The sequence below is a fragment of the Streptomyces sp. NPDC006314 genome, assembly GCF_040613075.1.
In the GTDB taxonomy this organism is placed as follows: domain Bacteria; phylum Actinomycetota; class Actinomycetes; order Streptomycetales; family Streptomycetaceae; genus Streptomyces.
In genome coordinates, this window is sequence record NZ_JBEXRL010000002.1 from 340,987 (window position 1) to 398,043 (window position 57,057).

The following is a 57,057-nucleotide window of genomic DNA, read 5'->3' on the forward strand; positions in this document are numbered from 1 at the left end:
CGAACCGGCCGGAGGTGGCTGGGCCGTGCACCAGCACGGCCCTCTTCGCCTCTGGGATCAGGTGGAAGACGCTCTCACTGTCTGGCAGGACGCGGGCTCACCCCCACACTCCGACCTCGGCCTGACCGTGGACCCGGACGGCACCCAACGCGTGTGGCTCGGCACACCCGACGGCCGCTCCTGGAACCTGCCGGTCTGACCTACCGATCACAAGAGCGCCCGTCACCGGGCTGGGGGCGGGCGCAGTTCGGAACTCCGGGAACGACGATGCCGCCGTACGGACGGCTCCGGGGCTGAGGCGACTCGTTACGTAGCCATCAAGGTAGCCACGGAAGCGTGCTACGTTCCTGTTTGCGCAGGTGATAGCACTGCGGCGACTCTCCCCGGTGTACAGCCCGACTCGTCTGCCGCTCTCCGTTTGCTCTGGGCAGCGCCTGTTTTCCCAGGCTGGGCAATCCCCCGGGTCGCATGCGAGGGGCGGGCGACAACGGGATGTCGGCGGGGAGGCCCACGTTCGGGCTTCTGCCCTTCTCGGCGCCCTGCGCCAGAAGGTGGGCCCTGGCTGATCAGACCCGCCGCCATGCCCGACGCGCGTTGCCCGGGGAGCCTTCCTTCGGGCGCGTGAGCGTCCGCGTCTGCGCCGGCGTGAGTGGCGCTGTCGGCTGAAGATGCCCGCTATCTGTACATTTGCACAGTAGGGGCTGTCAAGGTATGCGACGGTCGCGCACGTGCTCGGGAACCTCGTAGGCGGGGACAGCATGTTCGACTTGAGTGCGCCGATCGTGGCCACGTTCCTGGTGTACGTGGCCGTGATGATCGGAACAGGGGTCTGGGCCTACGGGCGCACTCACACGTTCGCCGACTTCGCCCTGGGGGGCCGCAGGCTCAGCGCGTTCGTCGCCGCTCTGTCCGCAGGGGCCAGCGACATGTCCGGCTGGCTCTTCCTCGCCTTCCCCGGGGCGGTGTACGCGGCGGGCGTCGGCGCCAGCTGGATCGCGGTCGGTCTGGTACTCGGTACCTACTTCAACTGGCTGTTCGTCGCGCCGAGGCTGCGCACGTACACCGAGCGTGCCGGGAACGCCGTGAGCCTGTCGGCCTATCTGGAGGAGCGGTTCGAGGACCGTACCCGGATGCTCCGGATGGTCTCGGCAGCGGTCACGCTGGTCTTCTTCACCGTCTACGTGGCCAGCGGCCTGGTGGCCGGCGGGCTCCTGTTCGGGCACATCTTCGACGTCGGGTTCGGGCTCGGAGTGGGCCTGACCGCCCTGGTGATCGTCGTCTACTCGTGCCTGGGCGGCTTCCTGGCGGTGAGCCTGACCCATGTGATGCAGGCCACGCTGATGTTCCTCGCCCTCCTCGTGCTCCCCGTCGTCGGTATCGCCGCGCTGGGCGGTTTCGGGGCCATGCGCGACGCCCTCGACAGCAAGACGCCCGACCTGTTGGACATGGGCGCCAGGGTCGACGTCACGGACGGGCGGTGGTCGGGGGGTGGACCGCTCGGCGCCGTCGCGATCATCTCGCTGCTCGCCTGGGGGCTGGGCTATTTCGGTCAGCCGCACATCCTGGCCCGCTTCATGGGCATCCGCAGCACCGGTGCCGTCCCCACGGCCCGCCGGATCGAAACCGGGTGGGTCGTCGTCGTACTCGCCGGTGCCACGCTCGTCGGACTGGTGGGCATCGCGCGGTCCGGCACGCCGCTGCCCGACCCGCAGACGGTGTACATCACCCTCAGCCGCGCGCTGCTCGACCCCTGGGGCGCCGGGGTGATGCTGATCGCCGTACTGGCCGCGATCATCTCGACCGCGGACAGCCAGCTCCTCGTGTCGTCCGTCGCTCTCACGGAGGACTTCTACCGCGCGTTCCTCAACCGGCGCGCCCCGGACAGGACACTGGTGTGGGTCGGTCGCGCCGCCGTCGTCGTCGTCATCCTGGTGGCCTTCGTGATCGCGCTCAGGGGCGGCGGGCTGCTGGGCATCGTCGCCTACGCCTGGGCGGGCTTCGGAGCCGCCTTCGGGCCGGTCGTCCTTCTCTCGCTGTACTGGCCGCGCATGACCTGGGCGGGAGCCATGGCCGGGATCGTGTCGGGCGCGGCCACGGTGCTGCTGTGGAAGAAGATCAATCCGCTGCTCGGCCCGTTCGAGTCGGGCATCTACGAGATGGTCCCGGGCGTCCTGGTCGCCACGGCCGCCGCACTGGTCTTCGGCAGGTTCGTCGGCCGGCCTCCGAAACGGGCCTTCTGGCGGATGCCGGGCGGCGGGGTGAGCCGGCTGATGCTCACTCCGTTCCTCGCCCACGCGCCGGTCGGCATCGCCGTCCTCGACACCGATCTGCGGTACGTCTGGGTGAACGAACCACTGGACCGCCGGATCCCACTCGAGCGCCGGCTGGGGCGGCGGATGGCGGACGTGCTGCCGAAGGCGGAGGCCGACGTCTTCGAGGAGAAGATGCGTGCCGTCCTGGAGACCGGCGCGCCGGTGATGGACCACGAATACCGCAGCCTCAGTCACACGGACCCCGGCACCCGCCGAGCGGTCTCCGCCTCCTTCTTCGCCATGAAGGACCGCCACGGCCGCAACGTGGGTGTCTGGTACATGGTCATCGATGTCACCGAACGCTGGCGGGCCCAGGAACGCCTGGCCCTGCTCAACGACGCCGCCAGCCGCATCGGCAGCACCCTGGACGTGACGCGGACCGCGCAGGAACTGGCCGACGACGCCGTGCCGGCCGTCGCCGACTTCGTCGCCGTCGACCTGCTGGACTCGGTCATGCGGGGCGGGGAGCCGGCACCCGGGCCGGTCGGCATGGCGCCCGTCATCCGGCGCGCGGCGCAGCAGTCGGTGCGGGAGGGCTGTCCCGAGGCCAGTCTGGCCGTGGGCGAGACGGTCCGGCGTGCCCCCACGTCGCCCGTGACCCGCTGTCTGCTGGAGAGCAGGACCCTCGTGGAGCGGACCCTGGATCAGGTCAAGAGCCCGTGGGTGACCGAGGACGAGTCGCTGGGCGCCTCCTTCCGCGACTTCGACTTCCGCTCGGTGATGGTGATCCCGGTGCGGGCGCGCGGCGTCACGCTGGGCGCGGCGACGTTCGCCCGGTCCCGGCGGCTGGGTCCCTTCGAGGAGGACGACGTACGTCTCGCCGAGGAACTCGTCTCCCGTGCGGCGGTGTGCGTCGACAACGCGCGCCGTTTCACCCGCGAGCGGACCGCGGCCCGTTCCATGCAGCGTTACCTGCTGCCCCAGGGCCTGACGGGAGGGTCCGCTCTGGAGGTGGCGTCCTGGTATCTCCCGGCGGACGTGCCCAGTGGTGTGGGTGGCGACTGGTTCGACGTGATTCCGCTCTCCGGAGCGCGGGTCGCGCTGGTCGTCGGGGACGTCGCCGGGCACGGCATCAACGCGGCGGCGACCATGGGGCGCCTGCGCACCGCGGTGCGCACCCTCGCCAACCTGGATCTCCCCCCGGACGAGCTGCTGGCCCATCTGGACGACCTGGTCATCGGCCTCATGGGCGCGCACGGCATCGACGCGGCGACGACGGCTGAGGGCGAGGGCGAGGGCGAGGGCGAGGGCGCGGGTGAGGGCGAGGGCGAGGGTGACGGCGAGGGCGAGGGTGAGGGCGAGGGCGCGGGTGAGGGTGAGGGCGCGGGCACCGCCTTCATGGGTGCCACCTGCCTGTACGCCGTCTACGACCCGGTCAGCAGGCGGTGCACGCTGGCGCGGGCCGGTCACCTCCCGCCGGTGATCGTCGCTCCGGACGGCGGCGCCGACATCCTGGACCTGCCCGCCGGTCCGCCACTCGGCCTCGGCTACCTCCCCTTCGAGGCCGTCGAGCTGGAGCTGGCCGAGGGAAGCCTCATCGCCTTCTACACAGACGGCCTCGTCGAGTCCTTCGACCGGGACATCGACGTCGCGCTCTCCCGGCTGGGCGATGTCCTGTCGGTGCCCCGGCCGTCCCTGGAGGAGACCGGCCGCACGGTGATCGACGACCTGCTGGCCGGTCCGCCGTCCGACGACGCGGCCCTGCTCCTCGCCCGGTCCCGTGTGCTGGCCCGGGACCGAGTCGCCTCCTGGAACCTGCCCAGCGATCCAGCCGCCGTCGCGCATGCCCGCGCACTCGCCACCCGGCAGCTGACGGAGTGGGGCGTACCCGATCTGACGTTCACCACGGAACTCATCGTCAGCGAACTGGTCACCAACGCCATCCGCCACGCGGCCGGACCGATCTGTCTCCGCCTGATCCGCGATCGCGGCCTGATCTGCGAGGTCTCCGACGCCAGCAGCACCTCGCCGCGCCTGCGCCATGCCCGGACCACCGACGAGGGAGGGCGGGGCCTGCTGATCGTCGCCCAGCTCGCCCGCCGGTGGGGGACCCGCTACACGACGACCGGCAAGATCATCTGGACGGAGCAGGCCATTCCGGCCGATCCCCTCATCTGAGGGCTTCCAGGTCATCACCATGGCGTCCCCGTCCCCTCGTTGAGGTTGTCGCCGGCCGAACTCCCCGACGGCCGCGCTGAGGAGCACTACGTGCGGGCGCCTGCCGGCCGGTGAACTCCGGTACCCCTGTCACGTGTTGCGGAAGGGGGATCCGGCGAGAGCCGCGGCCAAGCTGCGCACGGCGCGGGAGATGCTGGTTCGGCGGCCGGCAGGCACACGGTCGCCTCGAACCGCTCCCGGACCTCGCCGAGTTCACCGCCCGCCAGGGCGCACTCGCCCAGTCCGGTGAGGGCTTCCGCCCGCTCGGACTCCAGGCCGAGGCGTTCGGCCTCGTCGCGCAGGGCCCGGTAACGGGCGGCGGCCTCCCCGGGCGCACCGGTCGCGAGTGGACGGCGGGCGCCGGTCAGCCTCAGCCAGAGTCCCGTGGCCAGCCGGGCGAATCGTCCGGTCGCCGGCTCCTCGTACGTGGTCCTCAGGCGGTCGGCGGGGAAGCGCGGCGCCACCTCGGGGACGCACCTTTGCCGGCCTCCAGGGCGCGAAGCAGGCGGCCGCGGCGGCCGGTTCGGCCGGCCGACACCACGTCAGGCCGCGCTCCCGGGCGGCTTCCCCCAGGGTGCGGCCCGCTCCGGGCGTGACGCCACCACACGTTCCGCGTCCGCTGCCGGAGGAGCGTGACACCGGGGCGCCGGGGCCCCGGCGCGCATCGCGTCCCGGGGGTCGTCACGGCGTCCGTTCCGGACAACCGCGGCAGGGGCATTGTGCGGTCCCCGCCGCTGCCCCTAGCTTAAGCGACTTGTTAAGCACGTTTACGTGTTCGCTTAAGTCGCTTTCCCCCAGGAGGACTTGGATGCTTCCCACCCTGCGTGGACGGTGTGTGGCGGCGACGGCCGTCACCGTCGTCGCCGCCGCACTCGCCCTGGCCCCGGCGCCGGCCTCGGCCCGTCCCGTCGACGACACCGCACGGACCCGGGTCGAGATACCCGGCTTGGAGGGGAAGGGTGCCGTCGAGGCCGGATCGGGCTACACCTGGGTGCCCGTCACCTCCGGTACCGCATCCCGCCCCGGCCAGCTGTCCCCGGCCGAGTCCCGCGCCGATGGTGACGTCTCCTCCCTCGTCGACAACGGCCCGACCGGCGACCGGTTGGACGTCGTCATCGTCGGCGACGGCTACACCCTCGAGCAGCTCGACCGGTTCCACGCCGACGCCGAGGAGAAGTGGGCCGAGTTCACCGCCGCAGAGCCGTACACCAGGTACCGCGACCTGTTCAACGTCTGGACGGTCGACGCGGTCTCCCCGGACTCGGGCGTGAGCGGCGACCCCGGCAAGGACGTCGTCAGGAACACCGCGCTCGGCTCGTACTTCTGGTGCGACGGCGTCGAGCGGCTCCTCTGCGTCGACGAGAAGAAGGTCGACTCGTACGTCGCGAAGGCCCCCGAGGCCGACCTCGTGCTGGTGCTCGCCAACAGCTCCAAGTACGGCGGCGCCGGCTACAACACCCCCAGCAGGACGCTCGGGTACGAGGGCATCTCCACCGCATCCGCGGGCAACGACAGGTCGGGACAGGTCGCCATCCACGAGACCGGCCACTCGCTCGGCAAGCTCGCCGACGAGTACTTCTACGCCGACTATCCCGGATACGAGAAGTACGAGGGCGAGGAGCCCGGCGAGTCCAACATCTCCACCCTCACCGACGACGGCATGCGCACCAGCCGGACCAAGTGGTACCGGTGGCTCGGTGAGACCTCGCCCGACGGCGGCCTCGTCGGCGCGTACGTAGGCGGCGGCTACTACGTGACCGGCCTCAACCGGCCGACCGACGCCTCGATCATGCGTATCCTCGGCAAGCCGTTCAGCCTGCCCGGCCGCGAGGCGATGATCGGCGGCTTCTACCGCCATGCCAACCTGCTCACCCCTCTCGTCCCCACCGACCGCACCCTGCGCCGCCGGGACATCGCCAGGGTCGACGTGCCCAGGCTGTCCGGTGAGCGGCAGCTCGACATCCAGTGGTACCTCGACGGCAAGCGCCTCGCCGCGCACCAGGGCCGCACCGCGGTGCCCGTCTCCGCCCTCCACCTGGACTCCCACTCGGTCCGGCGGCACCACCTGACCGTCGTCGTCACCGACCGCACCGACGCGGTCCGCGACCCGGCCATCGCCGCGACCATGCAGTCCACTGCCACCTGGGCCGTCCACCACTAGCCTCGGCGGACCGTTTCGCCTTCCGCTTCCGCGGCCGATGCCGGGCATGGCGTTCCGCTGGAGCGGAAGAACGGCTGCAGAGCGGCCGGGCCGCCCGGCATGCAGGCTCTGACCGTCAGGGTCGGCCGCCGGCTCTGCCGTCCCCCGGCCGGCATGGCCGCAGGGGCTCCGGCCATGGGTCACCACGACTGCCTGACCGTCCTGCGCGCCCCGCGAGTGCGACACCCGGAAAGCGGAAAGGGACTCCCCTCTCCCTCCGCTCAGGCGTCTGGGTCCGGTTGAGGTGGACGCGCCCCCTGAACCGCCGCCACAGAACAAACACATGCGGCGGTACCAAGTCTTGTTCTTTCCCGCCCCCTGCTGTGCAATGTCACACACCACCGAGGAGGGATCCCTTTGAAGCACGAAAGACGTACCAGCCCGCCCGCTGTCCTGCTCACCGCCACAGCCATGTTGGCCGGATCGGCCCTGGCCGCCGTGTCCACCACGGCCGGCGCCAGCCCCAACGACCCTCCCACCGGTGCGGTGACCTCCACGGTTGATCCCGGCGCCGACGACCACGACCTGCCTGGCCCCTTCACCAAGAAGAACCGGGCCCAGCGCAAGGAAGCCCTGGAGCAGGTCCTCTCCGGCAAGGCGTCCGTCAAGAAGCACGGTGCCTCCCAGGTCGTGCGCCTGGGCAAGGGCAAGTACGCCGAGCTCGGCCGCGAGAAGACCGACAAGATACTCGTCGTCCTCGCCGAGTTCGGTGACACGGTCGACCACACGACCACCTACGACCCGGACGGCGCCGGCCCCAAGCCGCCGGTGGTCAAGTACGGCGGCGAACCCGGGCCGCTGCACAACCGGATCGCGCAGCCGGACCCGGCCACGGACAACTCCACCGCCTGGCAGACCGACTACCACCGCGACCACTTCCAGGACCTGTACTTCTCGCACGACGCCCACAAGGAGTCGGTGGCCAAGTACTACGAGCGGCAGTCCTCGGGCCGCTACTCCGTGGACGGCACGGTCGTCGACTGGGTGAAGGTCCCCTACAACGAGGCCCGCTACGGCTCCGACTTCTGCGGCGCCCACATCTGCGACAACGCCCAGGACCTGGTCCGCGACGCCGTCGACGCCTGGGTGGCCGACCAGAAGGCCAAGGGCCGTACCGGCCAGCAGATCAGGGCCGACCTCGCCTCCTACGACCAGTGGGACCGCAACGACCACGACGGTGACGGCGACTTCAACGAGCCCGACGGCTACATCGACCACTTCCAGATCGTCCACGCCGGTGAGGACCAGTCCGCCGGCGGCGGCCTCCAGGGAAGCAACGCGATCTGGGCCCATCGCAGTTACGTCTATGGCCAGCAGGCCGGCAAGACCGGTCCGGCGGGCAACAAGGCCGGCGGCACCCCCGTGGGCGACACCGGCCTGTGGGTCGGCGATTACACCATGCAGCCTGAGAACGGCGGCCTCGGCGTCTACGCCCACGAGTACGGCCACGATCTCGGCCTGCCCGATCACTACGACACCAGCGGCGCCGGCGAATCCTCCTCCGGCTCCTGGAGCGTGATGTCGCAGGGCTCCTGGCTCGGACGGGGCAAGGGCACCATCGGCGACCTGCCCGGCGACATGAACGCATGGGACAAGCTCCAGCTGGGCTGGCTCGACTACGCCACCGCCAAGGCCGCCACCAAGGGCACCTACAAGCTGGGCTACGCCGAGTTCAACAGCAAGGACCCGCAGGCACTGGTCGTCGACCTGCCCGACAAGCGGGTCGCGACTTCCATCACGACCCCCGCCCAGGGCGACAGGCAGTGGTGGTCGGGCATGGGTGACAAGCTGGCCAACACCCTGACCCGCCCCGTCGACCTCACCGGGAAGGCCACCGCCACCCTCACCCTCAAGGGCTGGTGGGACATCGAGCAGGACTGGGACTTCCTCTACACCGAGGCCTCCACCGACGGCGGCACCACCTGGGCCGCCCTGAACGGCACCGCCGACGGCGCGCCCCTCGGCCACGACGGCGCCGGCAGGGCCGCCCTGACCGGCACCGCCGGCGCCTACAGGAACCTGGCCTACGACCTGACCGCCTACGCCGGCCAGAAGATCGACGTCAGGTTCCGCTACGCCACCGATGAAGCCGTCCAGGGCAAGGGCTTCGCCGCCGACGCCATCACCATCACCGCCGACGGCGCCACCCTGCTCGCCGACGACGCCGAGGGCGGCGACAACGGCTGGACCGCGAGCGGCTTCTCCCGCATCGGCGAGGCCTTCATCACCCGGTACCCGCAGTACTACATCGCCGAGAACCGCCAGTACGTCTCCTATGACACCACCCTGCAGACCGGCCCGTACAACTTCGGCTGGCGCTCCACCCGCCCCCGGTGGGTGGAGCACTTCCCCTTCCACAACGGCCTGCTCATCTCGCTGTGGGACACCTCCCAGCCGGACAACAACGTCGGCCTGCACCCCGGCCACGGCCAGATCCTGCCCGTCGATGCCCACCCCACTGCGATGCGCTGGCCCGACGGCACGCCGATGACCAACCTGATCCAGACGTTCGACGCCTCCTTCGGCCTCCGGCCGACCGACGCCTTCGTTTTGCACCGCAACGGCGTAGAGGTGAAGGTGCCCGCGGCGCCCGGCACGCCGGTCTTCGACGACCGCCACGGTGACCGCTACTACGACCCGGCCAACCCCACCGGCGGCGTGATCGTCCCGGACACCAACACCAAAATCACCGTCCTGAGCGAGGGCGGCGACGGCCACCACGTCGTCCTGCAGGTCGGCCCCTCCAGCGGCTGACGGTCATCCGGTCCCGTCGCCCGCGGGCGCAACAGCCCTTCACCACGCGCCACCTCACGGCGTGCCAGGGGACACGCGGCCCGGGCGAGCAGGACCGGGCGACCCGGTCCGGGGGCCCACCCACTCGGAAGGAGCGCCCCGAGTGCGCAACGGCGCGCACAGCGAGCAGACGCCAAAGGCGCACCGCGGCCAAAGGGCTGCGGTGCGTCGCCAGCTCCGGTACGCGATACGCGAGATCGTCGACGCCATCCTCAAAGACGGCGTCGGCCGTGCACGTCCCGCATCGCATCGCCGCCAGGACCGAGGGCGCGGTCAGGTCCAGTTGCACTTGTGGAGCGGCCACACGAGCGGGTTCATGGCGTAGTCCCACGACACATCCGGCCGCCACGACTCCATGTCCCACGACTCGTGCGTGTTCCACTCACCGTTGGGGAGCTTGAACACGTACCTGGCGTGGCAGGCGAGCTGCGTGTACATGGACGACCCCTGGGCTTCGGTCAGCCTCTTCGGGTACGGGACCGTGCCGAAAGCCTGATCCCACAGCTTGTCGTAGCTGTCCTTCGCCTTCTCGAAGCCGAGGTCGGTGGGGAACACGTGCACGTCCACGTCACCGTTCTCCGGGTTGGTCAGCTCATCGCCGACAGGGAACCCCAGCTTGCCGTTTTCCCAGCCGCGTCCACCCCACTTGTCCCTGATCGCACCCCACACCGGATGCGCGTTGGTCTCCGCGGTCCAGTAGATCGCCCCCCTCTCGAAGGTGTTGTACCGGCCACGCCCGTTGGGGGTGACCAGCTCCCCGGAGGTGGGGCAGCCCAGCGCCCCGTCCTCGCCGCCCAGCTCGCGGTACTTGACCAGGATGGCCCCTCCGACCTTCTCGCCGCAGATGTCATCCGCTGCGGCCGGGGCCGCCTGGACCAGGGGCGAAGCGGCCACCGCCAGAACAACGGCGCCCGCCTTGGACAACGCCGCCCCCCGCCACCGAGCTAACGCCTTCACCACCATGTGCCCTCCTTGTCGTCGCGCACCTGACGCGCAAAGCAGTCCGGCCCGCCTCAAAGGGGCGGGCCGGAACAGACGATGCTACGAGCGACACCATGCGAGGGCAGGCCCGTCAGCTGTTCTCCTCACGTTCTTCGCCCAGCGGACGACCGCTGCCCCCGAGCCTGAAAGCGCCCCGGCTGCTGGACGGCAGCCGGGGCGCTTTCAGGCAGCCAGGGCCGCTTCGGGGAAGTGACAGGCCACTTGCCGCGCGCCGTCCGGCGACACGTTCCGCAGTGCGGGAGCGTCGGTGCGGCAGATCTCCTGGGCCCGGGGGCAGCGCGGATGGAAGGTGCAGCCGGGCGGGGGAGTGGCCGGGCTGGGCGGGTCCCCGAGGAGGGTGATCCGCTCGCGTGAACGTTCGGCGGCCGGATCGGGCAGGGGCACGGCGGACAGCAGCGCGTGCGTGTACGGGTGGGCCGGGGCCGCGTAGACCTGTTCCTTCGCACCGATCTCGACGATCCGGCCCAGGTACATCACAGCGACCCGGTCGCACACCCGCTTGACGACCGACAGGTCGTGGGCGATGAAGAGGTACGCGAGACCGAGTTCGCGCTGGAGCCGCTCCATCAGGTTGACGATCTGGGCCTGGACCGAGACGTCGAGAGCGGACACCGGTTCGTCGGCGACGACCAGCCGGGGCCGGGTGGCCAGTGCGCGGGCGATGCCGATGCGCTGGGCCTGACCACCGGAGAACTCGTGCGGGTAGCGGTCGATGTGCTCCGGGATGAGTCCCACCTGTTCCATCAACTCTGCCGCGCATCTGCGCGCGTGAGCTGCCGAATCGCCCTGTGCGAGCAGCGGGCCGGAGATGATACGGGCCACCGTCTGTCGGGGGTTGAGGGAGGAGTGCGGATCCTGGAAGACCATCTGCAGATCCGTGCGGAGCGGCTTCATTTCACGCTGCGAGAGGTGACTGATGTCGCGTCCCTCGTAGGTGATGGAGCCGGCGGTCGGTTCCAGGAGCCTGACGATCGCGCGGCCGGTGGTGGACTTGCCGCAGCCGGACTCTCCGACGAGCCCCAGCGTCTCGCCCGCCCCGACGTGGAAGGTGACGCCGTCGACCGCCCGGACCGGGGCGGCCCGGCGCCGTCCGGGGAACGTCATCGTCAGGTCCCGCACGGACAGCAGGGGTTCAGTGGACGTCATGGGACGATGCCTTCGTTGCGGAGGAATGCGGGGAACGTGAGAGGTGGCAGGCGGCCGGATGCCCGGCCGGGCCGTCGAGGTGGGGCGTCACCGTCTCGCAGCGGTGCCGCTCCTGGGCGGAGGCACCGGCGAGCCGGGGGCAGCGCGGCGCGAAGGCGCATCCGGGCGCGGGGGAGAGCAGGGACGGCGGGCTGCCGGGGATGGCCCGAAGCGGCTCGTCATCCCTGTCGTCGAGGCGGGGAAGGGAGTCGAGCAGACCACGGGTGTAGGGGTGGACCGGTGCCGAGAACAGGGCGTCCACGTCGGCTTTCTCGACGGCTCGGCCCCCGTACATCACCAGGACCTGGTGCGCGACCCGGGCGACCACGCCCAGATCGTGCGTGATCATGATCACGGCCAGTCCTCGTTCCTGCTGGAGCCGGGCGATGAGTTCAAGGATCTGGGCCTGGACGGTGACGTCCAGAGCGGTGGTCGGTTCGTCCGCGATCAGCAGCTCCGGCTCGCACGCCAGAGCCATGGCGATCATGACGCGCTGGCGCATGCCGCCGGAGAACTGGTGGGGGTACTCCCGGGCCCGGCGCTTCGGCTCGGGGATGCCGACCTCGGCCAGCGCTTGCACGGCTCGCGCGTGGGCGGCCCTTCTGCCGCTGCCGAAGTGCACACGGTGGTGCTCGGCTATCTGCTCGCCCACGGTGTAGTAGGGGTGGAGGCTGGAGAGCGGGTCCTGGAAGATCATCGCCATCCTGCGGCCACGCAACCGGTTCAGTTCGCGCTCCGGCAGTCCGGCCAGCTCCCGGCCCCCGAGGACGACGGAGCCGGTGACCGAGGCACCGGTGTGCAGTCCCATCACCGCCAGGGAGGTGACGGACTTGCCCGAACCGGACTCGCCGACGATGCCGAGGGTCTCTCCCCGTCGCACCTCGAAGCCCAGGCCGTCCACGGCCCGCACCGGACCGCGGGACGTGGTGAAGGTGACCGTCAGGTCCCGTACCGAGAGCACGGTGTCGGAGGCGCTCATCAGTACCTCACTCGGGGATCGACGACGGCGTACAGCAGATCGACGGCCAGATTGGCGACGACGATGAAGGTGGCGGCGAGCAGGGTGACGCCCAGGATGACCGGCTGGTCCCCGGTGGACAGCGCTCCGTAGAAGAGCCGGCCCACGCCGGGGATGCCGAAGATGGACTCGGTGATCACCGCACCGGCGAGCAGTCCGCCCAGGTCCATCCCGAAGATGGTGAGGATGGGCGTCATGCCTGCCCGCAGCCCGTGCTTGACCACGACCGTCCGGCGGGGCAGGCCCTTGGCGCGGGCGGTGCGGATGAAGGGTTCCGCCATCGTCTCGATCATCGAACTCCGGCTCTGCCGGGCGTACATGGCCGCGTACAGGGTCGCCAGGGCCAGCCAGGGCAGCAGCAGGTTAGAGGCCCAGTGCAGGGGGTCGGAGGTGAACTCCACGTACGTGGGATAGGGAAGGAGGCCGGTCGCGCGGATCAGTCCGTAGATGAGGATCACCGAAGTGAAGTAGACCGGCAGGGAGGCGGCGGCCACCGCGCCGACCATCAGAGCGCGGTCGGTGAGGGTGTCCTTGCGAAGGGCGGCGGTGACTCCCGCGGTCAGACCGAGGAGCAGCCAGATCACCGCGGCGCCCAGGGCGAGTGAGGCGGAGACCGGCAGCCGGCTCATCAGCAGGTCCCATACGCTCTGACTGTTCTCGTAGGAGTAGCCCAGGCAGGGGAAGTCGCAGTGCAGGGCGTACTCGCCGCTGCCCACGGTGCGACCCGTGAAGATGCCGGTGACGAAGTCCGCGAACTGCCGCCACAACGGCTGGTCCAGACCCATGTGGGCGCGTATCGCCGTCAGGCGCTCCGCGCTGCACGACTTGCCGCAGGCGGCGGCGGCCGGGTCCGAGGGCAGGACGTAGAAGATGGTGAAGGTGACGGCGGCGACGGCGATCAGGACGCCGATGACGCCGAGCAGCCGGCGTCCGAGGTAGGGGATCACTTGCGGCTTCCTCTCGGGTCCAGGACGTCGCGAAGCGCGTCGCCGAGCAGGGTGAACGCCAGCACGGTCAGAAACAGGCAGAGGCTCGGGATGACGAAGTACAGGGGATCGGTGTCGTAGAAGGCCACGCTCTCGGCGATCATCTGCCCCCAGGAAGGGGTGGGCGGCCGGACTCCGACCCCCAGATAGCTCAGGGCCGCCTCGGTGGCGATCATCCCCGGGATGATGAGGGTGGTGTACGCGATGACGGGCCCCGCGACGCCGGGCAGGATCTCGCGGCTGAGGATCTGCCAGGATCCCGATCCGCCGACGCGTGCGGCGTCCACATACTCGCGGTGCCGGAGGGTGAGGGCCTGGCCGCGTACGACGCGGGCGATGCCCGGCCAGCCGAACACCCCGATCACGGCGGTCATCAGGACGACGCGGTTCACGTCGCGGGCCACCGACATCATGGCGATCATGAAAATGAGGGAGGGGAAGGACATCGTGAGGTCCATCAGCCGGGAGAGCACCGTGTCGGTGCGGCCGCCGAAGTATCCGGCGGCGATGCCGGCTGCCGTTCCCGCGATGACGACGATCGCGGTCGCGGCGAAGGCGATGAGGAGGGACACCTGCGCGCCGTGTACGACACGGGCGAACAGGTCTCGGCCGGTGACGGGTTCGACGCCGAGCCAGTGCTGGGCCGAGACGCCGCCGAGCGGGCCGATGGGCAGTCCTCCCAGGTAGGGGTCGACGGCGCTCTTGTCGAATTCCTCGGGGGACCAGCCGCCCAGTCTGCTGAGCAGGGGGGCGGCCGCCGCCATGACCGCGAAGAGTGCCACGAGGACGAGGGAGACCCTGACGGAGGTGCGGTGGCGCAGTTCCGTGCGGGCGAGCTGCCAGGGACTGCTGCCCGCCGGAACGGCTGAGGAGTTGTCGGCCATGTGTCCCGCCCTCAGCGTCCGTCCGCGGCGGGGTCCTTGAGACCGACCGTCGCGTAGTCGATCTGCCCTCCGAACGAGGTGTGGCCGAAGGCGCCCGCGACGTTGCCGCCGAGCAGCAGGGGCATGCGCTCGATGACGGCCGGTACCGCCGGGGCCTTGGCGAGGATCTGCCCGTCCAGCTCCTGCCATGCCTTGTTCGCCCTCCGGGCGTCGGTCATGGCGGCGATCTCGTCCATCCGCTTCATGGTCGCCTTGTCCCGGAAGAGCGAGTGGTTGCCGGAGTTGCCCTTCTCCTTGATGTAGCGGCCGTCGAAGACGAACGGCAGGAAGGTGGAACCGGAGGGGTAGTCAGGGCACCAGCCGGAGTAGACGAGATCGGTGCGGTTCTTGGTGTCGCCGATGGTGTCGTAGAAGGCGGAGGGGTCCACCGTCTCGATGGTGACCTTGATGCCTGCCCGGCCGAGGGACTGCTGAATGGCCTCGCCGACGCCCTTGTCTCCGTTGGAGACGGTGATGCTGGTGGAGAAGCCGTCGGGCTTGCCCGCCTCCTTCAGCAACCGCTTGGCCTTCTCGACATCGCCGGTGGGGGGGATCTTCCGGGTGTCGGGCTGCTTGCCGCCGAAGAGCGGGCCCGGCATGTAGGCGGTGGCCACGTCGTTGAGGGCCGGCCCGCCGGAGGCGGTCAGTACGCCCTCGCGGTCGAGGGCGTACTGCACGGCTCGGCGCACCTTGACGTCGTCGAACGGCGCACGCCCGGTGTGCATCTGGAGCATCTCGGTGCAGTTCGAGGATTCGGCCAGCAGCCGCTTTCCGACGTCGGCCCGGGTCAGCACCTTGGGGGTGCTCTCGGGACGCAGCTTGCCCCAGGACACCGCCGACGCGTCCTTGCCCTGGCTCGCGATGAGCCGGTCGTCGATCTGGTTCCCCCTGAGTCCCATCACCACAACCACCTTGTCCGGATACGCCTTGCGCACGGTGTCGGTGGCCGGGTTCCAGTGGGGGTTGCGGACCAGGGTGAGCTGCTTGTCGCGGTCGTAGGACTCGATTCTGTAAGGGCCTGAGGAGAAGGGGCGGTTGTCGTACTGGGGCCCCTTGTCCTTCGCCTTCGGCACCGGGGCGAAAGTGGGCAGGACCGTTGCGTAGGGGAACTCCGCGAAGGGCTTGCGCAGTTCGAAGACGATCGTGCGGTCGTCCGGGGTCCTGATGGACCGCAGGTGCTTGCCGTGCCCCGGGCCCTGGTAGCCCTCGGCGCCGGCGAGGTAGCGGGCGGCGTAGTCGGGGCCGCCCGGAAGGTCGGGGGAGAACGACCTCTCCACGTTGTACTTGATGTCCTGTGCGGTGATGGGCGAGCCGTCCTCGTACTTCAGGCCCTCCTTGAGCTTGAAGGTCCACCTCTTGGCCCCGTCGGAGGAGACGCCGAGGTTCTCGGCGAGATCGGGGACGAGCTTCCCGCCGTCCGGGCCCGGCGCGGCCTTGTACGTGACGAGGGTGCGGTAGAGCAGCCGGGTGCCGAAGTCCATGTCACCCATGACCCAGTTACGGGCCGGGTCGAGGTGGGTGAAGTCCTGGTTGGACAGGACCGTGAGGGTGCCGCCTCGGTGTGGCGTCCCGCCGACGACCCGGCCGCTGTTGGCCGTCGCGGGGTTCCTGTGGCCCCGGGCGTCGCCCGTCTTGTGGGAGCCGGAGCAGCCGGCCGCACCGAGAGTGAGGCTCGCCACCAGCGCGGTGGCGAGAGCGGAACACGTGCGCTTGTTCATGGGTCACTCCCAAGGCAGTGGGGACAGCCCCCAGGCTGGAACGTGACGTGTAACATAGTAATGTGAAATTGCACTGACAAGTCGTCGGTGGATTCGTTACCCACTCGTGCTGGGAGGGCCTCGTCCATGGGTGAACCGATGAACACCGTTACCCCTGCGGCCGGTCATGACCTGCCCGCCTCGCAAGAGCTCGCGGCCTTCCTCTCCGGCGGCTGGGCCATGACGCCGCTGCAGGGCGACATCCGGCTGCCGGTCGCGGTGCTGACCCCTGCCCGGCGGGCGCGGCTGTCCGCCCGCTTCCCGGGGGAGCGGCTGGTCATCCCCGCAGGCGGGCTGCGGGTCCGTTCCAACGACTGCGACTACCGCTTCCGGCCGCACAGCGCCTACGCGTGGCTGACCGGGCTGACCGGCGAGGACCAGTCCGGCCACGTCCTGGTCCTCGAACCCGACGGGCCGCGGGGCCACGAGGCGGTGCTGTATGTGCGCCCGCGTTCACCGCGCGTGGGCGACGAGTTCTACCGCGACCGCAGGTATGGAGAGTTCTGGGTCGGACGCCGGCCGGACCTGGCCGAGGCCGAGCGGATGACCGGCATACGGTGTACGCACCTGGATGCGTTCAACAGGCTGCCGCCGGGCCGTGACGCCTCCACCGATCCTCTGCTGGCCTCGGTTCTCAGCGAGCTGCGGCTGGTCAAGGACGCCTGGGAGGTCGGGCAGCTCCAACTGGCCGTCGACCACACCGTCGCCGGCTTCGAGGATGTGGTGCGGGCCCTGCCGCAGGCCCTTGCCCATCCGCGTGGCGAGCGCTGGGTCGAGGGGGTGTTCGGACTCCGTGCCCGCGCCGAGGGCAACGGCACGGGCTACGAGACGATCGCCGCTTCCGGCGCCCACGCGTGCGCGCTCCACTGGATCCGCAACGACGGCCCACTGGACCGCAACAGTCTGCTGCTGCTCGACGCGGGGGTGGAGACCGACACCCTCTACACGGCGGACATCACCCGCACTCTTCCGCTGTCAGGCCGCTTCTCGCCCGTCCAGCGTGAGGTGTACGAACTCGTCCTCGCCGCACAGGAAGCGGGTATCGCCGCCCTGAGACCCGGTGCACGCTTCGGCGACTTCCATCGGGCGTGTATGCGGGTGATCGCCGAAGGGCTGGCCGACTGGGGCGTACTGGAGAGTGCCGAGGGGGATCTCCACCGCCGCTACACGCTGTGCAGCAGCGGGCACATGCTCGGCCTCGACGTCCATGACTGCGCCCGGGCGCGCGCTGAGGCGTATACCGACGGCGTGCTGGAGGAGGGGCAGGTGCTCACGGTCGAGCCGGGTCTCTACCTCCAGCCCGACGACGAGACGCTCCCCGCCGGACTGCGCGGCATCGGCGTGCGCATCGAGGACGACCTGCTCATCACGTCCGACGGCGCGCGATTGCTCTCCGGAGCGCTGCCCCGCTCCGCGGACGCGGTGGAGGAGTGGATGGGGCGGCTGATCGGCGGTTGACCGCACTCCCTTGCGTCCACCAGTACAATGTGAAATATTACTGGTGTGCTCACAAGGAACTCCGCGGACCTCATCGTCGTCGGGGCGGGCGTGGTCGGCGCGGCCTGCGCCTACTACGCCGCCCGGTCCGGGCTGCGCGTCACCGTGCTGGACCGTGACTCCGTCGCGGGCGGAACCACGGGCGCCGGCGAGGGCAACCTCCTGGTCTCCGACAAGGAGCCGGGGCCCGAGCTGGAACTGGCTCTGCTGTCGACCCGGATGTGGCGGGAGCTGGCCGAGGAACTGCCGCAGGGCATCGAATACGAGTCCAAGGGCGGACTGGTCGTCGCCTCCGACGAAGCGGGCCTGACCGCGCTGAAGGACTTCGCGTCCCGGCAGCGGACGGCGGGTGTCACCGCGGAGGAGGTCCCCGCCGGCCGCCTGCACGACCTGGAGCCGCACCTCGCCGCCGGCCTGGCGGGCGGCTTCCACTACGCCCAGGACGCGCAGGTCATGCCGGCGCTCGCAGCCGCCCATCTGCTGCGCGCGGGTGGCGACCGGATCCAACTGCGCCTCGGCGAAGAGGTCACCGGCTTGCTCGTCGGTGCCTCTGGGGAGATCCGAGGAGTGCGCACAGCGACCGGGGAACTCCATGCCCCGCACGTGGTGAACGCCGCCGGAACCTGGGGAGGCGACCTCGCCCGCGGTGCCGGCGGAGGACTTCCCGTGCGGCCGCGCAGGGGTTTCGTCCTGGTCACCGAGCCGCTGCCGCGCGTGGTGCGCCACAAGGTGTACGCCGCCGACTATGTCGCCGACGTGGCCAGCGGTTCCGCCGGGCTGCAGAGCTCGGCGGTGGTGGAGGGCACCCCGGCCGGACCGGTCCTGATCGGGGCCACCCGGGAGCGGGTGGGCTTCGACCGCACGCTCTCGGTCGAGGCGCTCAGACGCCTGGCGACCCAGGCCACCGCACTCTTCCCGGTGCTGGCCGGCGTCCGGGCGATGCGCACGTACGTCGGGTTTCGCCCGTACCTGCCGGACCACCTGCCCGCCATCGGCCCCGACCCTCGGGTTCCCGGTCTGCTGCACGCCTGTGGCCACGAGGGCGCAGGAATCGGGCTGGCCCCCGTCACCGGTCTGATCGTCGCTCGGTCCGTGACCGGCCGCGAGGCTCCGCTCGACATCGCTCCCTTCAGGCCGGACCGCTTCACTTCGGCTGCCTGAAACCGCCCCGCACTGAAAGGAGGGCCTGTGGCCCGCACCCCTGCCGACCTGGTCGGCGCTCAGCCCGGCCCACCGTTCCGGATCACGTTCGACGGCCGGCCCGTGACGGCCCTGCCCGGCCAGTCGGTCGCCGCCGTACTGTGGGCGGCCGGGATCCTGGCCTGGCGCACCACGCGCAACGCCGGACGCCCGCGGGGCGCGTTCTGCGGCATCGGCCAGTGCTACGACTGCCTGGCCACCATCAACGGAGAACCCAACCGGCGAGCCTGCCTGGTCCCGGCCCGGCCGGGAGACGCGGTCACCACACAGGAAGGACACGGCCGTGCGGGTCTCGGCGTCTGAACCGTACGATCTCGCGGTGATCGGTGCGGGACCCGCCGGTCTCGCCGGCGCCGTCGCCGCCGCCGGCATGGGGCTGAGAGTCGCCCTGCTGGATGCCTCCGCAGACACCGGCGGGCAGTTCTACCGCACTCCGGAACCCGCCCTGGGAGCCGTCCGGCCCGAGGCTCTGCACCACGACTGGTCCCCCTACGCCGACCTGCGCCGACGGCTGGCACGGAGCGAGGCCGATCACCTTCCCGGTCATCACGTGTGGAGCGTGACGCACGAGAGCGAGGCCGTCGGCGCGACGTGGGCGGTGCACGCGGTCACCGGAGCCGACGGAGGCGAAGAGCGGCCGGTGCGGCTGCGGGCCCGTGCGGTGCTGCTCGCCACCGGAGCCTGCGAACGCCACCTTCCCTTTCCCGGCTGGACTCTTCCGGGAGTAGTGGCCGCGGGGGGAGCGCAGGCCATGCTCAAGTCCGGTCTGGTACTGCCCGGCCGGCGGATCGTCGTGGCGGGAAGCGGCCCTCTGCTGCTCGCGGTCGCCTCCTCGCTGGCGGCCGCCGGCGCCAGGGTGCCCGCCGTGGTCGAGGCGTCCGGCTATCTGCGCTACGCCCGGCACCCCCGGGCACTCGCCACCAACCCGCACAAGGCGGTCGAGGCGCTGGGCCACGGCGCCGCGCTGCTGCGGCACCGGGTACGGGTGCGGATGCGCAGCGCGGTGACCGAGGTCCACGGCACCGACCGGGTGGAGGCCGTCACCGTCGCCCGGCTCGACCGGGACTGGCGGCCCGTACGGGGAACGGGGCGCCGGATCGAGTGTGACGCCCTGGCCGTCGGGCACGGCCTCGTGCCCCAGATCGAGCTGGGCACGACCCTCGGCTGCGCCTCCCGGCAACTGCCCGACGGCACCCGCGCCCTGATCGTGGACGGTCTTCAGGAGACCTCCGTGCAGGGACTGTGGGCCGCGGGCGAGACCGGGGGAGCCGGAGGCGCGGCCCTGGCCCGTACGGAAGGGGAGCTGGCGGGGATCGCCGCCGCCGCGCGGCTCCTGGGACGTCCCGCCCCGAGCGGCCGGGTCCGGGCACTGCGACGCCGCAGGGACCGGATGCGTGCCTTCGCCGACGCGATGGCCGTCGCCCACGCGCCCGGCCCCGGATGGTCGCGTTGGCTCACGGATGACACCGACGTGTGCCGCTGCGAGGAGGTCACCGCGGGGCGGATCCGCGAGGCGGTCGAGGATCTCGGAGCGCGGGACGCACGCACCGTCAAGCTGCTCACCCGGGCCGGCATGGGGTGGTGCCAGGGGCGGATGTGCGGCGCGGCGGTCGCCTGCCTCGCGGCCGGCGGCCGATCCGACGGACGTCCGGTCGAACGCCGTCCGTTCGCGGTGCCGGTACCGCTCGCCGCCCTCGCCGGCCTCGACGCCCCCGATGACGAAACGCCAGGCCGCCGGCCCTGAACCGAGCCCGACGCCGTCTCGGCGTCCACGGCCCACGGCGACCGCGGGCAGAACGCGTGCGGACGTCCGACCGACACCACATCAACAGAAAGGTCTCCCACACATGAGCGCAACCGCCTGGAGCAGTGCCCAACCCTGGCGCGGCATCATGGTCGCCACCGCACTGCCCCTGCGTGACGACCTGTCCGTCGACTACGACGCCTACGCCGAGCACGTCCGGTGGCTGATCGCCAACGGCTGCGACGGAGTGGTGCCCAACGGGTCGCTCGGTGAATACCAGACCCTCTCCGACGAGGAACGGGCCCGCGTCGTGCGCACCGCGGTCGAGGTGGCCGGCGGCGCGCGGGTCATGCCGGGCGTCTCCGCCTACGGAAGCGGCGAAGCCCGCCGCTGGGCGGACCAGGCGGCCGAGGAGGGTTGCGGCTCGGTGCTCCTCCTGCCCCCGAACGCCTACCGGGCCGACGAACCCGCCGTACGCGCCCACTACGCCGAAGTCGCCCGGGCAGGGGTCCCGGTCGTCGCCTACAACAACCCCATCGACACCAAGGTCGATCTCACTCCCGCCCTGCTGGCCCAGCTGTACCAGGACGGTGGCATCGTGGCCGTGAAGGAGTTCACCGGTGACGTCCGCAGGGCGTACGAGATCGCGGAAGTCGCCCCGGGACTCGATCTGCTGATCGGCGCCGACGACGTGCTCCTCGAACTCGCCCTCGCCGGTGCCGTCGGCTGGATCGCCGGATACCCCAACGCCTTTCCCGCCAGCTGTGCCGCGCTGTACCACGCCGCCGTCGCGGGCGACGTGTCCACGGCCCTCCCTCTCTACACGTCCCTGCACTCACTGCTGCGCTGGGACTCCAAGACCGAGTTCGTCCAGGCCATCAAGCTCTCGATGGACATCACCGGCCGGCCGGGCGGGCCCACGCGGCCGCCGCGTTTCCCGCTCACCGAAGAGGTCGAAGCGGCGGTGCGGACCGCCACGGAGAAGGCCGTCGCCGACGGCCACCACTGACCGGACCACCCGACCGACGAAAGGGAAAGTCAGTGCGTACGCGCCATGTCTTCCATGCCGTTGACTCGCACACCGAAGGCATGCCCACGCGGGTGATCACCGGTGGCGTCGGGGTCGTCCCCGGCGCCACGATGGCCGAGCGGCGGATCCACTTCGGCGAGCACATGGACCATCTCCGCACACTCCTGATGTACGAGCCGCGCGGTCATGCCGCCATGAGCGGGGCGATCCTCCAGCCGCCCACCCGGCCCGACGCCGACTTCGGCGTCCTCTTCATCGAGGTCTCCGGGCTGCTCCCGATGTGCGGACACGGCACGATCGGCGTCGCCACCGTCCTGGTGGAGACCGGCATGGTGGCGGTGACCGAACCGGTCACCACGGTGCGGCTCGACACCCCGGCGGGTCTGGTGACCGCCGAGGTACAGGTGGTGGACGGTGCGGCCAAGGCGGTCACGCTGACCAACGTGCCCGCGTTCTGTTCCGCTCTGGATCGCGCAGTGCCGGTACCCGGCTACGGCACGGTGACCTACGACCTCGCGTTCGGCGGCAACTTCTATGCGTTCGTCCCACTCGAAGCACTGGACCTGCCCTTCGACCGAGCCCGCAAGGACGATCTGCTGGCCGCCGGGCTGGCCATCATGGACGCGATCAACGCCGGACCGGAGCGGCCGGTGCATCCTGAGCGGCCGGAGATCGCCGGAGTCAAGCACGTGTACCTGGCTGCTCCCGGTTCCGACGCACGGCACTCGCGGCACGCGATGGCCATCCACCCGGGCTGGTTCGACCGCTCCCCGTGCGGAACAGGCACCTCGGCCCGGATGGCTCAGCTGCACGCGCGCGGGCAGCTGCCCCTCGGCCGGGACTTCATCAACGAGTCCTTCATCGGCACCCGTTTCATCGGGCGCCTGACGGAGGAGACCGTGGTCGGCTCCGTGCCCGCTGTCGTTCCCACCGTCACCGGACGCGCCTGGATCACCGGCACCGCCCAGTACTTCCTCGACCCGGACGACCCCTTCCCCGGAGGTTTCCTCCTATGACCGCCGTATCCCTCGTCACTTCCCGCAACCCCGCCGATCCGTCCGACGTGCTCCTCCAGGTTCCGGCACCGGGGGCCTTCGGGGTGGCCGAGGCGGTGGAGCGGGCCCGCGACGCCCAGACCGAATGGCTGCTCTGCGGGCCGTCCGTCCGCTCGGCCGCCCTGACCGCGGTCGCTGACGCCATCGACGCCGCGGCGGCCGAGCTGACCGCGCTCGCCGTCCGGGAGGTGGGAAAGCCCCTCGCCGAAGCCCGGGCCGAGGTCGCCCGCACGGCTGCCATCTGGCGCTACTACGCGCAGGCGCCGTACGACCCCGTGGGTGCCGTGCACGAGACGGCCACGGGCCCCGGCCTGCTGCTCACCCGACGCCGCCCGCACGGCGTGGCCGGGCTGATCACACCCTGGAACTTCCCCTTCGCCATTCCGAGCTGGAAGGCCGCACCAGCGCTCGCGGCGGGCAACACGGTCGTCCTCAAGCCCGCCCCCGAGGCCACCGCCTGCGCGCAGCGCCTGGCCGGAATCATCCAGGACGCCCTTCCCCCAGGCGCCTTCACCTGCGTGCCCGGTGGACCGACGGAAGGCAACGCGCTCGTCTTCTCCGCTGATGTCCTCTCCTTCACCGGCTCGACGATCGTGGGCCAGGCCGTCGCGCGTGCCGCCACGAGCCGGGGCGTTCCGGTCCAGGCGGAAATGGGCGGTCTGAACGCGGCGATCGTCCTGCCGGACGCCGACATCGAGCAGGCCGCGACGCACATCGCCGCGTCCATCGCCGGGTACGCCGGTCAGAAGTGCACCGCCACCAGCCGGGTCATCGCGGTCGGTGCGGCCCTTGATCCCTTGCGCGAAGCGCTCTCCGCGGCGCTCAGCGCCGTTCCGGTCGGCGACCCGGCCGACGCGGCGACGGTGAGCGGGCCACTCATCGACCAGCGCGCCCGGGACCGGGTCAGCGAGGCCTGGCACGGTCTGTCCGCGCTGGCGGGCGGCACCGTTCCCGACCGCCCCGGCTGGTACGCGGCCCCCACGCTGCTCGAGAAGGTCCCCCCGGGGCACCCCCTGCTCCGCGAAGAGATCTTCGGGCCTGTCGCCTCCCTGCTGCCGGCCGATGACCTCGCTCACGCGGTGCGGATCACCAACGCCGTGCCGTACGGCCTGGTCACCTCGGTCCACACCACGCACCTGGACACGGCTCTGTGCGGTCTGGACCGTCTCGACACCGGGATGATCCGGATCAACGCCCCGTCCACCGGCGTCGACTTCCACGTGCCCTTCGGAGGCGCCAAGGGTTCCAGCCACGGGGCCCGGGAGCAAGGCAGGGCGGCCCTGGAGTTCTACACCTCCAGCCGGACCTACACCCTGTCACCTGCTCGGACAACGTGACATTGTACGGTGGTGGCTCGTACCAGGCCGAAGGGACTGCCACTGCGATGGGCCATCTGAAGCGCCACGACCTCAATGCCACCCGGGAGCGACTGCGGGACCAGGTCGGCAACGCTCTGCGGGCCGCCCTGATCTCCGGTGAGCTGCGCCCGGGTGTGGTGTATTCGGCGCCCACACTCGCCGAGGACTTCGGTATCTCCGCCACCCCGGTCCGGGAGGCGATGCTGGACATGGCCCGGGAAGGCCTGGTCGAACCGGTCCGGAACAAGGGCTTCCGGGTCACCGAGCTGAGCGAGAGCGATCTCGACCAGTACACGGAGATCCGCGCACTGATCGAGATCCCCACGGTCGGACGCGTCACCGGCATCGCCACCCGCCAGGCGCTGGAGGAACTGCGCCCGGTCGCCGAGGAGATCGTGCGGGCGGCACGCGAGCACGATCTCATCGGGTACCTGGAGGCCGACCGGCAGTTCCATCTGTCGCTGCTCGCGCTCGCCGGAAACGACCGCCTCGTCGAAACCGTGAGCGAGCTGCGGAACCGCTCCCGCCTGTACGGTCTCACCGCTCTGGACCGACGAGACGAACTGATCCCCTCGGCCGAGGAGCACCTGGAGCTCCTCGACCTGATGCTCGCCGGTGACGCCAAGGGGGCGGAGGAGTGCATGGGCAGACACCTGGGCCACGTCCGTTCCCTGTGGGCCAGCAGCGGCAACTCCTCCGCCGGGGACGCGTCCGAGGCGGCGGCGCCGCGTCGGGGAAGGCGCTCCGCCTGACGCGGGGCGCTCCGCGGGCACTTTCACGGACCGCGTGTACGCCGGAACCGATCACAACCGAGCGGGCGGTCCCGGACACCCTTCAGGTGTCCCTCGAACACCTCGCGCGCCCGCGGTGTCAGCGTCCGCAGCGCCACCAGCGCCGTGACCGCCACATCGCACAGCTCCGCCTGGACGTCCTCCCAGGTGTGGGTGATGCCCTTGCGGGGGTTCTGGCCGGTCGTGCCGATGACCGCCTCGGCCACCTCGCCGACCTCCTCCGACAGCTTGAGGACGCGGAAGAGCACGCCTTCGGTGCCGGTGCGGGCGGGGGCCGACTCCAGGCGGGACCAGAGGTCGTCGATGGCCGGCCAGAGGGCGACGGTGTCGGCGTCGGTGGTGGCGTCGGTGGTGGCGGCGGTGTCCTGATCGGTCATGCCCCGCAGCCTGCCATGCGGCCGACGGCGGTCGTACGGGCTACTCCTCGAACTCGTCGAACTCGTCGAACAACGCCTCCTGCTCCCCCTCACTCCGCGCCCGCACCCGCCGATTCCGCGCCCCCACCACCAAGGCCGCCCCCGCCGCCGCAACCCCCAGCGCCACCGGCACCATCCAACCCCGATCGAACACATGCCCAAGCGCATGGTCGAGGGAGAGCCGGCCGGGGCCGGTCACCGCGAGGCCGGCCGCGGCCAGACCCAGGCTCGCCGCGTGCTCGTAGCCGCCCTCCTGGGCGAAGAAGCCGTTGGGTACGTGGACCGCCGCCGCCCCCGCCATCGCGCCGGCCGCCGCCGCGCCCGCCGCCGGGGTCGCGAGACCCAGCGCCAGCAGGACGCCGCCGCCCGTCTCCGCCAGGCCCGCGGCCGTGGCGTTCGCCTTGCCGGGCGCATAGCCGACGGACTCCATGAACTGGCCGGTCCCTTCCAGACCGTGCCCGCCGAACCAGCCGAACAGCTTCTGCGCGCCGTGCGCGGCCAGCACCCCGCCGGTACCCAGCCGGAGCAGCAGCAGGCCCAGATCACGTCGGTCGTAACAGGTCACGGTGACTCCCCTGCGGACAGGCGGGCAGGTGCTCCCGCGTTTCCACCGTCGCACCCCTCACACCGGCGGGCCCGTCCTGGATGGCGTTCGGGTGGCGGGGCCGGGGGAGCGGTGTGAGCCTGGCGCCATGACCATTCAGCCAGCCAGACTCAGCGATCCGGCCGTCCGGGCCTTCGTCAACGCCGTCAACTCCCATGACCGCGAGGGCTTCATGGCCCTTCTGGCCCCGGGCGCGACCATGGCCGACGACGGCTCCGACCGCGACCTCGCCGAATGGATCGACCAGGAGATCTTCGCGTCCCGCGGCCACATGGAGGTGGACAACGAGTCCGACGGCGGCCACACCCTCCTCGCCCGCTACCGCAACGACACCTGGGGCGAGATGCGCACCAAGTGGAGCTTCACCGTCGAGGACGACGGCCGGATCTCCCGGTTCGAGACCGGGCAGGCGTGAGGCGGAAGCGCCACCGGACTTGTCTGGGCGTGCGCTTCGACTCCTGGCGTCCTGGGGCATGGAGACCACCAGGACACTGCGGCCGGGACCGACCGTGCGCTCGGCAGGTGAGCGGCTCCAAGGGGGCTGAGAAGGCGGGGCGTTCGCCGGATCGTTGAGACCGGCGAGCAGAAGGTCTTCGACCGTGCCAGTGGCGCATCACTGCCCTCCGCCGTGGCGGCAAGCACCGCCTTCCCGGGCATCTACCCACCGATCACCATCAACGGCCGCCGATACATGGACGGCTCCCTGCAGTCGGCGACCAACGCCGGACTCGCGGCTGGAGCCCGCATACTCGTCGTGATCGACCCACAAGCACACCTGTTCCCCCCGAGTTGCTCCACCAGGAGCTGGCGGTCGCCGGGGCGCACACGGCGGTAACCATCGAGCCTGATCCGGCATCCATACGCGCATTCGGCTCAGACCTGAACGACCGCACGGCCTGGGAACCGGCCTACCAGGCAGGTCTTCGCCAAGCCACCGATACCGCAGAGCAGCTCCGCCTCGCATGGAAGAGCGGATCCCACACGAACTGACCGCCGCCCGGCCCCGGCCCTACTCGCGACAAGCACCAACCGCCGGCGGGTCGTCCGGTCGTCCAGATCACGATCTACCGCTGGAGTGCTCATTGCGCTTCGTTGGGTTCTGGTTCTGATTCTGCTGGTGGTGAGGGGAACGGCCGGGTCTCCTTCCCGGCGGTTCTCGTCTGTCACCGGTATCGGGTGTCCCGTCACCTGGCGCGCCGCGGGCGCGGCCATGCCGAGGGTGAAGGGGATGCCGAGCCGCTGTGCACTCCCCGTGCTCCCGGCCTGTACCACCCGGTCGCCCCGTCGCGGGTCCTCTGCCCCTCCCGCGCCGCCGCGGGGCCGCCGAGCCGCTTCCCGTGCCACCCCGCCCGCTCCAGGCCACTGTGCCGCCCGCCTTCTGCCCGGCCCGGGTGCCGCCGCGTTGAGCCTGCGTGCCCCCGGCCGCCGCACATTGCTTTCGTGCTCGGTGACGTTGCCACGCTGCGGTGGCTGATGCACTCGCGCGGGTGAGTATGGTGAGGAGCAGTTGAGGTTTCCTCGGCGCCGGCCAGGGCGGAAGCCCCCAAGCTGGGTGCTCTGATCGGCAACGGTGCAAGCGTGGCCGATCTCTTGCCTCTTTACCGTGTCAAGGGATCGAGCAGACGGTGGAAGGCTTCATTGCTGATCTGGCTGTAAATGTTCTCCGTGGCCGTGATGGTACCCGGGCATGTCATGTCGTCGCCGTCTAGCTGGCGGGAGGCGACCTTGCGGTGAGTGCGCAGTTCGTAGACGTCTACGACGTAGTGGGCAATCTCGACGCTGACGATTCTGTCCGGCAGCCGGCCGAAGGGAGCCGCGGCGCCCGTTCCGTGGCTGTAGACGTATTTGCAATCGGTGTCCGTGGGGCGACCGAGAGGATCGTCACCCCGCCGTACACAGGCGATCAGCTGCACCTTGTCGACTGCTTCGGGGTCGATGGCCGACGAAGCATGCGCGGGCTCCGCGAGCGTCGTGTGACGATAGGCCCCGCTCGTCTTCTGATAGATGACCAGCGGGCGCGGCCTCGAACTGTCATAGGTGGCGGCGCCGTCGTACGCGACGCCGGGGTGTCCGCAGGCCGCACCCAGACTGTCGATGCTGGGCAGCGCGTCCTCGTGACGGGGATCGAACTGCCAGTGCGCCAGCCAGCCGAGCAGGCCGGCCATGACGACCGCAGCCGCTGCGACGCTGATGCCTCGCCGGTAGTCGGGCGGGGCCGGAGCACGACTCACGAGGGCGCGGACCAGATCGCCGCGCCGGCCGACCGCACCGACCGGGATGTCTGTCTCCTCGGCCTCAGCCTCGACAACCAGCACGTCGGATGTCTCAACGCCGGGCCCCGCTACCGCCGTCCGCCACTCCCGCACCTGCGCCCAGGTGACGGCGCGTGCCATCCGGTACTCGTGGGCGATGACGAGTCCGCCTTCGCACACCGCAATCCACTGTCGGCCACCGCGGAGCCTCGAGGGCGCGGCCGCGGCGTAGACGAACAGCCCTACCGGTATGAGCAAGGCGACAGAGACGGCCGCGACAGGGTTGCGTATCAGCACCAGGGTCAGGCAGATCCCGCCCACAGCGGCGGTCAGCATCGGTGAGAAGGGACGTGTCCACAGGGGCAGTCGTGAGCGGTGTATCCGACGCACGGGGCCGAGCCCGGCGTCGGTCGCCAAGTTTTGAAGACTGCGGCGCCTTCGCGACCCCAGCCATGAACGCCACCCCTGCCGTCTGTCGCCTTCGTCGTTGCTTGGCGCTTCGCTCTGCGGCTCCGTGCCCGTCACGCTGCGTCCTCCCCGATTGCCCAGGCGCACCCCGCACCCGCACGCCCTTTCGACTTCCCTGCCCGACACCGTAATACCCCAGGCACGAACCATGCGCGCTTTCGCGGCACGGAGCCGTGCGGGAGCAGTCGATCCTCGGAACCAGCGGATGCCCCGCCACTGACTGAACCGCCGGCCGGATAGCGCGACGCCGGCCTCGACGCTGCCGGGTGGTCCACGCCCTCTCGACTTGGACCACCGGCCCTTCCGTATCCGCGACTGCTGTCGTATCGGCAGGACCCCCGTCAACGGATCCAGAACCGTAACCAGGATCTTGGGGGTACAGCACGCTCACACATTCCCATTGCGGCGCGCACCGGGGGGACTCCGCGCCACCGGCTGAGCATCTGCCAACTGCGACAGGACCGCAAACTCGGCCGTGCCCGCTTCGGCCCGTTCCTGTGCCTGCCGCACTCGAGCGTGGGGCCCTCGTGACGACGCTCTCCGCGAAGCGTCGCCACCGTCATGACTGTTGACGGTCCACGTCCTGGCGCAGTGACTCCTCGGCAATGGCGGTCACCGCTGTCGGCTCCACGCGAGCCAGAGTTTCGATCACCGTGGCCCAGTCACCCATTTCGAGCGCTGGAGCGACGAACCTGCGCACCTTGGGCCCCTCAGCGTGGGTCGCGACGACGGCAAGTGCCCGTGCCCGACAGTCGGGCCCCTGAACCGCGTTGGCCACAGCCTCGGCCCGGTCCGTCAGGCCCTTCTCGGCCAAGGCGGCAACAATGCGATGTAGAGCCTCGGCGCGCAGCTCAGGATCGGTGAGGGTGCGAGCGAGGGCTTCTGCCCGCCCAATGTCACCGACTGCAGCCAGCGCCTCGGCCGCGGCTGCCCGAGCTTCGAGGCGCAACGCAGGCAGGGAGATGGACTGCATCCATGCCTCGGCACGGTCGGCCGCGCCCACGGCAGCCCACGCCTCGGCCACCGCGATGATCGGCCCGGCATTCGCCATCTCGTCGGACTCCGCGACCAGCTCGCCCACGGCATTGATCACCTTCGTGTCCCGTACAAGAGCCGCGGCATCGGCGACACCAGCCAGCGCTCGTGCCCGATGACCGGAATCCTTGATAGAGCGCGCCAAACGCTCGGCGCGGTCGGCCGCTCCGCTCTGCGCAAGCGCCCGAACAGCAGCCGCAGTTGCCTTTGCCCGGTCTGCCGGCTTTCGCACCATACCCAAGAGGGTCCCTACCCGCTCGTACTCCGCCACGCTGATCACTGCCTGAAGCAGGAGCGACAGTGCGGGCGTGTCGCTCAACTCGGCCTTCTTCGACCGATCGCCGTTACGCCCCATGAGCGCTTCTCGGCCGGCGCTCTCACGGTGTGCGACGCTTTCGAGTCGAGCGACCAACACGAGCGCCCTGTCGTGATCGCCCGCGACTTCAGCCGCGCGAATCAGGATGGGCAGTGCGGACAACGTCCAGTCGTCGTGTAGCGTCTCAGTCTGTTCTGCCCGGTCAAGGAATTCGAGAGCCCACGCGAGGTTGCCGGATTCGGCTGAGGTCTGGGCCAACAAAGCCCACGTCCGCAGACGTTCGTGGGGATACTGGACCGACTCCGCAAGCGAACGGGCCTGCTCGTACTCGCCGTTCCCGGCACGGACCAGCGCAAGCATTCCCCGGACCTTCGCCCGCCACGGCCGGTTCTCCATCGCGCCCGTCAGTGCCAAAGCAGTGTCGTGGTCGCCACCGATCGCGATCTCCCGTATGACGGCGCGCCACGCCTTTCCTTGTTCATCGGACCCATGAAGCAGACGGATGACATTCATCGCTTGCCGAAGTTCCGATATCCGGCACAGCACCCTCGCCAAAGCAACAACATCGGCGGGCCGTTCCCGGCATGCTGGCCGAACTCGCGCGGCAACACGAGCGAGCCCGACCAGATCCCGCGCGGACCGGGAGGGGTGGCACGGCGATCCCGCATCCGGCGTACTGCCAGAGCCGAAGCCAGCCGTCCTCATGGCTACCCTCATGATCCGCATGTCCCGCCTCACCAAGCGCCCCTCGTCCACAGCGGGCACCCCCCTCACTGCCATACCCCGGGCCCTTGTGTGCCGCCAGTATGCTCCGCGGCGCCGCGACTGCCGCTGGCGGCACACTCGTGACGTACGGGAACACCAAACGTGTGCGATGCCGCCGGCCGCACACGACGACCGATAGGACCAGGTGGGTTCGTCGCTGACGAGGGCAGCCCGGGCGTCGAGGATCGGGGGCAGCGGGAGGAATCCGTGACGGCAAGGACCGTGTCGGACCCGGTGCACGTTCATCACCGCCCTTATGTTCGTGGCTTGGCCGCAACGGGACCACGCCGTGCGACCGGCTGGGCGAGCCGTTCGGCCTGAGGGCGACGACCGCTACGCCTGTCCTCCTTACCGGACGGGTCACTAGGAGTTCAGCTCCGCGAGCCTCTGAGGGTATGCCGGTCCGGTGACAGCGCCAGCAGGTCCGTCACCGGGCCCCCGAGTCACAACTCCAGCCGCTCGGCGATGCGTTCCCGGGGACCGACCAGCGACATCTCGTCGGCGAAGGCGTCCGGTACGGCCAGTACCGCCTCCTCCCGCCGCCCCGCGAGGAACAGTTCCTGGATCCGCCGCGCCTCCTCCTCGTACCCCGTGCGCGCCATGCGGTCGGCGTGGAAGTTGCGGGAGGCGTGCCCCATCCCGCCGATATAGAACCCGAGCATGGCCTTCCGCAGTGCGGAACGGTCGAGCGGCTGTTCCACTTCGGGCCCTGCCGCCGATGCGCAGGTGAACGACAACTACGGACGCTGCCGACGCCGCCCGACGGCCAACGCCGTCCCGAGCTTGACAAGGTCGCGAACGCCCTGCTGGACCTCAGCTTGTTCTTCAACCTTTCAACCGTTGTAGGGCGATAAGGGTCTTCTCGCGGCGGACGGTTTTGCCCACTTTCGACGCCAGGGGTTTAAAGAACAAGCTCAGCACCCGGCACGTTCCGCGCCGTACCCGTCCACCGGCCGGGTGTGCCCTGCTCGAAGCGGTGTACGGTCCCCGGGTGCGTGAATGTTCCCGGCTCAGCCGGCGTGCCGCCCTCGGGCTGACGGCCGCCGCCCTTCCCGTGTCCACGGCCACCGAGGCCTCCGCGACGACGGTCGTCATCGGGGGCGAGCGTCTGGCCCGCGGCGCTGTCCAGGTGCGCGGCGCCACCGGACTGCCCAAGAAGCTCGACGCCCGCTCGTGGCTCGTCGCCGACTGCGCGAGCGGGGAGGTCCTCGCCTCGTTCCACGCGCACCGGCGGCTCGCGCCCGCGTCCACGCTGAAGATGCTGTTCGCGGACACCGTCCTGAAGAAGTTCGACCGTACCGAGCGGTACAAGGTCACCGAAGCCGACCTCGCCGGCGTCCCGGCCGGCTCCAGCCTCGTCGGTATCAAGCCCGGCATCACCTACACCGTCGAGCAGTTGTGGCAGGGCGTGTTCCTGCGGTCCGGCAACGACGCCGTGCATGTGCTCGCCCACATGAACGGCGGCATCGCCAGGACGGTCGCGGAGATGCGGGCCAAGGCCGAGGATCTGCAGGCCCTGGACACCCATGTGGTCAGCCCGGACGGCTTCGACCACAAGGGGCAGATCTCCTCGGCGTACGACCTCACGCTCTTCGCCCGCCACGGCCTGAAGGACGGCGAGTTCCGCGGTTACTGCGGCACGAAGACCGCCGACTTCCCGGCGGGCGGGAAGAAGACCTTCCAGATACAGAACACCGACCGCCTGCTGACCGGGGCCTGGGACCTGAAGACGTACGACGGCCTCATCGGCGTCAAGAACGGCTACACCAGCCACGCCGGAAACACCTTCACCGGAGCGGCCGTCCGCGGCGGGCGCACCCTGCTGGTCACGGTCATGCACCCGGCCTCCGGCGGCAACGCCGTCTACGAGCAGGCCGCCGCGCTGCTCGACTGGGGCTTCGGGCAGGGGCGTTCGGCTCAGGCCGTGGGGCTGCTCGTCGATCCGCTCAGCGAGGGCGGCGCGAGGGTGGGCCCGGTGCCCGCGCGGAAGTCGGTCCCGGCGGCGGCCGGCGCCCCCGGTTCGGCGTCCGGGAACGACTCGCCGTGGCACCTCGCGGCGGGTGCGGCCGGAACACTCGCGCTGCTGGGGGCAGGGGCCTGGGCGCTGCGCAGGCGGCGGGTGCGGGCGGCGACGGCCGCGGTGGAGGACGAGTCGGGGCCTGGCGGCGGCCACCGGCGCTGAGCCGGCCCAAGTGTGTGTGCGGCGGCCGTTCCACCCACCGGCGTGTACCCCGCGACCGGCGAGGTCCACCCCCAACTCCGGTGCGGTGGAACGGCCGCCGCCTCCCCCCCGGGATGTGGCTGCGGAACCCTCGGGCTTCAACTGTGAAGCTCTTGTGGAGAAAGTTGAGCACACGGCCCCCACCGGCCGCAATAGCGCGGATGTTCAAATTCCGCTTGGGGTACCGGGGAGTTGGGCTCCGCCCCGCCCCCCCCACCCCGTCCTCCGCGCCGCCCTCAGCCCCGCCCGATGTACGGCATCGCCGTCGCCATCACCGTCGCGAACTGCACGTTCGCCTCCAGCGGCAGCTCGGCCATGTGCCGTACGGTGCGCGCCACGTCCGCCACGTCCATCACCGGTTCCGGGGCCACCTCCCCGTTCGCCTGGAGCGCACCGGTCTGCATCCGGGCCGTCATGTCCGTGGCCGCGTTGCCGATGTCGATCTGCCCGACCGCGATCCCGTAGGGCCGCCCGTCCAGCGACAGTGACTTGGTCAGGCCGGTCAGCGCGTGCTTGGTCGCGGTGTAGGCGACCGAGTGGGGGCGGGGCGTGTGGGCCGAGATCGAGCCGTTGTTGATGATCCGGCCGCCCTGCGGGTCCTGTTCCTTCATCCGCCGGTACGCCGCCTGCGCGCACAGGAACGCCCCGTTGAGGTTGGTGTCCACCACGTGCCGCCAGGCGTCGTAGGGCAGCTCCTCGACGGGGACCCCGCCGGGCCCGAAGGTTCCCGCGTTGTTGAACAGCAGGTCCACCCGGCCGAACCGCTCCACGGTCGCCGCGAACAGCGCCTCCACGTCCTCGGGCCGGGACACGTCGGTGCGCACGGCCAGCGCGGCTGCTTCCGGTGCCCACGCCGCTGTCTCCTCCAGCGTCTCGGTTCGCCGGCCGGCCAGGGCCACCGACCAGCCCGCGCGGAGCAGTTCGACGGCGACCGCGCGGCCGATGCCGGATCCGGCGCCGGTGACGACGGCGATACGGGAGGGCGGGGCGGTTCGCTCAGTGGTCATGATCCGTAGCGTAGGTGAGGGTCCAGAGTCCGGAACTCGTCATTCCGCCATGCGAACGTCATAAGCCCCCAGCGCACACGCTGCTCACTCATCGCCCGCCCTCGCTCACGCGTTCCCCGGCAGTGTGTACGAGCTGAGAGCATAGGTGCCGGTCGCGTCAGCGAGGTCGTCTCACCGAGGGGCACAGAGGGAGGGCACATGCCGGAGCACACGGCGCCACCCACACCGGAAAGGGAACACACGTCCACCTCCACACCGTCGCCGGTCCGCGGCACGCACCGCACGGGCCCGCTCGTCACCTTCCTGCTCGGCTGCCTCACCGCGACGACCCCGCTCGCGATGGACATGTACCTTCCGTCCCTGCCGGAGGTCACCCGCTCCCTGCACGCCCCCGCCGTCACCGTCCAGCTCACCCTCACCGCGTGCATGGCCGGCCTCGGGCTCGGACAACTGGTCGTGGGCCCCCTGAGCGACCGCTGGGGCCGCCGCCGCCCGCTGCTCATCGGCCTCGCCGTCTACCTCGCCGCCACCGCCCTGTGCGCCCTGGCGCCCACCGCCGAGACGCTGATCGCCTTCCGGCTGGTGCAGGGCCTCGCCGGAGCGGCCGGCGTCGTCATCGCGCGGGCCGTCGTGCGCGACCTGTACGACGGGGCCGCCATGGCCCGCTTCTTCTCCACCCTGATGCTGATCTCCGGGGCCGCCCCCATCGTGGCGCCGCTCATCGGCGGGCAGATCCTGCGGGTGACGGACTGGCGGGGCGTGTTCGTGGTGCTCGCCGCGGTCGGAGCCGTGCTCGGCGCCCTGGTCTGGGTACGGCTGCCGGAGACCCTGCCGCCCGCCGAAAGACACAGCGGGGGCATGCGGGAGGCCCTGCGCGCCATGCGCGGCCTCCTCGCCGACCTGCCTTTCACCGGCTACATGCTCGCGGGCGGCTTCGCCTTCGCCGCGCTGTTCGCCTACGTGTCCGCCTCGCCGTTCGTCATCCAGGAGATCTACGGCGCCTCCCCGCAGACCTTCAGCCTGCTGTTCGGCCTGAACTCCGTCGGACTGGTGGCCGCCGGGCAGGTCAACGGCAAGGTGCTGGTCGGCCGGGTCAGTCTGGACAAGGTGCTCGCGGCCGGCCTGGCGGTGATCGTGCTCGCCTCGACCGCCCTGCTGCTGATGTCCGCCGGCGTCTTCGGCGAGGTCGGCCTCGCCCCCGTGGCCGCCGCGCTCTTCGTGCTGATGTCCGCGATGGGCGTCACCCTGCCCAACGCCCAGTCCCTCGCCCTGCTGCGCATCCGGCACGCCGCCGGCTCCGCCTCCGCGCTGCTCGGCACCTCCTCCTTCCTCGTCGGCGCGGTCGCCTCCCCGCTGGTCGGCATCGCCGGAGAGCACACCGCCGTGCCCATGGCCGTCGTCCAACTTTCGGGATCGCTGGTCGCGGCGGCCTGCTTCGTGGGAATGTGCCGTCCCTGGAGCACGCGCCGGAACACACGTGCGGGGTCGGAGGGAGACGAGAACTGAGCGCACCCAGACTGCGCGCCGACACGCCGGAACGGGCCGGGCTCGACCCGGTGGAACTCGGGCACATGGTCGGCGAGGTGCAGGCCCTCACCGCCGGAGACCGCCCCTGGGCGGCCGGCGCCGTCGTGCTGGCCGGACGCGGACCCGTGATCGCCGTGGCCGAGGCCGCGGGCTGGGCGGTGCGCTACGCCTCCTACGACCCCGAGACCGACACCGGTGTCGAACTGCCGCCCACCGCCCGGGTCCCGGTCACCGTCGGCACGCCCTTCGACCTGGCCTCCCTCACCAAGCTGTTCACGTCCGTCGCCGCCGTGCAGCAGATCGAACGCGGCACCCTCGGCATGAACGCCCGGATCGGCGACTACCTGCCCGACTTCCGGGCCGCCGCCGCCTACGGCATCACCGTGCGGCAGCTGCTCACCCACACCTCCGGGCTGCGCCCCGACCTCCCCCTGTACGAGTGCCCGGACGACGAGGCCAGGATGGCCATGCTGCGGGCGGAAGCACCGACCGCGGAACCGGGCACGTACCTGTACTCGGACCTGAACATGCTCCTGCTGCAGTGCGTGCTGGAGCGCCTCACCGGCCGCACCCTCGACCTCCTCGTCCAGGACGGCATCACCCGGCCGCTCGGCATGACCGCCACCGCCTTCGGCCCCTGCCCGGGCGCGGCGGCCACCGAGGACCAGCGGCGGCCATGGGCCAAGGCAGACCGGGGCCTGCTGCGGGGCGTGGTCCACGACGAGAACGCCTGGGCGCTCGGCGGGGTCGCCGGGCACGCGGGTCTGTTCTCCACCGCACGCGACCTGGCGGTCTTCTGCCGGGCCCTGCTCGCGGGCGGCTCCTACGGCCCCGCGCGCATCCTGGGCCCCGACTTCGTCGAGCTGCTGTTCGCCCCGCCGGGACTGGGCTTCGCCCTGGACCAGCCCTGGTTCATGGGGGAGCTGGCGGGCCGGGGCGCGGCGGGCCACACCGGCTTCACCGGCACCTCCCTGGTCCTGGACCCGGCGACGGACACGTTCCTGGTGCTGCTGGCCAACACGGTCCACCCACGGCGCCGGCCGCCGGACAGCAGACCGAGGGCGTCGCTGGGCACGCACCTGGCACGGGCGGTGATCTGAACCTCACCCCTCGGCCGGCCGAGTCGGGTGGGCGGTGGGCGGACGGGGGCTGCCGGCGAGGCCGGCACCGGCACCGGGCGCCGTAGAATCGCCGGGTGAACGACCCCGTACGCCCGGCGGAGCGACTCCGCACCGCGCTGGCCGAGCTGCTGGACGGTCTGCCCCCCACGGACGTGGCCCGCGCCGTGGACCGGCTGATCGCCAACTACCGCGGAGCCACCCCCACCGACGCGCCCATCCTCCGCGACCGCGCCGACGTGGCCGCGTACGCCGCGTACCGGATGCCGGCCACCTTCGCGGCCGTCCACTCGGCACTGGCGGCGTTCGCGGACGCGGTGCCCGGCTGGACACCCGGCAGCCATGTGGACGTCGGCGGCGGCACCGGCGCCGCGACCTGGGCCGTCACGGCGACCTGGCCCGGCGAGCGCAGCGTCACCGTGCTGGACTGGGCCGAGCCCGCGCTCGCCCTCGGCCGGGAGATCGCCGGCGCCAACCCGGCGCTCGACGAGGCCCGCTGGCAGCGCGCGCGGATCGGCCCCGTCCTCACCCTCGACACCACCGATCTGGTCACGGTCTCCTACGTCCTCAACGAACTCTCCGAGCCCGACCGTGCCGCCCTCGTCGACGCCGCCGCCACCGCCGCGCAGGCCGTCGTGATCGTGGAGGCCGGGACGCCTGCCGGATACACCCGCGTCATCGAGGCCCGCGACCGCCTGGTCCGGGCCGGGTTCCGCGTCGCCGCCCCCTGCCCGCACAGCGCCGCCTGCCCGATCGTGCCCGGCCAGGACTGGTGCCACTTCTCCGCCCGGGTCGGCCGCTCCTCCCTGCACCGCCAGGTCAAGGGCGGCTCGCTGGCGTACGAGGACGAGAAGTTCTCCTACGTCGCCGCGACCCGGCTGCCCGTCGAGCCGGCCCCCGCCCGGGTGGTCCGGCGCCCGCAGATCCGCAAGGGCCAGGTACTGCTCGACCTGTGCGAGGCGGACGAGCAACTGCGCCGTACGACGGTCACCAAACGCCACGGCGACCTGTACAAGGCGGCCCGGGACGCCGACTGGGGCGATGACTGGCCTCCGTACGACTCCAAGGCGTAGCTCCCCGGCGCGCCTTGTTACTTTCGACCCCATGGTCAAGAAGCCCGCCCCCGACGCCACCCGCCGCAGCGATAAGTCCCGCCGGGCGATCTACGCCGCCGCCCTCGCCCTGGTAGGCGAGGTCGGCTACCCGAAGACCACGGTCGAGGGCATCGCCGCCCGGGCCGGGGTCGGCAAGCAAACCATCTACCGGTGGTGGTCCTCCAAGGCGGACGTGCTGCTGGAGGCCTTCCTGGACCTCGCCGAGCAGGCGGCACAGGCGGCCGGGCAGGAGACGTACGCCCTCCCGGACACCGGCGACCTCGCCGCCGACCTCAAGGCGGTGCTGCGAGCGACGGTGGACGAACTCCTCGACCCCCGCTTCGAGGCGCCGTCGCGGGCGCTGGCCGCCGAGGGGGTGGTCAACGAGCAGCTCGGCCGCGAGTTCGTCACCCAGCTCCTCGAACCGCAGCTCCAGCTGTACGCGGACCGGCTGCGCTCCGCGCAGGACGCCGGGGGCGTACGGGCCGACATCGATCCGCGTATCGCGCTGGAGCTGTTCGTCTCACCCCTCGCGCAACGCTGGCTGCAACGCACCGGCCCGATCTCCTACGAGTACACCGACACGTTGGTGGAGTACGCCCTGCACGGAATCGCACCGCGCTGACGTCCCACCGCCGGATGTGAGACGCGTCTCGCCCGCATCCCCCTTATCCGCCCACCGGCCCCCCGAAGCACACAAAGGTGGGACCATGAGGCATGCTGTCCGCACACCAGCGAGGCGACCACCAGACCGAGGGGATAGATGAGCGCGACGTTCGGCGGCCGGTCCGGCCGGCAGGGCAGACTCTCCCAATGGCTGCTGGGACGCCGCCCGAAGGAGACCGCCGACGACGGCGGCCGTGAGGCCCTGCTGTTCGCCGCCGCCGGCGCCGGCCTGCCGCTGGCCCCCGCCGCGCACCCCGCCCCCGGCTACCGCTGTTCCTGCGACCGCGTCGGCTGCCCCACCCCGGCCCGGCACCCGGTGTCGTTCGCCTGGCAGACGCAGTCCACGACGGACCGCGGCCAGATCGAGCGCTGGGCCCGGCACCAGCCGCAGGCCAACTTCATCACCGCCACCGGCATGGTGCACGACGTCCTGGACGTCCCCCTGGTGGCCGGCCGCGAGGCCATGGAGCGGCTGCTCGGCGCCGGTGTCGAGGTCGGCCCGGTGGCCGAGAGCGACGACGGCCGCATGCTGTTCTTCACCCTCACCCGCGGCACCCCCGAGGACGAGGACGAGTGGTGGCCCTGTGAGCTGGACTGCCACCCCGAGACCATGGACGAGCACCCCGGTCTGCGCTGGCACTGCCGCGGCTCCTACGTCCTCGTACCGCCCGCCCGGCTGCCCGGCGACGACCGGTCGGTGCGCTGGGTACACGGCCCGGAGCATCCGCTGCCGGACCCGCTGAGCCTGCTGGAGGCGCTCACCGACGCCTGCGCCCGGCACGCCGGCGCGGAGGCCGGCCACGCGGGCGCGGCCTGGCCCCTGCGCCACTGAGAACCGGACCGGCGGGTCACTCGCCCGGCCCGGCGCTCACTCGCCCTGTGCGGACGTCAGTCCCTGAACCTGCCCCAGCACCCGCACCGGACCGCTGCCGGCCGGGTCCAGCGCGGCCTCGTTCGCGATCGACTCCAGCGTCAGGGACTGCTTGACCTCACCCTTGGTCAGGGCCTGCACGTCCTTGTTCGGTACCGGCACCGAGGTGCCCGCGGCGGCCGTCTGCTTCTGGTAGTGGTGCGTGGTGAAGAACACCAGCGCCCCGCCGTCCGCGGTGCGCAGCGCCAGCGGCGCGTAGTCGCCGCGGGTGAGCGGTGCGTCGACGAACTGCCGGACCAGACCGGGCTTCTTGGCCGCCTTCTTGCGGCTGGTGCGCAGGTCGCTGGTGTTCCGGCCGTCCGCGAAGTCCTTCCCGCCGCTCTTCAGGTAGGCCGCGTACTTCTCGCTCAACTCCTCCGGCCGGACCGCCAGTTGCGGCGAGTCCACCGGCACCGCCTCGGCCCAGCCGTCCTTGTCCGTCTTGAACCGCGGTACGGCGTCGGGCGCCACGAGCGTCAGATACGCCACCTGCCAGCGCTCGCCCAGCCCGCCCCGCGTGAACACCAGCAGCCACCGGAAGTCGCCGCCCTTGTTCCCCTTGGCGTCGGCGACGAACCAGCGGGGCCAGCCGGCCTTCTTGGGGATCGTGAACTTCGGGTCGGACAGCTTCAGCGGAGTGTGGTTCGCGTTGCCCGAGGGGCTGTTGACGTGGCCCGCCTTCAGCCGCGCGGAGTCGATGTCGGCGAGGGCGCCGGTGACGTAGGGCGCGTCCAGAGAGCTGTCGTAGGCCTTGTCGGCCTTGTTGTACGCGTCCGTGAACGCGGTGAGCGCCTTGGCGGCCTCGGCGCGCGTGGTGGCGGGGAGCACCACACGCTCCCCGTGCACCACCACGCATCCACCGGCCGTCAGCGACAAAGCGGTCAGCGAGGCCGCTATGAGTGCGTTACGGTCACGCCTGCGAAGCCGTCGACGGCTGCGTTCCCTGGTCATCGGGCTCCTTCACCTTCCCCTTTCCGGAGGCGAACCCTACCGGGGCGAGGAAGATCGTGAGCGTCGGGATCAGGTACAGCAGCCACACCGTGATCTGGACGACCGTCGGGTCCGGCTGGAAGTTGAAGACGCCCTTGAGCAGCGTGCCGTACCAGCTGTCCGGCGGGATGGTGTCGCTGATGTCGAAGGCGAGGTCGGTGATGCCGGGAATCCAGTCGGCCTCCTGCAGGTCGTGGAAGCCGTACGCCAGCACGCCCGCCGCGACCACGACCAGCATCCCGCCGGTCCAGGTGAAGAACTTCGCCAGGTTGATCTTCAGGGCGCCCCGGTAGAACAGCCAGCCGAGGAGGACCGCGGTGACGAGGCCGAGGGCGACACCGATCAGCGGGCGCGGGGTTCCGTCGGAGGCCGCGTGCACCGACGCCCACACGAACAGCGCGGTCTCCAGGCCCTCCCGGCCGACGGCGAGGAAAGCGGTGGCGACCAGTGCGCCGGTGCCCATGGCGAGGGCCGCGTCCAGCTTGCCGTGCAGCTCCGACCTCAGGTGCCGGGCGGTGCGCCGCATCCAGAACACCATCCAGGTCACCAGGCCGACGGCGATGACGGACAGCGAGCCGCCGAGCGCCTCCTGCGCCTGGAACGTCATCTCCTGTGAGCCGAATTCGAGGGCGCAGCCGAAGCCCATCGCGATGGCGACCGCGATGCCGATGCCCACCCAGATGGGCTTGATGGCGTCCCTGCGGCCGGTCTTGACCAGGTAGGCGATCAGGATGCAGACGACGAGCGACGCCTCCAGCCCCTCGCGCAGGCCGATCAGGTAGTTGGAGAACACGGGCTATGCCTCCTTCGAGAACAGCGCGCGCCCCCACCAGTCGCCGGAGTCCCGGACGCCGGGGGGAACCGCGAAGACCGCCGAACCCACGTGCTGGATGTACTCGTTGAGCGCGTCGTGCGCGGCGAGTCGGCGCTGCAGCGGGATGAACCCCTTGCGGACGTCCCGCTGGTAGGCCAGGAAGAACAGGCCCGCCTCCAGCCGGCCGAGGCCGTCGGTGCCGTCCGTGAAGGAGTAGCCCCGGCGCAGGATGGTGATCCCGTCGTTGGACTCGGGGTGCGCGAGCCGCACGTGCGCGTCCGGCTTCATCGCCTTCAGGAACGGCGCGTCGTGCTCCTTGGCCTTGCCGACCGGGGCGCCCTCGCCCTTGTCCCGCCCGAAGATGTCCTCCTGCTCCTGCAGCGGGGTCCGGTCCCAGGTCTCGATGTTCATGCGGATGCGCCGGGCCACCAGGTACGACCCGCCGGTCATCCAGTCCGACTTCCGGTCGACGTCCCCGTCACCGACCCACACGAACTTCTTCAGCCGGTCGGTCTCGGTGCCCGCGATGTTGCGGGTGCCGTCCTTGAAACCGAAGAGGTTGCGCGGGGTCTGCGCGCCCGGGGTGGTCGAGGAGGTCTTGCCGAAGCCCAGCTGGGACCAGCGCACGGCGACCTTGCCGAAGCCGATGCGGGCCAGATTGCGGATGGCGTGCACGGCGACCTGCGGGTCGTCGGCGCAGGCCTGGATGCACAGGTCGCCGCCGGTGCGGGTCTTCTCCAGGTTGTCCCCGGGGAACGGGGGCAGGTCTGCCAGCGCCGCGGGCCGCCGGTCCGCGAGCCCGAACCTGTCGAACAGCGAGGGCCCGAAGCCGATCGTGAGCGTCAGCCGGGACGGCTTGAGACCCAGCGCCTCGCCGGTGTCGTCCGGCGGGGCCTCGGCGAGCCCGCCGTAGGCGCCCTCACCGACCGGCCTGCCCGCGGTCATCCGCCGGGCCGCCTCCGTCCAGTCCTTCAGCATCTGCACGAACTCGGCGCGGTCGTCGGTCTTCACGTCGAACGCGGCGAAGTGCAGCCGGTCCTGCACCGGGGTGGCGATGCCGGCCTGGTGGGCGCCGTGGAACTCCACCGCGCCACCCGCCTCGGCGGCGGCCGGGTCCACGTCGTTGCCGGCCTTGGCCATCGCCACCGCGCCACCGGCCGCCGCGGCACCGAGCGCGAGCCCGGCCCCGCCCCAGCCGATCAGCGCCCGGCGCGACGGGCTGCCGTCCTTGGTCTCCTGCGTCTCGGTCATCGCCCTGCCCCTGTCCTGCTTACTTCACGACCGTGGCGGCGAGCTTCGACAGCGGCTCGGCGAGCGCGTTCACCGCGTCCGACAGCTCCTTGCGCTCTTCCTTGCCGACCTTGTCGTAGGAGACGAACTCGTAGGAAGTCTTGTCCGAACGGTACTTGTCCAGCAGCGCGTTCAGCGCCGTGAACTGCTTGTCCAGCCTGCCGACCAGCGCCGGGTCGTTCTTCCCGGCCACCGGCTTGAGCAGCTCGTACGCCTTCTGCGCGCCCTCGACGTTGCCCTTGAAGTCGACCAGGTCGGTGTGCGAGTAGTACTCCTCCTCGCCGGTGACCTTGCCGGTGGCGACCTCGTCCAGCAGCTCCTTGGCACCGTTGGCCATGGAGGTCGGGGTGATCTCGGCGGTGCCGACCCGCTTCTGCCAGTCCTTCAGGTCGGTGAGCAGCTGGTCCGCGAGGGTCTTCTCCTCGTCACCGACCTTCTTCTGCTCCCACAGGGCCTGCTCCAGACGGTGCCAGCCGGTCCACTTCTGGCCGGCGTCCACGTCGGGCTTGCGGAAGTCGACCTTCGGGTCGATGTCACCGAAGGACTCCGCGACCGGCTCGGTGCGCTCCCAGCCGAGGCGGGAGGGCGCGTAGGCCTTCTTCGCGGCGTCGACGTCACCGGCCTTGACGGCCTTCACGAACGTCTCGACGAGCGGCAGCGTCTCGTCGGCCTGGCCCTGCGCGTACTGCCGGTAGTCGGCGACGGCCTTGTCGAGCTTGGGATCGCGCTTGGCGGCCGTACCGCCACCGGTCACGGTGAGCTTCTGCCGGACGCCGCGCCCCTTCATACCGGGGCGGCAGGCGATCTCGTACGAGCCAGCCTTCACCTCGGCGGTCAGCGTGTACTTGGTGCCGGGGCCGATGTTCTCCTTCTCGGACACGATCCGGTCGTCCGGGAACAGGATCTCGACCTCGGTGGCCTTGGAGCCCTTGTTCTGGATCTTCAGCGTGACCTGGCCGGCCGGAACCGACTTGGCGGAGGTCTCGCACGTGGAGTCGGCCGCGGTGACCTCGATGGCGTCGCCGTCCTTGGCATCGCTCTTCGCGGTGCAGGCCGAGAGGGCGGTCAGGGCGGCCGCGGTGGCGGCGGCGGTGACGGTCAGTCGGACGGCTCGCATGCAGGCTCCAAGCGGATCTGGTCTGGTGAGGCTGCCCTAACTTACCTGAGGCTTACCTCACCCATACCCCTGCGTGTCGTGATTCAGCTCTCACTGATAGATCACAGGCACGGCTTGATCTCGTTGGCTCAAAAGAGACGCCAACAAAGGGTAAAGAGAAGGTCAAGGGGTGGGAGGGTCGGGGTATGGACCGGGCACGCAGGGAGTTTCCGGGGCCGGGGCGGCTGGTGCTGGACATCCAGGGCCGACTCGACCCCCCACCCCTCCGTTTCGAGAGCGCCGACGAGGGGCGGCTGACGGTGCTGCGGCAGGGGGAGCGGGCCGTGCTGCTCGGCCGCCTCGCCGGCGAGGGCTGCTGCCGCGACCTCCATCTGCACCGCTTCGACTCCTACCGCTCACCCCTGCCGCCCATCCGTTCGGCGGAGATGAATTCGGCCGTCAACTGGACGCACCGGTACGCGCGATGGCTGGAGGAGGCCGACAGGGCGCCTCTGTACGGCGGTCGCTGGGAGGTCTCCGTGCGCACCGCCTTCGCCCCGCCGATCTGGACCGGCGACCTCGTCCGCGACTGGCCCGGCGGCAGCCTCGAGCTGTACTGCGCCGGCGGCTGGCACGGCATCCTGCCCTTGCGCCGGCTCTCCCCGCCGGACGCCACCCGCGTGAAGGCGTACCGCAAGCACGTTCGCGAGGGCACCCTCGCGCCCGTCCTGCTGTGGTGGGTGCCGTTCCTCGACGGCTGGGTGATCCTGGACGGCCATGACCGTGCGGTGGCCGCGCTGACGGAGGGGCGGACCCCGCAGTGCGTGGTGCTCACCCGGCTGCGGGACGAGGAACTGTGGCGCCGGGACGCCGAGGCCGTGACCGAGGGCCACCGGCGTCACATGGAGCGGCTGGCGGCTCGCCCCGCCACCCCGGCGACCGGGCGAGAGCGGGCGGCCCTGGAGCGGGGCTACGGCGACGCCATGGCCGGCCTTCCCTACGACCCGTCGGGTGTGCGCTCCTGGCCGCTCCCCGGCGGCGCCACCGCCTGGGAGGCGCTCGCGCGGGCCGCGATGTTTCAATTCCCACGTGACTGACTACGACGTACTCCGCGTCTTCTGCGGACCGAACGGCGGCTACGGCAACGAACTCGGCGTCGTCCGCGACGGCTCGGTCCTGCCCGAGCGGAGCGACCGGCAGGCGCTGGCGGCCAAAGTCGGCTTCAGCGAGACCGTGTTCGTGGACGATCCCGAGCGCGGGGTGATCGACATCTACACGCCCACCCTGCGTCTGCCCTTCGCCGGTCACCCCTGCGTCGGTACCGCCTGGCTGCTCGACGTACCCGAGCTGGTCACTCCCGCCGGAGTCGTCGGGGCCCGGCTGGACGGCGAGTTCAGCTGGATCGAGGCCCGCGCGGAGTGGGCCCCGCCGCGCACCCTTCGCCAGTACGCGAGCGCCGCCGAGGTGGACGCCCTCGACGTGCCGCCGCCGGGGGAGTGGCTTTACGCCTGGGCCTGGGAGGACGAGGCGGCCGGCCGCGTCCGCGCCCGCGCCTTCCCCGGCCGGAACGACGGCATCGAGGAGGACGAGGCCACGGGCGCCGCGGCCCTGCTGCTGACCGACCGGCTCGGCCGGGCGCTGAACATCACCCAGGGCGCGGGCTCCCAGATCCTCACGGCTCCCCAGCCGCACGGGTGGATCGAGGTCGGCGGACGGGTCCACCTCGAGCGCTGACGCACGCGGGCGCCCGGGTGGACGTCCGGGCCTCCGCCGGGGAGGACCCGCGTGTGCGTGTGATGGTGCACGGGGTGCGGCCCGTGGGCCGGCGAACTCGGCTCGCAGGTCTCACGCGGACAGCCGGAACTCCTCGCTCAGGGCCCGGAAGACGGCCGTGTTCAGGGCGAAGGCCCGCTTGCACTCACCCGCGACCCGCTGCTTCTCCAGGTCGTCCACCCGTATCCCGTCCAGCAGTTCGCGGTACCCCCGCTTGAACGCCGCGGGGCTGGAGACCCCCTCGAAGACGTAGAAGCGCACTCCGTCGCCCCTCTTCGCGAAACCCCACGTCTTCTCCGCCCTGTCCCGGATGATCTGCCCGCCGGACAGATCGCCGAGGTAACGGGTGTAATGGTGGGCGACATAACCGGCGGGCCAGCGCGCGGCGCACTCCCGCACCCGGCCGGCGTACGCCCGCGTCGCGGGCAGGGCGCTCAGGCCCGCCCGCCAGCCGGGTCCCCGTAGATGCGCCAGGTCCCGTTCCAGCGCGGGCAGCCGCAGCAGCTCCAGCCGGATGAACGGCCCGGCCACCGGATCCGCCGCCAGCCGCCCGGCCGCGCTCTCCAGGGCCTCGTAGACGAACCACAGCTGCTCGGTGTAGCGGGCGTACGCGTCCACGCCGAGCCGGCCGCCGAGCAGGTCGCTCATGAACGGCGACGTTCTCGCCGCCGCGTGCTGCTCGTGCGACGCGGTGCGGATGAGGGTCGAGAAGGAGTCCATGAGCCCGTCCCTTGAGCATCTTGCCGACGCCCTGTCGGTAAAAGTCTACAAGAGAAAGCCCGCCCTCCGCAGAGAGCGGGCCAGCCGTCCACGACCTCCCCGGACAGAACAGCTAGGGCAGGGTCAGGATCTCCGCGCCGGTGTCCGTCACCACCAGCGTGTGCTCGAACTGGGCGGTTCGCTTGCGGTCCTTCGTCACGACCGTCCAGCCGTCGTCCCACATGTCGTACTCGTACGTGCCCAGCGTCAGCATCGGCTCGATCGTGAAGGTCATCCCCGGCTGCATGACCGTCGTCGCGTGCGGGCTGTCGTAGTGCGGGATGATCAGCCCCGAGTGGAAGGACGAGTTGATGCCGTGACCGGTGAAGTCACGGACGACCCCGTAGCCGAAGCGCTTGGCGTACGACTCGATGACCCGCCCGATGATGTTGATCTGCCGGCCGGGCTTCACCGCCTTGATCGCGCGGCCGAGGGCCTCACGGGTGCGCTCCACCAGCAGCCGCGACTCCTCGTCCACGTCCCCGACCAGGTAGGTGGCGTTGTTGTCGCCGTGCACCCCGCCGAAGTACGCGGTCACGTCCAGATTGACGATGTCGCCGTCCCTGAGGACCGTCGAGTCCGGGATGCCGTGGCAGATGACCTCGTTGACCGAGGTGCACAGGGACTTCGGGAAGCCGCGGTAGCCCAGCGTGGACGGATAGGCGCCGTGGTCGCACATGTAGTCGTGGGCGACCTTGTCCAGCTGGTCCGTGGTGACCCCGGGCGCGATGATCTTCGCGGCCTCCTCCATCGCCTGCGCGGCGATGCGGCCGGCGATCCGCATGGCCTCGATGGTCTCCGGGGTCTGCACCTCCGGCCCGGTGTACGGCGCCGGTGCGGGCTTGCCGACGTACTCGGGGCGGCGGATGTTTCCGGGGACGGAACGGGTGGGGGACAGCTCCCCTGGTACGAGCAGCGACTGGCCAGACATGCCAGCGAGTCTATCCAGCGGACATGGGGGAACATGTCGATGGCGAGAGGAGCTGTTCATGGCCCTGTTCAAGAAGCGCACCGCCGGCAAGCCGGGCGAGTGGTACTACTGCCTGGAGCACAAGAAGGTCGAGGAGGGCCCGGACTGCCCGGGCAAGGACCGCTTCGGACCGTACGCCTCTCCCGAGGAGGCGCGGCACGCGATGGAGACGGCCGCCGAGCGCAACCTGCAATGGGAGAACGACCCACGCTGGCACGACGCGCCTGCCGCCGGGAACGCCGACGAGGAGTGATCAGCCCACGGTTTCCGCGGCGGCCGCGCGCCGCTCGCGCATCCGTACCGCGTGCTCGTTGGTCCGGGCGTCGTACGTCATGAGCCCCGGAAGGCACAGCGCGAGCAGCCCCATGGCGCCCGCGCACGCCAGCCCGCCGGAGACGACGGAGGTCCTGACGCCCGCCCAGGCGGCGAGACCGCCGGCCCGGACCTGGCCCAGCTGTGGTCCGACCGAGTAGGACAGCAGCTCGATCCCGGCGAGCCGGCCGCGCAGCTCGTCCGGGATCGTCTGGTTCCACATGGCGGCCCGGAAGATCCCGCTGACCATGTCGAATCCGCCGCCGATGGTCAGAAAGACGAGGACCAGCCACACGTTCCCGCAGACGCCGGCCGCCGCGACCGCCAGGCCCCACCCCGTGGCCGACAGCACCACCAGCAGCCCGTGCCGGTGGGTCCGTGAGGTCCAGCCGCTGGTCAGGCTCACCAGCAGGGCCCCGGCCGGGACGGCGGCGTACATCAACCCGAGCGACCAGTCGGCGTGCAGTTCGTCGGCGAGGAACGGCAGCACGGCGAGCGGCATGGCCAGGAACATCGCCGCGAGGTCCACGACGTAGGTGCCCAGGAGTTCCTTGCGGCCCCAGGCGTACCGGGCGCCCTCCGCGATGGCCTTGAACGACGGCTTCCCGGCCGCCTGGGAGGCCGGGGAGGGGGCGATCCGCACGATGTACGCCAGCGAGACGGCGAACGTCAGAAGGTCGGCGGCGTACGCCCAGCCGAGGCCCGCGTAGGCGACGACCACGCCCGCGAGCGCGGGGCCCGCGACGCCACCGACGGTCCAGCGCAGTGAGTTCAGCGAGGCCGCAGCGGGCATGTCGTCGTGGGCGACGATCCGGGGCCACAGGGAGTCGAGGGCCGGGCGCTGGACCGACACCAGGGCGGAGGAGAGGGCGGCGACGGCGTACAGCGACCACACCGCGGGGTGCGGAAGCAGGGCGTTGAGCAGCAGGGCGGCGCTGAGCAGGCCCTGGCCGGCCTCCGTCCACACGATGAGCTTCCGCTTGTCGAGAGCGTCGGCGAGGGCACCGCCGTAGAGCCCGCACACGAGGAGCGGCAGCAGCTCCACGGCGCCGACCGCACCGACGGCTGCCGCCGAGCCCGTGAGGTCCTTCAGCTGGACGGGGAGCGCGACGAAGGTCAGGAAGCTGCCGAAGTTGCTGATCAGCCCGGACTTCCACAGGCGCCGGAAGTCGACCGAGGCCTTCCAGGGAGCCAGGTCGGGGAGGAGGTCGTGAAGCACAAGGGGCCATGCTCGGCTCGCGACCTGGGCGGGGCAACTGCTTTTCGGCACGCTCGTTGCGCCGGCTCCGTCGGCACACGCGCTGTCGGCGTTCCCACCCACCCGCCCGCGAGAAGTCACCAGGGGGCGGGGGGCGGTGCCGTCAGGATCTCCGCCAGCCTCGACAGACGGTCACGGAAACCCCGGCGGGCCCTCGGAGGCCCCGCGTTCTCCCCGGCCGCCGCGCTGACCAGGTGCTGCACGCTGTCCAGGTCCAGTTCCGCCCCCTTCGGCACGGCCAGCGTGTCATGGGCCATCGCGGCAAGCTCACCCCCGCCGGCACCCAGCGTCAGCACCGTCACTCCGGCCCGCCGAGCCACGTGCACATGCTCCAGCAGCGGCGCGGGCTCCTCGGGAGCCACCACCAGCAGGGTCTCGCCGCGGCGCGCCGCCGCGATCCGGCCCGGACCGACGGCCAGGTGCGCGGGGTCGGTAGGGCGCGCGTGATGCCGTACCAGGGTGGGCGCCAGCTCGGGCGTGCCCGACCAGGCCGCCTCGTCCACCAGGTGCGCGGCCAGATGCCAGGGCTCGTACTCGGGCGTGCCCACCAGCAGCAGCCCGCCCCCGTGCGCCACCACCGACCCGCGCAGCACCCCCGCGAACCTGCGGGTGGCCCCCAGCCACTCGGTCCCGGCGAGCACTTCCCGCAGCAACGCGACCCGTACGGCGTCCATGGGGCCGCATCCTGCCGCAACCCGGGACCCCTCACGTGGAGTTCACCCCGAATTCGCCCAACCTGGGTAGAGCGACGGACCGTTCCCGTCTCCGTGTCGGCCGGGGCGCGGCCGGGCTCCGGTACGGGACAGGTGACTTCGGCGCCCACGAGACGATCACCTTCCGCCGGGTTCCCGTGCACCGGCCGACCTGAGCCGGTGGCCGCCCGGTGACGGACGTAGAGTCGGGCTCATGACCTCTACCGACAGCGCACAGAAGGCCCCCGCCAAGGACCCCTGGGACCTGCCCGACGTCTCCGGGTACGTCGTCGGCGTGCTCGGCGGCACCGGACCGCAGGGCAAGGGCCTCGCCTACCGGCTCGCCCAGGCCGGCCAGAAGGTGATCATCGGCTCCCGGTCCGCCGAGCGCGCCCGGTCCGCCGCCGGGGAACTCGGCCACGGTGTCGAGGGTGCCGACAACGCCGAGACCGCGCGCCGCAGCGACATCGTGATCGTCGCCGTACCGTGGGACGGCCACGGCGACACGCTCGAGTCCCTGCGCGAGGAGCTGGCCGGCAAGCTCGTCGTGGACTGCGTCAATCCGCTCGGCTTCGACAAGAAGGGCGCCTACGCGCTCCGGCCTGAGGAGGGCAGCGCCGCCGAGCAGGCCGCCGCCCTGCTGCCGGAATCCCGGGTCACCGCCGCCTTCCATCATCTGTCGGCCGTCCTGCTCCAGGACCCGGAGATCGAGCAGATCGACACCGATGTGATGGTGCTCGGCGAGGAGCGCGCCGACGTGGAGATCGTGCAGGCGCTGGCCGGGCGCATCCCCGGCATGCGCGGCGTCTTCGCGGGCCGGCTGCGCAACGCCCACCAGGTCGAGTCGCTGGTCGCGAACCTGATCTCCGTCAACCGCCGGTACAAGGCACACGCCGGGCTCCGCGTCACCGACGTGTGAGCCCGGGCAGGGGCATGGGGGACACTGGTCCCGTAGCAGTGTCCCCCGACAGGAGCCACCCGCCATGCCCCGCATCGCCCTCTACCCCCTGATCGTCTGCGTCCTCGCCGTGGCCGCCGCGGTCGTCTCCTTCGTCCAGGGCAGCTGGCTGGGAATCGTCTGGGTGCTGCTGGCGGGTCTGTCGTCCAACATGACCTGGTACTACGTGAAGCGCGGCCGGGCCGCCGCCGAACAGGGCGGGTCCGTCACGGGCTGAGGGTGCAGATCTCCGGGGTGCCCTGCCAGAAGCGGTAGGTCTCCTGGCCGCAGTACCGGGAGAAGTCGTCCACTCCCAGGCCGCGCAGGATCGCCTCGATCGCGTCGAAGAACACGCTGTTGACCGACGGCACCCACAGCAGCGCGAACACGAACAGCAGACCGAACGGCGCGAACGGCTCCACCTGCCGCTTCACCTTGTACGACAGCCAGGGCTCCAGCACGCCGTAGCCGTCCAGGCCCGGCACCGGCAGGAAGTTCAGGATCGCCGCCGTCACCTGGAGCAGGGCGAGGAACGCCAGCGCGTTCCGGAAGTCGCGGGGGACCCCGTCCAGGGCGTGCAGCCAGAACGGGGCCGTGCACACCGCCGCGAACAGCACGTTCGTCAGCGGGCCCGCCGCCGAGACGAGGCTGTGCCGCCAGCGGCCCCGGATGCGGCCGCGCTCGATGAACACCGCGCCGCCCGGCAGACCGATCCCGCCCATGATCACGAACAGCACCGGAAGCACGATGCTCAGCAGCGCGTGCGTGTACTTCAGCGGGTTCAGCGTGAGGTAGCCCTTCGCGCCGACCGTGATGTCCCCGCTGTGCAGGGCGGTACGGGCGTGCGCGTACTCGTGCAGGCACAGGGAGACGATCCAGGCCGCGGTCACGAACAGGAACACCGCGACGCCCGGCTGCGCGGCGAACCCCGTCCACGTGGCCCAGCCGGTCACCGCCGTCACGGCCAGGATCCCCACGAAAACGGGACTGACCTGCCGATCGCCGTGGCGGGTGGTGGCGGTGGCCATGGGCGGACTCCTGTGGGGCCGGGGACGGTCGGGGACTGCGACCGTACCGGCCGCGCACGCGTGGGGAAAACGTCTGGCGGTGGCCGTCCGGTTCCTGGAAGGTGAGGGCATGGCACTGACGAGGGTGTTCTACGAGGACTGGCAGATGGAGTGCTGCGGCACGCCGTTCGCCGTGGGCGACCGGGTGGCCTGGAAGCTGGTCTCCGTCGACACGCATACCCCGCAGGGCGAGTACTACGGCGCCGGGTCATGGGTGGAGAACCACGGCGGCCCCGACCACGAGACGGTCGGCCGGGTGCGCTCCATCGACCTGGTGCACCAGGAGTACCTGGCCCACCACGACCCGCGCGCCGTCGAACACCCCGAGCCGGAACCCGGCACGGTGATCTTCCGCGGCACCGGGCGCAAGCTGGAGCCGGTACCCGGCGCACCGACTCTGGAAACCGTCGACGGCTGCCCGAAGTGGTTCGACGGCTTCGAGGACGAGGAGCAGCCCCCGCGGCGGGTTCCGTACCGTGTCCGCCGTGCCGTCGGCGTCCTCGTCACCCTGGAGGTCCCGGACGGCACGCCGCCGCAACCCGGTGACCGCCGCTGACCGCTCCGAGGACAATGGACCCCGTGCGTTATCGGCTGCTCGGAACCACCCAGGCAATCCGCCCCGACGGCAGGCCCGTCCCGGTCGGCGGGGCGCGGCTGCGTGCCCTGCTGAGCGTGCTCGCGCTCCGGGCCGGCCGGACCGTCCCGGTCGGTGTACTCGTCGACGAGGTGTGGGACGCCGGCCCGCCCGCCGACGCCGGTGGCGCGCTCCAGGCGCTCGTCGGCCGGCTGCGGCGGGCCCTCGGCGCGGACGCCGTCGCCTCCGCCGACGGCGGGTACCGGCTCACCGCCGCGCCCGACGACGTCGACCTCACCCGCTTCGACCGGCTCACCGGCGACGGCCTGCGCGCCCTCGCCGACGGAGACCCGGCCAAGGCCGCCGCCGTCCTCGACGACGCCCTCGCCCTGTGGCACGGCCCCGCCCTCGCCGACCTGCCCGGCCACACCGCCGAGGCGGCCCGCTGGGAGACCCGCCGCCTCGACGCCCTGCGCGCCCGGCACACCGCCGCCCTGGCCCTCGGGCAGGCCGAGCAGTCGCTGCCCGAACTGACCGCCCTGTGCGACAGCCACCCGCTGGACGAGCCGTTGCAGGCTCTGCGGCTGCGTGCCCTGCGCGACGCCGGCCGCCCGGCCCAGGCCCTCGCCGGCTACGAGGAGGTACGCCGGTTGCTCGCGGACCGGCTCGGCTCCGACCCCGGCACCGAACTGCGCGCCCTGCACGCCGAGTTGCTGAGCGAGGCGCCGTCGGACACGCGGCCCGCACCACGGCCCGGCAACCTGCCCGCCCGGCTCACCTCCTTCGTCGGCCGGGAAGCCGACATCGAGGCCATCGGCGCCGATCTCGCGGCCGCCCGTCTCGTCACCCTGCTCGGACCCGGCGGCGCCGGGAAGACCCGGCTGTCCCAGGAGGCCGCCGAGGCGGTACGGCACACCGTCCGGGACGGGGCGTGGCTGGCCGAACTGGCGCCCGTGGACGACCCGGGCGCCGTACCGCAGGCCGTGCTCACCGCGATCGGCGCCCGCGAGACCGTCCTGCACGGCGCCGGAGTCGACAGCATGCGCGCGGTCGCCGACCGGCACGGCGACCCCCTCGAACGGCTCGTGGAGCACTGTGCCCGGCGCCGGATGCTGATCATCCTCGACAACTGCGAGCACGTCGTGGAGGCCGCCGCCCGGCTGACCGAGCGTCTGCTGGCCCGCTGCCCGGAGCTGACCGTCCTCGCCACCAGCCGTGAACCCCTCGGTGTGCCGGGGGAACTGGTGCGGCCGGTGGAGCCGCTGCCCGAGCCGGTCGCGCTGCGGCTGCTCGCCGAGCGGGGCGCGGCGGCCCGTCCCGGGTTCCGGGTCGAGGACGATCCCGAGGCCTGCGCCGAGATCTGCCGACGGCTCGACGGACTGCCCCTCGCCATCGAACTCGCGGCGGCCCGCTTCCGCATGCTGACCCCCCGCCAGATAGCGGACCGGCTCGACGACCGTTTCCGGCTGCTCACCTCCGGCAGCCGCACCCTGCTGCCCCGCCAGCAGACCCTCAGAGCCGTCGTGGACTGGTCCTGGGATCTGCTGGGCGAGGAGGAACGGGACGTGCTGGCCCGGCTGTCGGTCTTCGCCGGCGGCTGCGACCTGGCCGCCGCCGAGGCCGTGTGCGGCCCGGACGCCCTGGACGCGCTCGGCTCCCTGGTCGACAGGTCCCTGGTGGTGGCCGCGCCCTCGGCCGGGGGCGCGATGCGCTACCGGCTGCTGGAGACCGTCGCCGAGTACGCCGCCGAACGGCTCGACCAGGCCGGGTGCCGTACCGAGGCCGAACGCGCCCACCTCACGTACTACCGTGAACTCGCCCGCACCACCGACCCGTTGCTGCGTGGCTCCGAACAGCGCGCCGCGATCGACCGGCTCCAGATGGAGTACGAGAACCTGCGCACCGCCCTCCGGCACGCCGTCGCCCTGCGCGACGAGCAGGAGGCGCTGTGCCTGGTGCTGTCCCTGCACTGGTTCTGGCAGATGCGCGACCAGCGCATCGAGACCCGCACCTGGTGCCAGGAAGCGATGGCGATCGGCCCCGACCCGTTCACCGAACCGGTCCGCCGCGCCCGTCCGGTGTGGCGACGCTGCACCGACACCCCGCCCCCGTACTCCGGGGAGGTCCTCGCCGAGGCCCGGCGCGGCGTTCACCTGGCCCACCTCGCCTGTATGGACACCGAGCTGGAGGCCTGGCAGAACCCCGAGGCCCAGGCCAAGCTCCGCACCATCACCCGGGTCTACGAGCCCGGGTTGCCGCAGACCTGCCGCGCCCCGGGTCTGCTGTGGTTCTTCGCCGAGATGCTGACCTGCGGCGCCGACCGGATGCGGATCATCCTCGACGCGACCGTGCAGACCTGCCGGGACACCCCCGGCTACGAGTGGGAACTGGCCGGCGCCCTGCAACTGCGCGCCAACCTCCTCGCCAACCGCACCGCCTGGGCCGGGGACGCCACCCGCGACGCCGACGAGTCCTTGGAGATCTACCGCCGCCTCGGCGACGCCTGGGGCACCGCCGAGGCCCTGTCCGCCCGCGGCGAGGCCCGCGAACGCAAGGGCGCCTACCGTGAGGCCGCCGCCGACTACGAGGCGGCCATCGACCACGCCGAACGCCTCGGTGCCCGCGCCCAGATGGCCGTGCTCCGCTCCCGCCTCGGCAGCGTGCTCATGGAGGCGGGCGAGATCGAGCGCGGCGAGCGGCTGCTGCGGGACGTCATCGCGAGCCAGGAGGGCTCCTTCACCGAGGCGATGCCCGCCGCCCGGCTCTTTCTCGCCTGCTGGCTCGGCCTGACCGGCCGCACCGCCGAGGCACGCGAACAGCTCCGGCTGCTGCGCGAGGAGTTCAAAATCGCGCACTTCGTCGTCTTCGACGCCGTGATCCTCTGCCAGGAGGCCTGGGTGGACGCCCTCGACGACCGGACCGAGGACGCGCTGGCCCGGGTGCGCAAGGCGCTGCGGCTCGCCGCCGACCCGCTGTCCCAGACCGTCATCCCGCACCTGCACTCCAGCTGCCTCACCATCGCGGCGATGGCCCTCGCCCGCGTCGACGGCGGCAGCCGCGCCCCCGACGCCGCCCGCTGCCTGGCCGCCGCCGACGCGCTGCTGCCGTCCGGTCATGTCGCCTCCGGAGTGGAACGCCGGGTGTACGGCATGACCGAGACCCGCATCCGCGAGAACCTCGCCGGGCGGGCGTACGAGGCCGTGTACGCCGAGGGCGGTGGCCTCTCCCTCGCGGAGGCCACCGCCCTGGTCTGAGGCACGCGGAGCGTCAGCTCTTCGTGCGGAACTTGTGGATCGCGACCGGCGCCATCACCGCGGTGAGCCCCACCGACCAGATCAGCGTCACCCACAGGTGGTGGGCGACAGGGCCGCCCTCCATCAGGCCGCGCGCGGTATCGGCGAGCGCGGAGAGCGGGTTGTAGTCGGTGAACGTCTGCAGCCAGCCCGGCATCGAGGCGGGCGGCGCGAAGATCGACGAGCCGAACTGCAGGGGCATCAGCACCAGGAAGCCCATCGCCTGCACCGACTGGGCGTTCTTCATCACCACGCCGAGCGTCAGGAACACCCACATCAGCGCCGAGCCGAACACCGCGGACAGCCCCACGGAGGCCAGCAGACCGCTCCAGTGCTTGATGTCGTAGCCCACCAGGACGGCGACCACCATCAGTACCACGGTCGCGAAGAGCATCCGCATCAGCTCCACCGCGATCTTCGCGAAGAGGACGGAGCCGCGTCCGATGGGCAGAGAGCGGAAGCGGTCCATGACACCGGAGTTGAAGTCCTGGTTGAAGCCGGTACCCACGCCCTGAGCCATGTTCATGCCCATCATGGCCATGAGTCCGGGGATGACGTACTGGACGTACCGGTCCTGTCCGCCACCCAGCGACTGCCCGATGGAGCCGCCGAAGACGTAGACGAACAGCAGGGTGAAGACGACGGGGAACAGGATGGCGTCGAACATCGACTCCGGGTCCTGCCGGATCCACAGCAGGTTGCGGCGGATCAGCGCGCCGGTGTGCCGCAGGTGGGCCCGCGGCGGGATCGGCGTGTCGGTCTTCGCGGTGGCGGTGGCGGTGACGGCGCTCATACGGCGACCTCCTGGCGGGACTCGGCGGGCGGGGTGTCCTGCGGGGCATTGGCACGGTGGCCGGTGAGGGAGAGGAACACCTCGTCCAGGCTGGGCAGTTCGGTGGAGATGGAGGAGATCGTGATGCCGCGCGCGGTGACCGCGCCGGCCACGGCGGTCAGCTGTTCGTCGCTGAGGATGGGCACCAGCAGGGTGCCGTTCTCGGTGTCCACGGTGGTGCCCGCGAGTCCGGTGATGCCCAGCTCGTCCAGCATCTGGGCCAGGGGCCGCAGTTGCAGCGGATCCACCGGCCGCACCCGCAGCGTGCGGCCGCCGACGCGGGCCTTCAGTTCCTCGATGCCGCCGTTCGCGATGACCTTGCCGCGGTCCACGACGGTCAGCTCGGAGGCGAGCTGCTCGGCCTCCTCCATGTACTGGGTGGTGAGCAGCACGGTGACGCCGTCCCCGACCATCGCCTTCACCTCGTCCCACACCTCGTTGCGGGTACGGGGGTCGAGGCCGGTCGTCGGCTCGTCCAGGTAGAGCACGGCCGGCCGGCCGATCATCGAGGCGGCGAGGTCCAGCCGCCGCCGCATACCGCCGGAGTACGTGCTCGCCGGGCGCCTGGCCGCCTCGGTGAGGGAGAACCGCTCCAGCAGCTCGTCGGCCCGGGTGCGGGCGTCCTTGCGGGACAGGTCCAGCAGCCGCCCGATCAGGTACAGGTTCTCCCAGCCCGGCAGTTTCTCGTCCACCGAGGCGTACTGGCCGGTGAGTCCTATGACCCGGCGCAGCTGGCGGGGCTGCCGTACGACGTCGTAGCCGGCCACGTGGGCCTGCCCGGCGTCCGGGGTGATCAGGGTGGACAGGATCCGTACGAGGGTGGTCTTGCCGGCGCCGTTCGGCCCGAGCACACCCATCACGGTGCCCTCGCGCACGTCCAGGTCGACTCCGTCCAGCGCCTTGGTCTCGCCGTAGTGCTTGACCAGTCCCCGTACGGTCACGGCGGAGCGTCCGCCGGCGGGGTTGTCGTCGATGCGTGTCATGTCGACGACA

50 protein-coding genes and 1 pseudogene (1 of these 51 only partly in view) are annotated in these 57,057 nt (G+C 71.3%); 27 read left to right on the forward strand and 24 right to left on the reverse strand.

Going from position 1 to position 57,057, the window contains the following annotated elements; genetic code table 11:
- Together ABZ079_RS04680 and putP are read left to right on the forward strand one after the other, a co-directional pair.
- Positions 1-199 carry the 3' portion of a methyltransferase domain-containing protein gene (locus ABZ079_RS04680; RefSeq protein WP_356938123.1) on the forward strand. 632 nt of this gene lie to the left of the window's left edge, so 199 of the gene's 831 nt are visible here — the last part of the coding sequence; its start codon lies off the left edge, out of view; it ends in the stop codon at positions 197-199.
- 559 nt (positions 200-758) lie between these two features.
- Positions 759-4,430 (forward strand): sodium/proline symporter PutP, encoded by a 3,672-nt coding sequence (putP, locus tag ABZ079_RS04685; protein ID WP_356937933.1) that lies wholly within the window; start codon positions 759-761, stop codon positions 4,428-4,430.
- Positions 4,431-4,516: 86 nt separating this feature from the next.
- Here putP and ABZ079_RS04690 read toward each other — a convergent pair whose 3' ends face one another.
- On the reverse strand, positions 4,517-4,933 hold the full coding sequence (locus ABZ079_RS04690) for a hypothetical protein (protein WP_356937934.1): 417 nt from the start codon (positions 4,931-4,933) through the stop codon (positions 4,517-4,519).
- Positions 4,934-5,277: 344 nt separating this feature from the next.
- On the opposite strand from ABZ079_RS04690, the gene ABZ079_RS04695 reads away from it, so the two are divergent.
- Positions 5,278-6,630 carry a M64 family metallopeptidase gene (locus ABZ079_RS04695; RefSeq protein ID WP_356937935.1) on the forward strand — a complete coding sequence of 451 codons (1,353 nt, stop codon included), beginning with the start codon at positions 5,278-5,280 and terminating at the stop codon, positions 6,628-6,630.
- Positions 6,631-7,080: 450 nt separating this feature from the next.
- Complete coding sequence (locus tag ABZ079_RS04700) at positions 7,081-9,423, forward strand: immune inhibitor A domain-containing protein (RefSeq protein WP_356938124.1); 2,343 nt, start codon at positions 7,081-7,083, stop codon at positions 9,421-9,423.
- A gap of 312 nt (positions 9,424-9,735) precedes the next feature.
- Here ABZ079_RS04700 and ABZ079_RS04705 read toward each other — a convergent pair whose 3' ends face one another.
- From ABZ079_RS04705 to ABZ079_RS04730, 6 genes are all read right to left on the reverse strand, one after another.
- A complete protein-coding gene (locus ABZ079_RS04705) occupies positions 9,736-10,425 on the reverse strand; it encodes a DUF2599 domain-containing protein (RefSeq protein ID WP_356937936.1) in 690 nt (229 codons plus the stop codon).
- A 201-nt stretch (positions 10,426-10,626) separates the two neighbouring features.
- Positions 10,627-11,610, reverse strand: a complete 984-nt coding sequence (locus ABZ079_RS04710; protein WP_356937937.1) for an ABC transporter ATP-binding protein — start codon at positions 11,608-11,610, stop codon at positions 10,627-10,629.
- Entirely contained in the window at positions 11,597-12,628 is a 1,032-nt protein-coding gene (locus ABZ079_RS04715) for an ABC transporter ATP-binding protein (protein WP_356937938.1), read from the reverse strand. Before ABZ079_RS04715 ends, ABZ079_RS04710 begins: the two co-directional genes overlap by 14 nt.
- A complete protein-coding gene (locus tag ABZ079_RS04720) occupies positions 12,628-13,614 on the reverse strand; it encodes an ABC transporter permease (RefSeq protein ID WP_356937939.1) in 987 nt (328 codons plus the stop codon). The genes ABZ079_RS04715 and ABZ079_RS04720 overlap by 1 nt, the downstream gene beginning before the upstream one ends.
- Positions 13,611-14,537, reverse strand: coding sequence for an ABC transporter permease (locus tag ABZ079_RS04725; RefSeq protein ID WP_356937940.1), 927 nt, complete (start codon positions 14,535-14,537; stop codon positions 13,611-13,613). The genes ABZ079_RS04720 and ABZ079_RS04725 overlap by 4 nt, the downstream gene beginning before the upstream one ends.
- An 11-nt stretch (positions 14,538-14,548) precedes the next feature.
- Positions 14,549-16,294 (reverse strand): ABC transporter substrate-binding protein, encoded by a 1,746-nt coding sequence (locus tag ABZ079_RS04730; RefSeq protein WP_356937941.1) that lies wholly within the window; start codon positions 16,292-16,294, stop codon positions 14,549-14,551.
- A 138-nt stretch (positions 16,295-16,432) separates the two neighbouring features.
- On the opposite strand from ABZ079_RS04730, the gene ABZ079_RS04735 reads away from it, so the two are divergent.
- The 8 genes from ABZ079_RS04735 (at position 16,433) to ABZ079_RS04770 (ending at position 24,969) form a co-directional block, all read left to right on the forward strand.
- Positions 16,433-17,791, forward strand: a complete 1,359-nt coding sequence (locus tag ABZ079_RS04735) for an aminopeptidase P family protein (protein WP_356937942.1) — start codon at positions 16,433-16,435, stop codon at positions 17,789-17,791.
- A 45-nt stretch (positions 17,792-17,836) separates the two neighbouring features.
- The gene (locus tag ABZ079_RS04740; protein WP_356937943.1) at positions 17,837-18,991 is read left to right on the forward strand and encodes an FAD-dependent oxidoreductase; all 1,155 of its coding nucleotides are present in this window, start codon (positions 17,837-17,839) and stop codon (positions 18,989-18,991) included.
- A 27-nt stretch (positions 18,992-19,018) separates the two neighbouring features.
- On the forward strand, positions 19,019-19,333 hold the full coding sequence (locus tag ABZ079_RS04745) for a (2Fe-2S)-binding protein (protein ID WP_356937944.1): 315 nt from the start codon (positions 19,019-19,021) through the stop codon (positions 19,331-19,333).
- The gene (locus ABZ079_RS04750; RefSeq protein ID WP_356937945.1) at positions 19,314-20,774 is read left to right on the forward strand and encodes an NAD(P)/FAD-dependent oxidoreductase; all 1,461 of its coding nucleotides are present in this window, start codon (positions 19,314-19,316) and stop codon (positions 20,772-20,774) included. The genes ABZ079_RS04745 and ABZ079_RS04750 overlap by 20 nt, the downstream gene beginning before the upstream one ends.
- A 103-nt stretch (positions 20,775-20,877) precedes the next feature.
- Positions 20,878-21,783, forward strand: coding sequence for a dihydrodipicolinate synthase family protein (locus ABZ079_RS04755; protein WP_356937946.1), 906 nt, complete (start codon positions 20,878-20,880; stop codon positions 21,781-21,783).
- A 32-nt stretch (positions 21,784-21,815) separates the two neighbouring features.
- Positions 21,816-22,820 carry a proline racemase family protein gene (locus tag ABZ079_RS04760; RefSeq protein WP_356937947.1) on the forward strand — a complete coding sequence of 335 codons (1,005 nt, stop codon included), beginning with the start codon at positions 21,816-21,818 and terminating at the stop codon, positions 22,818-22,820.
- Complete coding sequence (locus ABZ079_RS04765; RefSeq protein WP_356937948.1) at positions 22,817-24,196, forward strand: aldehyde dehydrogenase family protein; 1,380 nt, start codon at positions 22,817-22,819, stop codon at positions 24,194-24,196. Before ABZ079_RS04760 ends, ABZ079_RS04765 begins: the two co-directional genes overlap by 4 nt.
- 47 nt (positions 24,197-24,243) lie before the next feature.
- Complete coding sequence (locus tag ABZ079_RS04770; RefSeq protein WP_356937949.1) at positions 24,244-24,969, forward strand: GntR family transcriptional regulator; 726 nt, start codon at positions 24,244-24,246, stop codon at positions 24,967-24,969.
- Between the two features lie 23 nt (positions 24,970-24,992).
- Here the strand turns inward: ABZ079_RS04770 and ABZ079_RS04775 are convergent, their stop codons facing one another.
- Positions 24,993-25,385, reverse strand: coding sequence for a MazG-like family protein (locus ABZ079_RS04775; RefSeq protein ID WP_356937950.1), 393 nt, complete (start codon positions 25,383-25,385; stop codon positions 24,993-24,995).
- A 40-nt stretch (positions 25,386-25,425) separates the two neighbouring features.
- Complete coding sequence (locus tag ABZ079_RS04780) at positions 25,426-25,989, reverse strand: DoxX family protein (RefSeq protein WP_356937951.1); 564 nt, start codon at positions 25,987-25,989, stop codon at positions 25,426-25,428.
- 127 nt (positions 25,990-26,116) lie between these two features.
- Here ABZ079_RS04780 and ABZ079_RS04785 point away from each other — a divergent pair, with 127 nt between their 5' ends.
- Complete coding sequence (locus ABZ079_RS04785; protein WP_356937952.1) at positions 26,117-26,443, forward strand: nuclear transport factor 2 family protein; 327 nt, start codon at positions 26,117-26,119, stop codon at positions 26,441-26,443.
- A gap of 150 nt (positions 26,444-26,593) precedes the next feature.
- Complete coding sequence (locus tag ABZ079_RS04790) at positions 26,594-26,863, forward strand: patatin-like phospholipase family protein (RefSeq protein WP_356938125.1); 270 nt, start codon at positions 26,594-26,596, stop codon at positions 26,861-26,863.
- Positions 26,864-27,626: 763 nt separating this feature from the next.
- Here ABZ079_RS04790 and ABZ079_RS04795 read toward each other — a convergent pair.
- The 3 genes and pseudogenes from ABZ079_RS04795 to ABZ079_RS04805 form a co-directional block, all read right to left on the reverse strand.
- Complete coding sequence (locus ABZ079_RS04795; RefSeq protein ID WP_356937953.1) at positions 27,627-28,616, reverse strand: hypothetical protein; 990 nt, start codon at positions 28,614-28,616, stop codon at positions 27,627-27,629.
- Between the two features lie 691 nt (positions 28,617-29,307).
- Positions 29,308-30,612 (reverse strand): hypothetical protein, encoded by a 1,305-nt coding sequence (locus tag ABZ079_RS04800; protein WP_356937954.1) that lies wholly within the window; start codon positions 30,610-30,612, stop codon positions 29,308-29,310.
- 615 nt (positions 30,613-31,227) lie between these two features.
- Positions 31,228-31,532: pseudogene (locus tag ABZ079_RS04805) on the reverse strand (LLM class flavin-dependent oxidoreductase); the annotation flags it as partial.
- 323 nt (positions 31,533-31,855) lie between these two features.
- Here ABZ079_RS04805 and ABZ079_RS04810 point away from each other — a divergent pair.
- The gene (locus ABZ079_RS04810) at positions 31,856-33,046 is read left to right on the forward strand and encodes a D-alanyl-D-alanine carboxypeptidase (RefSeq protein ID WP_356937955.1); all 1,191 of its coding nucleotides are present in this window, start codon (positions 31,856-31,858) and stop codon (positions 33,044-33,046) included.
- Between the two features lie 275 nt (positions 33,047-33,321).
- Here ABZ079_RS04810 and ABZ079_RS04815 read toward each other — a convergent pair whose 3' ends face one another.
- Positions 33,322-34,092, reverse strand: coding sequence for an SDR family oxidoreductase (locus ABZ079_RS04815; RefSeq protein WP_356937956.1), 771 nt, complete (start codon positions 34,090-34,092; stop codon positions 33,322-33,324).
- 198 nt (positions 34,093-34,290) lie between these two features.
- On the opposite strand from ABZ079_RS04815, the gene ABZ079_RS04820 reads away from it, so the two are divergent.
- From ABZ079_RS04820 to ABZ079_RS04840, 5 genes are all read left to right on the forward strand, one after another.
- Positions 34,291-35,598: a multidrug effflux MFS transporter gene (locus tag ABZ079_RS04820; protein WP_356937957.1), complete on the forward strand. Its 1,308-nt coding sequence runs from the start codon at positions 34,291-34,293 to the stop codon at positions 35,596-35,598.
- Positions 35,538-36,719, forward strand: coding sequence for a serine hydrolase domain-containing protein (locus tag ABZ079_RS04825; protein WP_356937958.1), 1,182 nt, complete (start codon positions 35,538-35,540; stop codon positions 36,717-36,719). The genes ABZ079_RS04820 and ABZ079_RS04825 overlap by 61 nt, the downstream gene beginning before the upstream one ends.
- Before the next feature lie 95 nt (positions 36,720-36,814).
- A complete protein-coding gene (locus tag ABZ079_RS04830) occupies positions 36,815-37,810 on the forward strand; it encodes a small ribosomal subunit Rsm22 family protein (protein WP_356937959.1) in 996 nt (331 codons plus the stop codon).
- A 31-nt stretch (positions 37,811-37,841) separates the two neighbouring features.
- On the forward strand, positions 37,842-38,456 hold the full coding sequence (locus ABZ079_RS04835) for a TetR/AcrR family transcriptional regulator (protein ID WP_356937960.1): 615 nt from the start codon (positions 37,842-37,844) through the stop codon (positions 38,454-38,456).
- A 138-nt stretch (positions 38,457-38,594) separates the two neighbouring features.
- The gene (locus tag ABZ079_RS04840) at positions 38,595-39,329 is read left to right on the forward strand and encodes a bifunctional DNA primase/polymerase (protein WP_356937961.1); all 735 of its coding nucleotides are present in this window, start codon (positions 38,595-38,597) and stop codon (positions 39,327-39,329) included.
- Positions 39,330-39,365: 36 nt separating this feature from the next.
- Here the strand turns inward: ABZ079_RS04840 and ABZ079_RS04845 are convergent, their stop codons facing one another.
- Genes ABZ079_RS04845 through efeO form a run of 4 tightly spaced genes read right to left on the reverse strand, consistent with a single transcriptional unit; the run spans position 39,366 to position 43,618 of the window.
- The gene (locus ABZ079_RS04845) at positions 39,366-40,358 is read right to left on the reverse strand and encodes a hypothetical protein (protein ID WP_356937962.1); all 993 of its coding nucleotides are present in this window, start codon (positions 40,356-40,358) and stop codon (positions 39,366-39,368) included.
- Positions 40,318-41,190, reverse strand: a complete 873-nt coding sequence (gene efeU, locus ABZ079_RS04850) for an iron uptake transporter permease EfeU (RefSeq protein ID WP_356937963.1) — start codon at positions 41,188-41,190, stop codon at positions 40,318-40,320. The genes ABZ079_RS04845 and efeU overlap by 41 nt, the downstream gene beginning before the upstream one ends.
- A 3-nt stretch (positions 41,191-41,193) precedes the next feature.
- A complete protein-coding gene (efeB, locus tag ABZ079_RS04855) occupies positions 41,194-42,462 on the reverse strand; it encodes an iron uptake transporter deferrochelatase/peroxidase subunit (protein ID WP_356937964.1) in 1,269 nt (422 codons plus the stop codon).
- A 19-nt stretch (positions 42,463-42,481) separates the two neighbouring features.
- Positions 42,482-43,618, reverse strand: coding sequence for an iron uptake system protein EfeO (efeO, locus tag ABZ079_RS04860; RefSeq protein ID WP_356937965.1), 1,137 nt, complete (start codon positions 43,616-43,618; stop codon positions 42,482-42,484).
- A 185-nt stretch (positions 43,619-43,803) separates the two neighbouring features.
- Here efeO and ABZ079_RS04865 point away from each other — a divergent pair, with 185 nt between their 5' ends.
- Together ABZ079_RS04865 and ABZ079_RS04870 are read left to right on the forward strand one after the other, a co-directional pair.
- Positions 43,804-44,694, forward strand: coding sequence for a hypothetical protein (locus tag ABZ079_RS04865; RefSeq protein WP_356937966.1), 891 nt, complete (start codon positions 43,804-43,806; stop codon positions 44,692-44,694).
- Positions 44,687-45,331: a PhzF family phenazine biosynthesis protein gene (locus tag ABZ079_RS04870; RefSeq protein WP_356937967.1), complete on the forward strand. Its 645-nt coding sequence runs from the start codon at positions 44,687-44,689 to the stop codon at positions 45,329-45,331. Before ABZ079_RS04865 ends, ABZ079_RS04870 begins: the two co-directional genes overlap by 8 nt.
- A gap of 111 nt (positions 45,332-45,442) precedes the next feature.
- Here ABZ079_RS04870 and ABZ079_RS04875 read toward each other — a convergent pair whose 3' ends face one another.
- Together ABZ079_RS04875 and map are read right to left on the reverse strand one after the other, a co-directional pair.
- Positions 45,443-46,090, reverse strand: a complete 648-nt coding sequence (locus ABZ079_RS04875; protein WP_356937968.1) for a biliverdin-producing heme oxygenase — start codon at positions 46,088-46,090, stop codon at positions 45,443-45,445.
- Positions 46,091-46,202: 112 nt separating this feature from the next.
- A complete protein-coding gene (map, locus tag ABZ079_RS04880; RefSeq protein WP_356937969.1) occupies positions 46,203-47,060 on the reverse strand; it encodes a type I methionyl aminopeptidase in 858 nt (285 codons plus the stop codon).
- Positions 47,061-47,118: 58 nt separating this feature from the next.
- Between map and ABZ079_RS04885 the strand changes: the two genes are divergently transcribed.
- Positions 47,119-47,352 carry a hypothetical protein gene (locus ABZ079_RS04885; protein WP_356937970.1) on the forward strand — a complete coding sequence of 78 codons (234 nt, stop codon included), beginning with the start codon at positions 47,119-47,121 and terminating at the stop codon, positions 47,350-47,352.
- Here ABZ079_RS04885 and ABZ079_RS04890 read toward each other — a convergent pair whose 3' ends face one another.
- Both ABZ079_RS04890 and ABZ079_RS04895 read right to left on the reverse strand, forming a co-directional pair.
- Complete coding sequence (locus ABZ079_RS04890; protein ID WP_356937971.1) at positions 47,353-48,630, reverse strand: MFS transporter; 1,278 nt, start codon at positions 48,628-48,630, stop codon at positions 47,353-47,355.
- 116 nt (positions 48,631-48,746) lie between these two features.
- Positions 48,747-49,343, reverse strand: coding sequence for a hypothetical protein (locus tag ABZ079_RS04895; RefSeq protein ID WP_356937972.1), 597 nt, complete (start codon positions 49,341-49,343; stop codon positions 48,747-48,749).
- Positions 49,344-49,575: 232 nt separating this feature from the next.
- Here ABZ079_RS04895 and npdG point away from each other — a divergent pair, with 232 nt between their 5' ends.
- A complete protein-coding gene (npdG, locus tag ABZ079_RS04900; protein ID WP_356937973.1) occupies positions 49,576-50,280 on the forward strand; it encodes an NADPH-dependent F420 reductase in 705 nt (234 codons plus the stop codon).
- A 64-nt stretch (positions 50,281-50,344) separates the two neighbouring features.
- Positions 50,345-50,536 carry a hypothetical protein gene (locus tag ABZ079_RS04905; RefSeq protein ID WP_356937974.1) on the forward strand — a complete coding sequence of 64 codons (192 nt, stop codon included), beginning with the start codon at positions 50,345-50,347 and terminating at the stop codon, positions 50,534-50,536.
- Here the strand turns inward: ABZ079_RS04905 and ABZ079_RS04910 are convergent.
- Positions 50,526-51,326, reverse strand: a complete 801-nt coding sequence (locus tag ABZ079_RS04910) for a site-2 protease family protein (protein WP_356937975.1) — start codon at positions 51,324-51,326, stop codon at positions 50,526-50,528. The genes ABZ079_RS04905 and ABZ079_RS04910 overlap by 11 nt on opposite strands.
- A 109-nt stretch (positions 51,327-51,435) precedes the next feature.
- Here ABZ079_RS04910 and ABZ079_RS04915 point away from each other — a divergent pair, with 109 nt between their 5' ends.
- Both ABZ079_RS04915 and ABZ079_RS04920 read left to right on the forward strand, forming a co-directional pair.
- On the forward strand, positions 51,436-51,921 hold the full coding sequence (locus ABZ079_RS04915) for a DUF6578 domain-containing protein (RefSeq protein ID WP_356937976.1): 486 nt from the start codon (positions 51,436-51,438) through the stop codon (positions 51,919-51,921).
- Between the two features lie 14 nt (positions 51,922-51,935).
- Positions 51,936-55,193, forward strand: coding sequence for a BTAD domain-containing putative transcriptional regulator (locus tag ABZ079_RS04920; RefSeq protein ID WP_356937977.1), 3,258 nt, complete (start codon positions 51,936-51,938; stop codon positions 55,191-55,193).
- Positions 55,194-55,206: 13 nt separating this feature from the next.
- On the opposite strand, the gene ABZ079_RS04925 is transcribed toward ABZ079_RS04920, so the two are convergent.
- Both ABZ079_RS04925 and ABZ079_RS04930 read right to left on the reverse strand, forming a co-directional pair.
- Positions 55,207-56,025, reverse strand: coding sequence for an ABC transporter permease (locus ABZ079_RS04925; protein ID WP_356937978.1), 819 nt, complete (start codon positions 56,023-56,025; stop codon positions 55,207-55,209).
- On the reverse strand, positions 56,022-57,047 hold the full coding sequence (locus ABZ079_RS04930) for an ATP-binding cassette domain-containing protein (protein WP_356937979.1): 1,026 nt from the start codon (positions 57,045-57,047) through the stop codon (positions 56,022-56,024). The genes ABZ079_RS04925 and ABZ079_RS04930 overlap by 4 nt, the downstream gene beginning before the upstream one ends.
- Between the last annotated feature and the right edge of the window lie 10 nt (positions 57,048-57,057).

Bases quoted from the DNA above. Each gene is read 5' to 3' on its own strand.
- ABZ079_RS04785 (WP_356937952.1), top strand. From the start codon at position 26,117: ATGACCATTCAGCCAGCCAGACTCAGCGATCCGGCCGTCCGGGCCTTC.
- ABZ079_RS04875 (WP_356937968.1), bottom strand. From the start codon at position 46,090: ATGGACTCCTTCTCGACCCTCATCCGCACCGCGTCGCACGAGCAGCAC.
- putP (WP_356937933.1), top strand. From the start codon at position 759: ATGTTCGACTTGAGTGCGCCGATCGTGGCCACGTTCCTGGTGTACGTG.
- ABZ079_RS04705 (WP_356937936.1), bottom strand. From the start codon at position 10,425: ATGGTGGTGAAGGCGTTAGCTCGGTGGCGGGGGGCGGCGTTGTCCAAG.
- ABZ079_RS04815 (WP_356937956.1), bottom strand. From the start codon at position 34,092: ATGACCACTGAGCGAACCGCCCCGCCCTCCCGTATCGCCGTCGTCACC.
- ABZ079_RS04920 (WP_356937977.1), top strand. From the start codon at position 51,936: ATGGACCCCGTGCGTTATCGGCTGCTCGGAACCACCCAGGCAATCCGC.
- ABZ079_RS04845 (WP_356937962.1), bottom strand. From the start codon at position 40,358: ATGACCAGGGAACGCAGCCGTCGACGGCTTCGCAGGCGTGACCGTAAC.
- ABZ079_RS04915 (WP_356937976.1), top strand. From the start codon at position 51,436: ATGGCACTGACGAGGGTGTTCTACGAGGACTGGCAGATGGAGTGCTGC.
- npdG (WP_356937973.1), top strand. From the start codon at position 49,576: ATGACCTCTACCGACAGCGCACAGAAGGCCCCCGCCAAGGACCCCTGG.
- ABZ079_RS04755 (WP_356937946.1), top strand. From the start codon at position 20,878: ATGAGCGCAACCGCCTGGAGCAGTGCCCAACCCTGGCGCGGCATCATG.
- ABZ079_RS04770 (WP_356937949.1), top strand. From the start codon at position 24,244: ATGGGCCATCTGAAGCGCCACGACCTCAATGCCACCCGGGAGCGACTG.
- ABZ079_RS04795 (WP_356937953.1), bottom strand. From the start codon at position 28,616: ATGCTGACCGCCGCTGTGGGCGGGATCTGCCTGACCCTGGTGCTGATA.
- ABZ079_RS04930 (WP_356937979.1), bottom strand. From the start codon at position 57,047: ATGACACGCATCGACGACAACCCCGCCGGCGGACGCTCCGCCGTGACC.
- ABZ079_RS04710 (WP_356937937.1), bottom strand. From the start codon at position 11,610: ATGACGTCCACTGAACCCCTGCTGTCCGTGCGGGACCTGACGATGACG.
- ABZ079_RS04835 (WP_356937960.1), top strand. From the start codon at position 37,842: ATGGTCAAGAAGCCCGCCCCCGACGCCACCCGCCGCAGCGATAAGTCC.
- ABZ079_RS04925 (WP_356937978.1), bottom strand. From the start codon at position 56,025: ATGAGCGCCGTCACCGCCACCGCCACCGCGAAGACCGACACGCCGATC.
- ABZ079_RS04775 (WP_356937950.1), bottom strand. From the start codon at position 25,385: ATGACCGATCAGGACACCGCCGCCACCACCGACGCCACCACCGACGCC.
- ABZ079_RS04800 (WP_356937954.1), bottom strand. From the start codon at position 30,612: ATGAATGTCATCCGTCTGCTTCATGGGTCCGATGAACAAGGAAAGGCG.
- ABZ079_RS04865 (WP_356937966.1), top strand. From the start codon at position 43,804: ATGGACCGGGCACGCAGGGAGTTTCCGGGGCCGGGGCGGCTGGTGCTG.
- efeO (WP_356937965.1), bottom strand. From the start codon at position 43,618: ATGCGAGCCGTCCGACTGACCGTCACCGCCGCCGCCACCGCGGCCGCC.
- ABZ079_RS04735 (WP_356937942.1), top strand. From the start codon at position 16,433: ATGAACACCGTTACCCCTGCGGCCGGTCATGACCTGCCCGCCTCGCAA.
- ABZ079_RS04840 (WP_356937961.1), top strand. From the start codon at position 38,595: ATGAGCGCGACGTTCGGCGGCCGGTCCGGCCGGCAGGGCAGACTCTCC.
- ABZ079_RS04725 (WP_356937940.1), bottom strand. From the start codon at position 14,537: ATGGCCGACAACTCCTCAGCCGTTCCGGCGGGCAGCAGTCCCTGGCAG.
- ABZ079_RS04700 (WP_356938124.1), top strand. From the start codon at position 7,081: ATGTTGGCCGGATCGGCCCTGGCCGCCGTGTCCACCACGGCCGGCGCC.
- ABZ079_RS04910 (WP_356937975.1), bottom strand. From the start codon at position 51,326: ATGGCCACCGCCACCACCCGCCACGGCGATCGGCAGGTCAGTCCCGTT.
- ABZ079_RS04695 (WP_356937935.1), top strand. From the start codon at position 5,278: ATGCTTCCCACCCTGCGTGGACGGTGTGTGGCGGCGACGGCCGTCACC.
- ABZ079_RS04905 (WP_356937974.1), top strand. From the start codon at position 50,345: ATGCCCCGCATCGCCCTCTACCCCCTGATCGTCTGCGTCCTCGCCGTG.
- ABZ079_RS04885 (WP_356937970.1), top strand. From the start codon at position 47,119: ATGGCCCTGTTCAAGAAGCGCACCGCCGGCAAGCCGGGCGAGTGGTAC.
- efeB (WP_356937964.1), bottom strand. From the start codon at position 42,462: ATGACCGAGACGCAGGAGACCAAGGACGGCAGCCCGTCGCGCCGGGCG.
- ABZ079_RS04820 (WP_356937957.1), top strand. From the start codon at position 34,291: ATGCCGGAGCACACGGCGCCACCCACACCGGAAAGGGAACACACGTCC.
- ABZ079_RS04895 (WP_356937972.1), bottom strand. From the start codon at position 49,343: ATGGACGCCGTACGGGTCGCGTTGCTGCGGGAAGTGCTCGCCGGGACC.
- map (WP_356937969.1), bottom strand. From the start codon at position 47,060: ATGTCTGGCCAGTCGCTGCTCGTACCAGGGGAGCTGTCCCCCACCCGT.
- ABZ079_RS04715 (WP_356937938.1), bottom strand. From the start codon at position 12,628: ATGAGCGCCTCCGACACCGTGCTCTCGGTACGGGACCTGACGGTCACC.
- ABZ079_RS04765 (WP_356937948.1), top strand. From the start codon at position 22,817: ATGACCGCCGTATCCCTCGTCACTTCCCGCAACCCCGCCGATCCGTCC.
- ABZ079_RS04730 (WP_356937941.1), bottom strand. From the start codon at position 16,294: ATGAACAAGCGCACGTGTTCCGCTCTCGCCACCGCGCTGGTGGCGAGC.